54 protein-coding genes (2 of these 54 running past the window's edge) are annotated in these 57,671 nt (G+C 68.2%); 21 read left to right on the forward strand and 33 right to left on the reverse strand.

The genetic code is table 11. From position 1 onward, the window contains the following. A protein-coding gene (locus IU448_RS06945; RefSeq protein WP_195054592.1) for a sigma-70 family RNA polymerase sigma factor crosses the window boundary here: on the forward strand, positions 1-42 show its final stretch. It extends 927 nt beyond the left edge of the window; only the last 42 of its 969 coding nucleotides appear in the window; the start codon falls outside the window, past its left edge; it ends in the stop codon at positions 40-42. 451 nt (positions 43-493) lie between these two features. Here IU448_RS06945 and IU448_RS06950 read toward each other — a convergent pair whose 3' ends face one another. Both IU448_RS06950 and IU448_RS06955 read right to left on the reverse strand, forming a co-directional pair. Further along, the gene (locus IU448_RS06950) at positions 494-3,199 is read right to left on the reverse strand and encodes a GNAT family N-acetyltransferase (RefSeq protein WP_195054593.1); all 2,706 of its coding nucleotides are present in this window, start codon (positions 3,197-3,199) and stop codon (positions 494-496) included. Next, positions 3,192-4,445: an acetoin utilization protein AcuC gene (locus tag IU448_RS06955; RefSeq protein ID WP_195054594.1), complete on the reverse strand. Its 1,254-nt coding sequence runs from the start codon at positions 4,443-4,445 to the stop codon at positions 3,192-3,194. Before IU448_RS06955 ends, IU448_RS06950 begins: the two co-directional genes overlap by 8 nt. 183 nt (positions 4,446-4,628) lie before the next feature. On the opposite strand from IU448_RS06955, the gene IU448_RS06960 reads away from it, so the two are divergent. Continuing rightward, positions 4,629-5,315, forward strand: a complete 687-nt coding sequence (locus IU448_RS06960) for a metal-dependent transcriptional regulator (protein WP_195054595.1) — start codon at positions 4,629-4,631, stop codon at positions 5,313-5,315. A 3-nt stretch (positions 5,316-5,318) separates the two neighbouring features. Continuing rightward, positions 5,319-6,299: a UDP-glucose 4-epimerase GalE gene (galE, locus tag IU448_RS06965; RefSeq protein ID WP_195054596.1), complete on the forward strand. Its 981-nt coding sequence runs from the start codon at positions 5,319-5,321 to the stop codon at positions 6,297-6,299. 14 nt (positions 6,300-6,313) lie between these two features. On the opposite strand, the gene IU448_RS06970 is transcribed toward galE, so the two are convergent. Continuing rightward, entirely contained in the window at positions 6,314-7,651 is a 1,338-nt protein-coding gene (locus IU448_RS06970; RefSeq protein WP_195054597.1) for a DUF4192 domain-containing protein, read from the reverse strand. 413 nt (positions 7,652-8,064) lie between these two features. Here IU448_RS06970 and IU448_RS06975 point away from each other — a divergent pair, with 413 nt between their 5' ends. The 3 genes from IU448_RS06975 to speD all read left to right on the forward strand — a co-directional run bounded on the left by IU448_RS06975 (position 8,065) and on the right by speD (position 11,966). Continuing rightward, positions 8,065-9,000 (forward strand): PAC2 family protein, encoded by a 936-nt coding sequence (locus IU448_RS06975; RefSeq protein ID WP_195054598.1) that lies wholly within the window; start codon positions 8,065-8,067, stop codon positions 8,998-9,000. A 93-nt stretch (positions 9,001-9,093) separates the two neighbouring features. After that, positions 9,094-11,568, forward strand: coding sequence for a DEAD/DEAH box helicase (locus IU448_RS06980; protein WP_416382973.1), 2,475 nt, complete (start codon positions 9,094-9,096; stop codon positions 11,566-11,568). Positions 11,569-11,600: 32 nt separating this feature from the next. Next, positions 11,601-11,966 (forward strand): adenosylmethionine decarboxylase, encoded by a 366-nt coding sequence (speD, locus tag IU448_RS06985; RefSeq protein ID WP_195054600.1) that lies wholly within the window; start codon positions 11,601-11,603, stop codon positions 11,964-11,966. A 29-nt stretch (positions 11,967-11,995) separates the two neighbouring features. Here the strand turns inward: speD and IU448_RS06990 are convergent, their stop codons facing one another. Further along, positions 11,996-12,619 (reverse strand): DUF5134 domain-containing protein, encoded by a 624-nt coding sequence (locus IU448_RS06990; protein WP_195054601.1) that lies wholly within the window; start codon positions 12,617-12,619, stop codon positions 11,996-11,998. Between the two features lie 242 nt (positions 12,620-12,861). Between IU448_RS06990 and hrpA the strand changes: the two genes are divergently transcribed. Beyond that, positions 12,862-17,169, forward strand: coding sequence for an ATP-dependent RNA helicase HrpA (hrpA, locus tag IU448_RS06995; protein WP_195054602.1), 4,308 nt, complete (start codon positions 12,862-12,864; stop codon positions 17,167-17,169). Positions 17,170-17,615: 446 nt separating this feature from the next. Here the strand turns inward: hrpA and nrdR are convergent, their stop codons facing one another. Beyond that, a complete protein-coding gene (gene nrdR, locus IU448_RS07000) occupies positions 17,616-18,083 on the reverse strand; it encodes a transcriptional regulator NrdR (RefSeq protein ID WP_195054603.1) in 468 nt (155 codons plus the stop codon). 202 nt (positions 18,084-18,285) lie between these two features. Continuing rightward, on the reverse strand, positions 18,286-18,741 hold the full coding sequence (locus tag IU448_RS07005; RefSeq protein ID WP_195054604.1) for a hypothetical protein: 456 nt from the start codon (positions 18,739-18,741) through the stop codon (positions 18,286-18,288). Between the two features lie 343 nt (positions 18,742-19,084). Between IU448_RS07005 and lexA the strand changes: the two genes are divergently transcribed. Both lexA and IU448_RS07015 read left to right on the forward strand, forming a co-directional pair. Continuing rightward, positions 19,085-19,756, forward strand: a complete 672-nt coding sequence (lexA, locus tag IU448_RS07010; RefSeq protein ID WP_416382974.1) for a transcriptional repressor LexA — start codon at positions 19,085-19,087, stop codon at positions 19,754-19,756. 170 nt (positions 19,757-19,926) lie between these two features. Then, complete coding sequence (locus tag IU448_RS07015) at positions 19,927-20,634, forward strand: histone deacetylase (RefSeq protein ID WP_195054606.1); 708 nt, start codon at positions 19,927-19,929, stop codon at positions 20,632-20,634. 225 nt (positions 20,635-20,859) lie between these two features. Here the strand turns inward: IU448_RS07015 and IU448_RS07020 are convergent, their stop codons facing one another. After that, positions 20,860-21,810 (reverse strand): helix-turn-helix domain-containing protein, encoded by a 951-nt coding sequence (locus tag IU448_RS07020; protein WP_195054607.1) that lies wholly within the window; start codon positions 21,808-21,810, stop codon positions 20,860-20,862. A 111-nt stretch (positions 21,811-21,921) separates the two neighbouring features. Here IU448_RS07020 and IU448_RS07025 point away from each other — a divergent pair, with 111 nt between their 5' ends. Together IU448_RS07025 and IU448_RS07030 are read left to right on the forward strand one after the other, a co-directional pair. Beyond that, complete coding sequence (locus IU448_RS07025; protein ID WP_195054608.1) at positions 21,922-22,713, forward strand: SDR family oxidoreductase; 792 nt, start codon at positions 21,922-21,924, stop codon at positions 22,711-22,713. Between the two features lie 9 nt (positions 22,714-22,722). Beyond that, complete coding sequence (locus IU448_RS07030; protein ID WP_228812053.1) at positions 22,723-23,808, forward strand: diacylglycerol kinase; 1,086 nt, start codon at positions 22,723-22,725, stop codon at positions 23,806-23,808. Positions 23,809-23,862: 54 nt separating this feature from the next. Here IU448_RS07030 and IU448_RS07035 read toward each other — a convergent pair whose 3' ends face one another. From IU448_RS07035 to IU448_RS07070, 8 genes are all read right to left on the reverse strand, one after another. Next, complete coding sequence (locus IU448_RS07035; protein ID WP_195054609.1) at positions 23,863-24,516, reverse strand: hypothetical protein; 654 nt, start codon at positions 24,514-24,516, stop codon at positions 23,863-23,865. 228 nt (positions 24,517-24,744) lie between these two features. After that, positions 24,745-25,890, reverse strand: a complete 1,146-nt coding sequence (locus IU448_RS07040; protein ID WP_195054610.1) for an acyl-CoA dehydrogenase family protein — start codon at positions 25,888-25,890, stop codon at positions 24,745-24,747. A gap of 173 nt (positions 25,891-26,063) precedes the next feature. Beyond that, on the reverse strand, positions 26,064-26,963 hold the full coding sequence (locus IU448_RS07045) for a lysophospholipid acyltransferase family protein (RefSeq protein WP_195054611.1): 900 nt from the start codon (positions 26,961-26,963) through the stop codon (positions 26,064-26,066). Positions 26,964-27,075: 112 nt separating this feature from the next. Continuing rightward, positions 27,076-28,635, reverse strand: a complete 1,560-nt coding sequence (hflX, locus tag IU448_RS07050; RefSeq protein WP_195054612.1) for a GTPase HflX — start codon at positions 28,633-28,635, stop codon at positions 27,076-27,078. Positions 28,636-28,694: 59 nt separating this feature from the next. After that, the gene (gene dapF / locus IU448_RS07055; protein ID WP_195054613.1) at positions 28,695-29,600 is read right to left on the reverse strand and encodes a diaminopimelate epimerase; all 906 of its coding nucleotides are present in this window, start codon (positions 29,598-29,600) and stop codon (positions 28,695-28,697) included. 52 nt (positions 29,601-29,652) lie between these two features. Beyond that, the gene (locus IU448_RS07060; RefSeq protein WP_195054614.1) at positions 29,653-30,489 is read right to left on the reverse strand and encodes a TrmH family RNA methyltransferase; all 837 of its coding nucleotides are present in this window, start codon (positions 30,487-30,489) and stop codon (positions 29,653-29,655) included. Next, entirely contained in the window at positions 30,486-31,538 is a 1,053-nt protein-coding gene (miaA, locus tag IU448_RS07065; protein WP_195054615.1) for a tRNA (adenosine(37)-N6)-dimethylallyltransferase MiaA, read from the reverse strand. The genes IU448_RS07060 and miaA overlap by 4 nt, the downstream gene beginning before the upstream one ends. Then, complete coding sequence (locus IU448_RS07070) at positions 31,535-32,311, reverse strand: hypothetical protein (protein ID WP_195054616.1); 777 nt, start codon at positions 32,309-32,311, stop codon at positions 31,535-31,537. Before IU448_RS07070 ends, miaA begins: the two co-directional genes overlap by 4 nt. A 366-nt stretch (positions 32,312-32,677) precedes the next feature. Here IU448_RS07070 and IU448_RS07075 point away from each other — a divergent pair, with 366 nt between their 5' ends. Continuing rightward, entirely contained in the window at positions 32,678-34,066 is a 1,389-nt protein-coding gene (locus tag IU448_RS07075) for a DUF349 domain-containing protein (protein WP_195054617.1), read from the forward strand. 42 nt (positions 34,067-34,108) lie between these two features. On the opposite strand, the gene IU448_RS07080 is transcribed toward IU448_RS07075, so the two are convergent. Further along, positions 34,109-34,816, reverse strand: coding sequence for a hypothetical protein (locus IU448_RS07080; RefSeq protein ID WP_228812054.1), 708 nt, complete (start codon positions 34,814-34,816; stop codon positions 34,109-34,111). Then, the gene (gene miaB / locus IU448_RS07085; RefSeq protein WP_280458955.1) at positions 34,813-36,366 is read right to left on the reverse strand and encodes a tRNA (N6-isopentenyl adenosine(37)-C2)-methylthiotransferase MiaB; all 1,554 of its coding nucleotides are present in this window, start codon (positions 36,364-36,366) and stop codon (positions 34,813-34,815) included. The genes IU448_RS07080 and miaB overlap by 4 nt, the downstream gene beginning before the upstream one ends. 719 nt (positions 36,367-37,085) lie before the next feature. Here miaB and IU448_RS07090 point away from each other — a divergent pair. The 4 genes from IU448_RS07090 (at position 37,086) to IU448_RS07105 (ending at position 40,414) form a co-directional block, all read left to right on the forward strand. Continuing rightward, a complete protein-coding gene (locus IU448_RS07090) occupies positions 37,086-37,814 on the forward strand; it encodes an amino acid ABC transporter ATP-binding protein (protein WP_195055087.1) in 729 nt (242 codons plus the stop codon). Between the two features lie 98 nt (positions 37,815-37,912). Continuing rightward, positions 37,913-38,752 (forward strand): glutamate ABC transporter substrate-binding protein, encoded by an 840-nt coding sequence (locus tag IU448_RS07095; protein WP_195054619.1) that lies wholly within the window; start codon positions 37,913-37,915, stop codon positions 38,750-38,752. An 82-nt stretch (positions 38,753-38,834) separates the two neighbouring features. Next, complete coding sequence (locus IU448_RS07100; protein WP_195054620.1) at positions 38,835-39,515, forward strand: amino acid ABC transporter permease; 681 nt, start codon at positions 38,835-38,837, stop codon at positions 39,513-39,515. Next, positions 39,512-40,414 (forward strand): amino acid ABC transporter permease, encoded by a 903-nt coding sequence (locus IU448_RS07105; RefSeq protein ID WP_195054621.1) that lies wholly within the window; start codon positions 39,512-39,514, stop codon positions 40,412-40,414. The genes IU448_RS07100 and IU448_RS07105 overlap by 4 nt, the downstream gene beginning before the upstream one ends. Before the next feature lie 154 nt (positions 40,415-40,568). Here the strand turns inward: IU448_RS07105 and IU448_RS07110 are convergent, their stop codons facing one another. Beyond that, on the reverse strand, positions 40,569-41,225 hold the full coding sequence (locus IU448_RS07110; protein WP_195054622.1) for a class I SAM-dependent methyltransferase: 657 nt from the start codon (positions 41,223-41,225) through the stop codon (positions 40,569-40,571). On the opposite strand from IU448_RS07110, the gene IU448_RS07115 reads away from it, so the two are divergent. Continuing rightward, positions 41,224-41,364 carry a hypothetical protein gene (locus IU448_RS07115; protein WP_195054623.1) on the forward strand — a complete coding sequence of 47 codons (141 nt, stop codon included), beginning with the start codon at positions 41,224-41,226 and terminating at the stop codon, positions 41,362-41,364. The genes IU448_RS07110 and IU448_RS07115 overlap by 2 nt on opposite strands. A gap of 33 nt (positions 41,365-41,397) precedes the next feature. On the opposite strand, the gene recX is transcribed toward IU448_RS07115, so the two are convergent. The 11 genes from recX to pgsA all read right to left on the reverse strand — a co-directional run bounded on the left by recX (position 41,398) and on the right by pgsA (position 50,078). After that, positions 41,398-41,991, reverse strand: a complete 594-nt coding sequence (gene recX / locus IU448_RS07120; RefSeq protein ID WP_416382975.1) for a recombination regulator RecX — start codon at positions 41,989-41,991, stop codon at positions 41,398-41,400. A gap of 127 nt (positions 41,992-42,118) precedes the next feature. Then, the gene (recA, locus tag IU448_RS07125; protein ID WP_195055088.1) at positions 42,119-43,156 is read right to left on the reverse strand and encodes a recombinase RecA; all 1,038 of its coding nucleotides are present in this window, start codon (positions 43,154-43,156) and stop codon (positions 42,119-42,121) included. A 260-nt stretch (positions 43,157-43,416) separates the two neighbouring features. Further along, the gene (locus IU448_RS07130; protein WP_195054625.1) at positions 43,417-43,611 is read right to left on the reverse strand and encodes a DUF3046 domain-containing protein; all 195 of its coding nucleotides are present in this window, start codon (positions 43,609-43,611) and stop codon (positions 43,417-43,419) included. 276 nt (positions 43,612-43,887) lie between these two features. Beyond that, a complete protein-coding gene (locus tag IU448_RS07135; RefSeq protein ID WP_195054626.1) occupies positions 43,888-45,051 on the reverse strand; it encodes a glycosyltransferase in 1,164 nt (387 codons plus the stop codon). A 220-nt stretch (positions 45,052-45,271) separates the two neighbouring features. Further along, entirely contained in the window at positions 45,272-45,991 is a 720-nt protein-coding gene (locus IU448_RS07140; protein WP_195054627.1) for a PIG-L deacetylase family protein, read from the reverse strand. A 76-nt stretch (positions 45,992-46,067) separates the two neighbouring features. Beyond that, positions 46,068-46,301 carry a hypothetical protein gene (locus tag IU448_RS07145; protein WP_195055146.1) on the reverse strand — a complete coding sequence of 78 codons (234 nt, stop codon included), beginning with the start codon at positions 46,299-46,301 and terminating at the stop codon, positions 46,068-46,070. A 51-nt stretch (positions 46,302-46,352) separates the two neighbouring features. Beyond that, positions 46,353-47,291, reverse strand: a complete 939-nt coding sequence (gene pspM / locus IU448_RS07150) for a phage shock envelope stress response protein PspM (protein WP_195054628.1) — start codon at positions 47,289-47,291, stop codon at positions 46,353-46,355. Positions 47,292-47,319: 28 nt separating this feature from the next. After that, on the reverse strand, positions 47,320-48,153 hold the full coding sequence (pspA, locus tag IU448_RS07155) for a phage shock protein PspA (RefSeq protein ID WP_195054629.1): 834 nt from the start codon (positions 48,151-48,153) through the stop codon (positions 47,320-47,322). A 222-nt stretch (positions 48,154-48,375) separates the two neighbouring features. After that, positions 48,376-48,816 carry a helix-turn-helix domain-containing protein gene (locus IU448_RS07160; protein WP_195054630.1) on the reverse strand — a complete coding sequence of 147 codons (441 nt, stop codon included), beginning with the start codon at positions 48,814-48,816 and terminating at the stop codon, positions 48,376-48,378. A 123-nt stretch (positions 48,817-48,939) separates the two neighbouring features. After that, positions 48,940-49,449, reverse strand: a complete 510-nt coding sequence (locus IU448_RS07165) for a CinA family protein (protein ID WP_195054631.1) — start codon at positions 49,447-49,449, stop codon at positions 48,940-48,942. Continuing rightward, entirely contained in the window at positions 49,446-50,078 is a 633-nt protein-coding gene (pgsA, locus tag IU448_RS07170) for a CDP-diacylglycerol--glycerol-3-phosphate 3-phosphatidyltransferase (protein WP_228812433.1), read from the reverse strand. The genes IU448_RS07165 and pgsA overlap by 4 nt, the downstream gene beginning before the upstream one ends. 227 nt (positions 50,079-50,305) lie before the next feature. On the opposite strand from pgsA, the gene IU448_RS07175 reads away from it, so the two are divergent. Then, complete coding sequence (locus IU448_RS07175; protein ID WP_195054633.1) at positions 50,306-50,857, forward strand: amino-acid N-acetyltransferase; 552 nt, start codon at positions 50,306-50,308, stop codon at positions 50,855-50,857. A gap of 68 nt (positions 50,858-50,925) precedes the next feature. Then, positions 50,926-51,210: a YciI family protein gene (locus IU448_RS07180; protein WP_195054634.1), complete on the forward strand. Its 285-nt coding sequence runs from the start codon at positions 50,926-50,928 to the stop codon at positions 51,208-51,210. Positions 51,211-51,258: 48 nt separating this feature from the next. Here IU448_RS07180 and IU448_RS07185 read toward each other — a convergent pair whose 3' ends face one another. From IU448_RS07185 to IU448_RS07195, 3 genes are all read right to left on the reverse strand, one after another. Beyond that, positions 51,259-52,263 (reverse strand): TerC family protein, encoded by a 1,005-nt coding sequence (locus IU448_RS07185; RefSeq protein ID WP_195054635.1) that lies wholly within the window; start codon positions 52,261-52,263, stop codon positions 51,259-51,261. Positions 52,264-52,398: 135 nt separating this feature from the next. Further along, a complete protein-coding gene (locus IU448_RS07190; RefSeq protein ID WP_195054636.1) occupies positions 52,399-55,017 on the reverse strand; it encodes a DNA translocase FtsK in 2,619 nt (872 codons plus the stop codon). A 165-nt stretch (positions 55,018-55,182) separates the two neighbouring features. Beyond that, on the reverse strand, positions 55,183-55,806 hold the full coding sequence (locus IU448_RS07195; protein ID WP_195054637.1) for a TIGR03085 family metal-binding protein: 624 nt from the start codon (positions 55,804-55,806) through the stop codon (positions 55,183-55,185). Between the two features lie 123 nt (positions 55,807-55,929). Here IU448_RS07195 and IU448_RS07200 point away from each other — a divergent pair, with 123 nt between their 5' ends. Both IU448_RS07200 and IU448_RS07205 read left to right on the forward strand, forming a co-directional pair. Next, a complete protein-coding gene (locus IU448_RS07200; protein ID WP_195054638.1) occupies positions 55,930-56,325 on the forward strand; it encodes a DUF4189 domain-containing protein in 396 nt (131 codons plus the stop codon). A gap of 68 nt (positions 56,326-56,393) precedes the next feature. Next, a complete protein-coding gene (locus IU448_RS07205) occupies positions 56,394-56,954 on the forward strand; it encodes a hypothetical protein (RefSeq protein WP_195054639.1) in 561 nt (186 codons plus the stop codon). A gap of 81 nt (positions 56,955-57,035) precedes the next feature. On the opposite strand, the gene IU448_RS07210 is transcribed toward IU448_RS07205, so the two are convergent. Then, a protein-coding gene (locus IU448_RS07210) for a ribonuclease J (protein ID WP_228812055.1) crosses the window boundary here: on the reverse strand, positions 57,036-57,671 show its 3' end. 1,374 nt of this gene lie beyond the right edge of the window; the window shows 636 of its 2,010 coding nt (coding positions 1,375-2,010); its start codon lies beyond the right edge, outside the window; it ends in the stop codon at positions 57,036-57,038.

A 57,671-nucleotide genomic window follows, 5' to 3' on the forward strand; every position in this document is an offset into this window, starting at 1 on the left:
AAGGGCGAACGAGCCGACCGGCTGCGCGCCTACGCCAGCTGAGCGCGCACAACGCCCCGGAAAACAAGCGATGACCGGCCGTGATGGCCGGTCATCGACCGCTGGGGCCGATCGAAGTGCATCCGGTGTCACGGGGACGCCTGCTCATTCCGAACGGACCAGAATGTCCGCCGGCTCGCGAACAACTGTGGTTTCATCCCCGACCTGACCGCACCTCTCGGCCCGGCGCAGCCGCTCCCGCAGTGGCAACCGACCTGGCCGGTGCACATTTTCATGGCGGCCACCTGATTTCCGGATGAGCAGAACGTGTCGCTGGTTACGGCACCGGGCCAGGTCTCTGGCCGGGCCCCGCAGGCAGAGGCTTCATTGCGTCGCCCGTCGAAGGGATGTCTGCGGATTGCGTGCCGGTTTCCACCGGGCGAATCTGCCCATGGGCCCGATACCCGCGGTCGACCTGGCCGTAGTATCGGGCCGGGCGTGCGGGTTCCGCGGTTCAGCCCAGTCGCCGGGGGCCGGTGTCGAAACGGCTCGGTTGCGGGCCGATCCGAGCGCGGGCATACAGGATCGCCGCCGATTCCGGGCTGGCGAGTACCGGCTCACAGGACAGTTCGCGCATTTCGGGAAGGTCGTCGAACAGGGCCGATATTCGCCGGGTCAGGTCGATCAGGGCGGCCTTGTCGACACGCGGGCTGGCCGGTGTTCCGTTGAGCAGCGGCGCGGCCCGCGGGGCGTCGATCAGGGCCGCGGCCTCCTCGGCGGACAGTGGTAACGCGCGGTAGGCCCGGTCCCCCAGGAGCTCGATGATCGGACCGGACAGGCCGAATTCGATGACCGAGCCGAATGCCGGATCGTCCTGCACTCGCAGCACGCAACCGACCCCCTTGGGCGCCATCCGCTGGATATGCAGCAGCGGATCACCGCACAGCTCCACCAGATCACGGTAGGCCTGGCGTACCGCCTCCGGACGCCACAGATCCAAGCGCACCCAGCTCATATCGGGCCGGTGCCGCCAGCCCTCGTTGGTCGCCTTGGCCGCCACCGGATACCCGAGTTCCTCGGCGGCGGCCACAGCCGACTCGACATCGCGCACGGCACGGAAGTCGACAACGGAAATGCCGTAGCAGGAAAGGAGTTCGACGGTCTCCTCGTCGGCCAGGCGGCGTCCTCCTTCCGAATCGGCCAGCCAGCCGGCCATCAGGGCAACCGCGCGTTCGCTGTCGATCCCGGCGGGCCGGGCCGAATCGGCGCCGGAACGCACGGCCTCCTCCGGACCTGCCGGGCCGGGCCGGTCGCGCCATCGCGCATACCGCTGTACCCGCGCCAATGCCCGCACTGCGCGCGCGGGATCGGGAAAGGACGGGATGGAACCGCGAATCGCGGCCGCCCCGGCGCCGCGCACCGCGAGCAGATCGGGAATACCGTCCCCGCTGGCGAATGTGGTGAGGACCGGTTTATCGCCGGCTACGGTGGCCACGGCCGTGCGGAGCGCTTCCGCATAGCCGGTCTGGGGTAACGGGATCGGAGGCGCGAAAATGACGATCACGGCGTCGGTTTCGTCCGCCCGCAGCGCCGCGGTCACGGCCGTGAGGTAATCATCCGGCGTTGCCTGCGGCCCGAGATCCACGGGTTCGGCGGCGCTGAGCCCCTCGCTGCGTGCGGCGTCGGCGGTGAGCCAGTTGAGGGCCGTACTGTTTCCCACGATCGCCGGACGCGGACCGCGGGGCAGCGGCTGGTAGCCCAGCAGCGCAGCACAGTCGAACATCTCCGAGATCGATTCCGCCCGAACGACTCCCGACTGCGCGAACAAGTCACGGACGACAGCGCGGTCCAGTTCCCCATCCGAATCCCCGCGTGCCGCCAGCCGGCTCGGGCTCACCGCCACAATCGGTTTGTTCCGTGCGACCCGTCGCGCGATCCGGGAGAATTTCCGCGGGTTACCGAAACTCTCCAGATACAGCAGGATCACATCGGTATCGGCATCGGTATCCCAATACTGCAGAAGGTCGTTACCGGAGACATCGGCGCGGTTACCGGCGGATACGAACGTGGACAGGCCCAGATTCCGGGTGGCCGCCTCGGCCAGGATCGCCACCCCCAGCGGCCCCGACTGGCAGAAGAACCCGATCCGCCCGCGACCCGGCAGCACCGTGGCCAGGGTCGCGTTGAGCCCGACCGCGGGATCGGTGTTGGCGATACCGAGGGCACTGGGGCCGACCACCCGCATGCCGTGGCCGCGGGCGGCCGCGACCAGCTCCGCTTCGGCCCCACGACCTTGCTCACCTGTTTCACTGAAGCCCGCCGACAACACCAGCAGGCCTTTGACCCCTTTGGCCATACAGTCGTCGAGCACTGAACCGATCTCGGCGGCCGGCACCGCCACCACCGCCAGATCCACCTCTTCGGGGATATCGCGCACGGTGGGATAGGCGTGCACGCCCCGGACCGAACGGCGGCCGGGATTCACCGGATAGACGGCGCCGTGGTAGGTACCGTCGAGCAGGTTCGCCAGGACCACCCCGCCGACCCGCTCAGAACTGGGGGTGGCACCGATAACCGCCACCGACCGCGGCGCGAGCAGATTGCCGACGCTGCGGGCCTCCGAGGCCCGCTCCCGCGCATCCCGGACCGAACGCAGCGCCTCGGTGGGGTCGATGGCGAACTCGAGATGCAGCACCGATCCGTCGCGGCTGCGCTCCACCTGGTAGCCGGCTTCGCGGAATACCGTGACCATCACCGTGTTCTCCGCCAGTACCTCCGCGACGAAGGTTTCGATCCCGTTCTCCGCAGCCGCCCCTGCCAGATGCTCCAGCAGGATCGATCCGAGGCCGCGGCCCTGATGGTCGTCCGCTACGACGAACGCGACCTCCGCGGAGCGCTTGCCCGAGCGGTCCAGCAATTCGTATCGGCCCACGGCGATGATCGAATCCCCGAGCACGACGACCAGCCCGACCCGATCGCGATAGTCGACGTGGGTGGTGCGGTAGAGATCCTTCGGCGAGATCCGTGGGTAGGGCCCGAAGTAGCGCAGATAGCGGGTGCGTTCGGAGAGCGCGGTGTGGAACCGCTGCAGTTCGTCGGCGTCCGCGGGGGTGATGGGGCGCAACCGCACCACACCTCCGTCGGAGGCCAGGACATCGGCGTGCCAGTGCTGCGGCGCGGGGGCCGGATCGTCGGGAACGGTTTCGGCCGGTTCAGTCACGCGGGTCCTCCGAGTCCAGGCCGAGCGGGCCGAAGCACGCGCGGCGGGTGGCGAGGACGGCGGTGTCGACCGCACGCTGTGCGCGGTCGGTCCGGGCGTCCCCGGTTTCCGCGGTTCCCCCTGGGCCGTCCCAGCGCTGGAACGCAATATCCACACCGTCGCCCATCGTGCGGGGCGGCGATATCCGCGGCCTTTCGGTTTGCACGAGATCGATCCAATCCTGCGGTATCGGGGTCGCCGGGTCCACCGGGCGGTTCAGTGCGAGCGCCAAGAGATGGGTCCATGCGCGCGGCACCACCCGGACCAGGCCGTACCCGCCACCGCCGACGGCAAGCCACCGGCCGTCGGCGTATCGGTCGGCCAGATCTCGCATGGCGGCGAATGCTGCCACCTGGCCCTCGACTCCGAGTTCCAGATCTGCCAGTGGATCCTCCCGGTGGGTGTCGACCCCGCACTGGCTGACGATCACCTGCGGCCGGAACGCCGCGACCGCCCCGGGGACGACTGCATGGAAGGCGCGCAGCCATTGCGGGTCCCGGGTGCCCGGTAACAGCGGCAGGTTGATCGCGGTGCCGTCGCCGGGCCCACTGCCGGTTTCCTCCGGCCATCCCGTGTTCGGCCACAGCGTCGCGGGGTGCTGGTGGATCGAAAGGGTGAGTACGCGCGGGTCCCGGTAGAACGCGTGCTGCACTCCGTCCCCGTGATGGACGTCCACGTCGATATAGGCGATCCGGTCGAAACCGTGGTCGAGCAGCCACGAGATGGCCACCGCGACGTCGTTGTACACGCAGAAGCCGGCCGCCCGCCCCGGCATGGCATGGTGCATTCCGCCGCCGATGCTCACCGCCCGCCGGGCGGTGCCGCCCGCGATCGCGCGCGCCGCGGCCAGTGTGCCGCCGACGATCACCGACGAGGCCTCGTGCATCCGGGGAAAGATCGGATTGTCGGCCGAGCCGAGACCGTGGGGTGGATCCGGCTGTTCTACGCCGGGCACCGCCCGGCGTACCGCCTCGATGTAGTCCGCGGTGTGCACCCGGAGCAGCTCACCGGTATCGGCCGGGCCCGGCTCCAGTATTTCGATACCGTCCAGTAGGCCGAGCGCATATGCCAGCGCCATGGTGTACCGCAGCCGGGCCGGTTTCATCGGGTGCTCAGGGGTCCACGAGTACTCGAGAAAGCGGTCGCTCCACACGATGGTCGCCGCATCCGGGTCGCCGCGATCTGCCTGCGGTGCTGAAGTGGCCATGATCGCAACCGTATCGGGAAGGGCGGAACCCCATCCGGCGTTGTCATGCAGTAGAAATACATGTACGTGCAACAGCGGCGCCGAACCGAGCGCCGCCGGTATTCCCATCGCGTCACGCGACCCGCTCCGTCCGACCGGGGTCGCTGGTGCGCAGGTAGAATTTGTGCCGACGAAGGGGCAAAAGTGAAGGATCTGGTCGACACCACGGAGATGTATCTCCGTACCATCTACGACCTCGAGGAGGAGGGCGTAGTACCCCTGCGCGCCCGGATCGCGGAGCGCCTCGAGCAGAGCGGACCGACGGTGAGTCAGACCGTAGCGCGGATGGAGCGCGACGGGCTGCTCCTGGTTGCGGGTGATCGGCATCTCGAGCTGACCGACAAAGGGCGGAGCATGGCGGTCGCCGTGATGCGTAAACACCGGCTGGCCGAGCGGTTGCTGGTCGATATCATCGGCTTGGACTGGCAGAACGTCCACGCCGAGGCCTGCCGCTGGGAACATGTGATGAGCGAGGACGTCGAACGGCGGCTGGTGGAGGTGCTCAACCACCCCACCACCTCCCCGTACGGCAACCCCATCCCCGGCCTGGACGAACTCGGTATCAACGCCGCCGACCTGCTCGAGGAACCACTCAAGCGGCTTTCCGAGCTTCCGCAGGGGCAGACGCATGCCGTGGTGGTACGTCGGCTGGCCGAACATATCCAGACCGACCCGGAAGTGATCGGCCGGTTGCGGGAGGCCGGTGTCGTGCCCGATGCGCGCGTGACGGTCGAAAGCAAACCGGGGGCCGTGGTGATCACTGTTCCGGGGCACGCGGGTTTCGAGCTTCCCGATGAAATGGCCCACGCCGTCCAGGTGAAGCTGGTCTGATCCGTGGAACTCCTGGTCACCGGCGGTGCCGGTTATGTGGGTGGCGTATGCGCGCTCGTCCTGCGGGAGCAGGGTCACGACGTGGTCGTCGTGGACGATCTGTCGACCGGTAACGCGGACGGGGTACCGGCGGGCGTCGAATTCGTCGAAGGCGACGTGGCCGAGGCCGCACCGGATCTGCTGCGCGCGCGGCGGTTCGACGGTGTGCTGCATTTCGCGGCGCAATCGCTGGTCGGTGAATCGGTCCAGCAGCCGGAGAAGTACTGGCACGGCAATGTCGTGAAAACCCTTACGCTGCTGGAGGCCATCCGGGAGACCGGAACTCCGCGGCTGGTGTTCTCCTCGACCGCGGCCGTATACGGCGAACCGGAGCAGGTTCCGATCACCGAGGATGCGCCCGCCCGGCCCACCAATCCCTACGGTGCGTCGAAACTGGCCATCGATCACGCGATCACGTCCTATTCGGTGGCCCACGGCCTGGCCGCCACCAGTCTGCGCTATTTCAACGTGGCCGGCGCCTACGGCGGCCTCGGCGAGAACCGGGTGGTGGAAACCCATCTGATCCCGCTGGTGTTGCAGGTCGCCGCGGGCCACCGGGATTCCATTTCGGTGTTCGGCACCGATTGGCCCACGCCGGACGGGACCGCGGTGCGCGATTACATCCACATCCTGGATCTGGCGCAGGCGCATCTGCTCGCACTGGAATCCGCGACCGCGGGCACCCATCGGGTGTTCAATCTGGGAAGCGGTACCGGATTTTCTGTGCGCGAGGTGATTTCGGCGTGCCGGCGGGTCACCGGCCGCCCGATCACCGCGGTCGACGCGCCGCGCCGCGCGGGCGACCCGGCGGTGCTCATCGCCTCCAGCAATCGCGCGGTCGACGAACTCGGCTGGCGACCCGAGCACAACGATCTCGACGAGATCGTTTCCGCCGCGTGGACCTATCTGCAGGGTCTCGGCTCGCGCGCGCACAGCGCCCGCTGACTCCGGTCCTGCGGTCACCACTGCGCGGCTTCCATATCGACGCCGAGAGTGGCGGCGCAATCCCTGCCGCACCGCGCCAGGTCGCGGAGGCGCTCCGGGCGCATCCCGGCCTCCAGCGCGGTGTGCAGCAGGGCGGCCATGGAGTGGTGCGGGTCCGCGTCGAGGGCGGCGTCCAAGGCGATCCCGGCGAAGGGACCGTCACCGCGGACATAGGCGAAATAACCCAGCAGCATAGCCGTTTCGGCACGGTCCGCACCGTCGAGCGCACGCGCCAGCCTGGACCACACCCGCTCGGCGGCGTCGGCGTGCGCGGTCGTGGCCAGCGCGAACATGCAGTCCCTCAGTTCCCGATCGCGCAGCGCCACGGCGATATCGGCGAGTTCGCGGACGGCGAGATCGGCATCGGATTCGCTGTTCGAAATCAGCCAGAGCACGGTGATGAGTTCACCGCGCAGGAATCCGATCGGATCCTCACGCCGGGCCGCGGCGGCGTACCGCTCCTTGGCCCGGTCCTGCGCCATTCCGAGTTCGGCCGAAACCTCGGCGCACAGGGTCGGATCCGGCGCGATCAATTCGGTGAGTTCGCCTCTGCAGCGCCGGATCGGCCGGCCGTCCAGAACTCGATTCAACGTCACCCGGGAGGCCACCGGATCGGCGATGAGGCCGCGGCGGCCCGGATCGGTGAGACTCCACCAGGGTCGGCCGCCGCTGATCGAGTGGGCCGCCCATACGGCCCGCACCGGCACGGCCGCCGCCGCCAACCGGCGCTCCAGTGCGGTGAGGACCGGCACCGGGCACGGTGACGTGCCTTGCGGATCCGGCAGCCCCTCGTCGACGAGGACGACGAGGACCCCTCTCACATCCGGCCGGGCGCATACCCGTGATGCCGCCGCGGCGACGGTGCCCTCGTCGGACGGCCGCCCGGTGGTGGGCTGCCACAGGTCGAACCGGACGACGAGATCGATGACGGCGCTGTCCGGGGCGCCGGGCGCGGCACACAGCACAGCCAGCACCAGCGAACGTTCGGGGCGGAAACCGAGCATGGCGGGAATCGCCGCGATGAGATCACCCGGATCGTCGAGTCGCGCCGGGCGGGGCCGGGTGAGCCGGTCGTATTCGCCCGGCGCTCCCTCGGCACAGCGAAGCAGGGCCGAACCTGCCGGTTTGCCGTCGGACCGGACGGGTATCACGGCGGGTGCGTGCGCCGGGGCGGTCAGTGCCCGGGCGGTCGGGCAGGGGCCGTCGGCGCCGGTTGCGGCGGCCACACGGCGCGCGAGGGCCGGATCCGGGTGATCGGGCGCACGGTGCGGGCCGGCAGGAGGTCGGGAGACGGAGGTCGCTGCGGGTGTCATGGGCCGATCATGCGGCGGGGGTCTTCGGAACTCGTCGTCGTGAGCTGGGAGGATGCCCCAGAAAGACAAGTCTGTGGATAACTCCGGGTTATGCACGGATTCACCGTGCGAGGCCGGGTGCGAAGACGCAGAGGGCCATCGCAGCCGAAAACGGGACATCCACGCGAAGGCTGTGCCACACTCCCTTCGTTCACCGGCCGCGCGCCGCCCGGTCCGGCATCGAGGCCGCTCGGGGCCGGGAATTCACCGGCGGCGGCCACTGTTGTCACCGCAGAGAGCCGATGTACGGCCCCGTGTGGCCGTTCATCGTCATGGGGGACAATGAAGTGTGATTCGCGGCTCGCGGCGCGGCAGCGGATACCAGGAGTAGCTCGACCGGCCCCGCCGACGGATCGCGCAGGAAGGAGTACGCGATGGACTACGAGTCGCGAATGTACGAACTGGAGTTCCCCGCTCCGCAGCTGTCGTCGGACGACGGCTCGGGGCCGGTTCTGGTGCACGGCCTCGAGGGTTACTCCGACGCCGGCCACGCCGTCCGGCTCGCCACGACCCATCTGCGGGAGAGCCTGGAAAGCGAACTGGTCGCGTCGTTCGACGTCGACGAACTGCTCGACTACCGGTCGCGGCGCCCGCTCATGACCTTCAAAACGGATCATTTCGCCGACTACGCCGAACCCGAACTGAATCTGTGGGCCGTGCGCGATACCGCGGGTACGCCGTTCCTGCTCCTCGCCGGGATGGAACCCGACCTGCGCTGGGAGAAGTTCACCACCGCGGTGCGGCTGCTCGCCGAACAGCTCGGGGTGCGCCGCAGTATCGGCCTCAGCGCCATCCCGATGGCGATTCCACACACCCGTCCGCTGGGCGTGACGGCGCATTCCTCGAACCGCGATCTCATCCCGGAAAACCAGCGTTGGCCCGGTGAACTGCAGGTCCCCGCCAGCGCCTCCACTCTCTTGGAGTACCGGATGGCCCAGCACGGCCACGAATCGCTGGGTTTCTCGGTGCACGTCCCGCACTACCTCGCGCAGACCTCCTATCCGGAGGCCGCGCAGACGCTGCTCGAACATCTCGGCGAGAACTCCGGGCTGCAATTCCCGCTGGCGGCGCTCGGCGAGGCCGCCGCACAGGTCCGCGAACAGGTCAACGAGCATATCGCCGGCAACGCCGAGGTGGAGACGGTCGTCCAGGCGCTGGAACGCCAGTACGACACCTTCGTCACCGCCCAGGAACGCCAGTCCAGTCTGCTGGTCGGTGAGGGCGAGCTGCCCAGCGGGGAGGAACTGGGTGCCGAGTTCGAACGCTTCCTCGCCGAACAGGGCGGCTACTCCGACGACGAGCCGAACTGAGCGCGCCGATCACCGGCACACGCCCACCGTGCCGGTGATCGGGCCCGGGCACGACGTAGGGTGTCCCGGGTGGATCTGACCGAACTGCTCGAGATACCGGGAACCGACGCCGACGCGCTGTACGAGTCGTTCGCGATATGGGCAGCCGATCAGGGCACCCCGTTGTATCCGGCGCAGGACGAGGCGCTGATGGAACTGGCATCCGGCTCCCACGTCATCCTCGCCACCCCGACCGGTTCGGGGAAATCGCTGGTCGCGGTCGGTGCGCATCTGTTCGCCCTCACGGCAGGCCGGCGTACTTACTACACCGCGCCGATCAAGGCGCTGGTGAGCGAGAAGTTTTTCGCACTGTGCGAGGTGTTCGGCGCCGAACGGGTGGGTATGGTCACCGGCGATGCGGCGGTCAACCCGACCGCGCCGATCATCTGCGCCACTGCCGAAATCCTGGCCAACCTCGCGCTGCGCGAGGGCGCGACCGCCGATATCGGCCAGGTGGTGATGGACGAATTCCATTTCTACGCCGACCCCGACCGCGGCTGGGCCTGGCAGGTGCCGCTGCTCGAACTACCGCACGCGCAGTTTCTGTTGATGTCCGCGACGCTGGGAGAGGTCGATTTCTTCGCGGCCGATCTAGAGCGGCGCACCGGACGCAGTGCCGCGGTGGTGGCCGGTACGGAACGCCCGGTGCCGCTGAGCTTCTCCTATGCCCGGACACCGATCACCGAAACCCTCACCGAGCTGGTGACCACTCATCAGGCACCGGTGTACGTCGTCCATTTCACCCAGGCCGCCGCACTGGAGCGGGCGCAGGCACTCACCAGCGCGAACTTCGCCAGCCGGGCCGAGAAGGACGCGATCGCCGAAGCTCTCGGCGAGTTCCGGTTCTCGTCCGGTTTCGGCCGCACGCTGTCGCGGCTGATCCGGCACGGAATCGGCGTGCACCATGCGGGGATGCTGCCGAAATACCGGCGGTTGGTCGAACGTCTCGCGCAGGACGGACTGCTGAAAGTCGTCTGCGGTACCGACACTCTCGGTGTGGGCATCAACGTACCGATCCGCACGGTATTGCTGACCGGGCTCACCAAATTCGACGGTGTGCGGACCCGGCGGCTCAAGGCCCGCGAATTCCATCAGATCGCCGGCCGCGCCGGGCGGGCGGGTTTCGACACGATGGGCACCGTGGTGGTGCAGGCGCCCGAGCACGAGGTCGAGAATGCCCGGCTGCTCGCGAAAGCCGGCAACGATCCGAAGAAGATGCGCAAAGTGCAGCGCCGCAAACCGCCCGAGGGTTTCGTATCGTGGAGCGAGGAAACGTTCCAGCGTCTGGTCGCCGCCCCTCCCGAACCGATGGTGTCGCGGTTCGCGGTGACCAACGCCATGCTGCTCAACGTGATCTCCCGCCCGGGCAACTGTTTCGAAGCGATGCGCCATCTGCTGGAGGACAATCACGAGCCGCGACCGGCCCAGCGGCGGCATATTCTGCGAGCCGTGCGGTTGTATCGGGCGCTTCGTGATGCCGGCGTGGTGCAACAACTCCCCGAACCCGACGAGCAGGGCAGATACGCCCGTCTCACCGTGGACCTGCAGCGCGATTTCGCCTTGGACCAGCCGCTGTCGCCGTTCGCCCTGGCGGCGTTCGAACTCCTGGACCGGGATACGCCGACCTATGCGCTGGATATGGTGTCGCTCGTCGAGGCCACGCTGGAGGATCCACGCCAACTGCTGATGGCCCAGCAGCACAAGGCCCGCGGCGAGGCGGTGGCCGAGATGAAGGCCGAGGGAATCGACTACGACGAGCGGATGGAACTGCTCGAGGAGATCACCTGGCCGAAACCGCTGGCGGAACTGATCGAGGCCGCCTACGAGACCTACCGGGCGGGACATCCCTGGCTGTCGGAGTTCGCGCCGTCACCGAAATCGGTGGTCCGCGATATGGTCGAGCGGGCGATGACCTTCACCGAGTTGATCTCCTATTACGAGCTGGCCCGGTCGGAAGGCGTTGTCCTGCGGTATCTCGCCGACGCCTACCGGGCGCTGCGGCGTACCGTTCCGGAGTCGGCCCGGACCGAGGAATTGGACGATCTCACCGAATGGCTCGGCGAGCTGGTCCGGCAGGTCGATTCGAGCCTGCTCGACGAATGGGAGCAGTTGACCGGCGCAGGCGCCGAAACCGATGCCGAACAGCTCGCGTTCGGCGCCGAAACCGTACGTCCCATCACGGCGAACGAACGGGCTTTCAAGGTGATGGTGCGCAACGCGATGTTCCGCCGGGTCGAACTGGCGGCCCGCCGCCGCTGGGCCGAACTGGCGGAGCTTTCTCCCGGCCCGGACTGGTCCACCGACCTCGAGCCCTATTTCGCGGAGTACGACGGTATCGGCACCGGTCCGGACGCCCGCGGTCCGCAGCTCTTCCGGGTCGAGGCGCGGCCGGGTTTCTGGCAGGTACGGCAGATCATCGACGACCCGGCCGGCGATCACGGCTGGGCGATTCTCGCCACCGTCGATCTGGCCGAATCCGATGCTGCGGGCGATGTGGTGTTCGACGAGGTCACGGTGGTGTCCGGGTGATCGCCGAGGCGAATGAGTGAGGTCGAAGGGTCGTGACGGCGGAATTCACCGGCCGGCATGTGCTGGCCGAGTTCGGCGGGGTCGACAGTGCGCTGTGCGACGACGGTGACCGGCTCACGGCGGCGTTACGGGCGGCGCTGACCACCGCGGGCGTCACCATCTGCGAAATGGTGAGCAAACAGTTCGAACCGCACGGGGTCACCGTGCTCGCGCTGCTCGCCGAATCGCACGCCTCCCTGCACACCTATCCGGAAACCGGTGACATCTTCGTCGACGTCTTCACCTGCGGTACCTCCGCCGACAGCGCCGAAGCCGTCGCCGAGCACCTGCGCACGGCATTGGCACCGCGGCGGGTGCGGATCTCGACTGTGCGGCGCGGCCGGGCGTCCGGCGGCTGACAGCGCCGCATCGGCGTGCCGGCTCGCGCTCAGCCGAATACAGCGGCAGCGAGCATGTAGGCCATCCCGAGATCCATGATCACGTGTGGGAGCACGCCGAGCGGTGCTCTGTGCCCCGGCGCGGCGGTATGCCCGGCCCACCACAGACGGCGCCCGCGCCGCGCTGCCACGGATACCGCGACGGCATCGGCCAGGAACAGCAACGCGAGAATCGTCATCTGCACAGTCCCCGGTCCACCACCGTGACCACCGGCGGAATGTCCCGACATGGTCGCCAGCATCACACCGGCCGCGACCAGGTGATAACCGAGCGCACCGGCCTGCCCCGGGCGTGGTGAGCGGTTCCGGACGATCCGGGCGGCCGCCAGCAGGCCGAAGACCAGCGTCATCGCGAGCAGCACACCGTGCAGCGCATGGGCGTGAACCCGGGTCGGGAACAGAACCATGATCGACATCACAGCGCACATCAGCAGATGCGCCGCATCGGATTCGTGGTCGCCCTGCACGGTGTCGCAGCCCGCGCCGACCGGGGCCCGCTGCCCGGCGCGCGCCGGCCGCGGCATCAACCGGGCGAGCACAATCGCGGCCGCAAGGGTGAATGCCAGCGCGGCACAGACCCGTACCGCCGCCTGGTCGAGTACCAATTCTCCCATGCCGCATAGCCTTTCACCGAAGGAAGCACCCTCGGACATGGTCGCACGGCATCGCCGGTCAGGACACGGCTTCGATCCCGACAGCCACTGACGCCGTAGCGCAACCGGGCTCGGTCGCCGGCGTTGCGAGGTGTCCCGGTTCGCGCCTGACGCGGTGGCGCGGCGAGCCCTGACGTCGACAGCGAGACGACGCGCGACCGCCGCGGCCGGCCGACCGGGGTTTCGTTACGCTGGTTGTCGCAATGACCAGGACCGCAGTCACTCACCGGGACCTTCGTACCCGGTTGGCCTCACTCACCCTCCGCGACGAACACCGGCTGCGCAAACAGCTCGACCGGGTACGCGGCGGCGATCTCACCGGGATCGAATCCCAGATCGGCGCCGCCGAACAACGCGTCGCCGCGCGGCGTGCGGCGCTACCCGAGATCAGCTACCCGGAGCAACTGCCGGTGACGGCACGGCGCGACGATATCGCCGCCGCCATCGCCGCCAACCAGGTGGTTGTCGTCGCCGGGGAGACCGGGTCCGGGAAGACCACGCAGATTCCGAAGATCTGCCTCGAGCTCGGCCGGGGTATCCGCGGGGCGATCGGGCACACGCAGCCGCGCCGGCTGGCGGCCCGCACGGTCGCGGAGCGGATCGCCACGGAGCTGGGCACCGAACTGGGTGACGCGGTCGGCTACACGGTGCGTTTCACCGACCAGGCGGCCGAGCACACACTGGTCAAACTGATGACCGACGGAATCCTGCTGGCGGAGATCCAGCGCGACCGTATGCTGCGCGCCTACGACACGATCATCATCGATGAGGCCCACGAGCGCAGCCTCAATATCGACTTCCTGCTCGGATACCTCAAGCAACTGCTGCCGCGGCGGCCGGACCTGAAGATCGTCATCACCTCGGCCACCATCGATCCGGAGCTGTTCGCCCGGCATTTCGCGGACGAAGCGGGTGATCCGGCACCGATCGTCGAGGTATCGGGCCGGTCGTATCCCGTCGAGGTCCGGTACCGCCCGCTGGCGCTGCCGGTCGCGGCGGATACCGAGGACGACGAGGATCGGGCGGTGGACCGCGACCCGGTCGACGCCATCTGCGATGCCGTGGTCGAACTGTTCGCCGCGGGCGACGGCGATGTGCTGGTCTTCCTGTCCGGCGAACGGGAGATCCGTGATACCGCCGACGCCCTCGCCGATCTCAAACTCCCCCGCACCGAGATCCTGCCGCTGTACGCGCGGCTGTCGGCCGCCGAACAGCACCGGGTGTTCGCACCGCATACCGGACGCCGGGTGGTTCTGGCGACGAATGTCGCCGAGACGTCGTTGACGGTTCCCGGGATTCGCTACGTCGTCGACCCGGGTACCGCTCGGATCTCCCGGTACTCGATGCGGACCAAGGTACAGCGGCTGCCGATCGAACCGATTTCCCAGGCTTCGGCGCGGCAGCGGTCGGGCCGGTGCGGCCGCGTGGCCGACGGTATCTGCATCCGCCTGTACTCCGAGGACGATTTCGAGGCGCGCCCGGCGTTCACGGATCCGGAAATCCTGCGGACCAATCTCGCCGCGGTCATCCTGCAGATGACCTCGCTGGGTCTCGGCGATATCGAACGGTTCCCGTTCGTCGAGGCGCCCGACAGCAGGGCGGTCCGTGACGGTGTCGCGCTGCTCGAGGAACTCGGCGCCCTGGTCCGCCGGACCGCGGAACCGCGGGCCGCGGGACCGACCGGCAGTCCGGCCCCGCGCGCCGGGAACGGACCGGGCGCCACCGAATCGCAGGATCCGGACCCCGCCGGCCACTCGGGCGCCGAATCCGGGTCCGCTACCGAACTCGCCGCGCAGCAGAACCCGGTCGAGGCCGCTCCGGAAGCCGATTCCGCAGGTTCCCGTCGCGGCCACCGCCCCGCCGGTTCGGCGTCGGGGCATACGCTCACCGCGACCGGACGAGAGATGGCCCGGCTGCCGGTGGATCCCCGGATGGGCCGAATGCTGGTCGAGGCGCACCGCACCGGCTGCCTGGCCGATGTGCTGGTGATCGTGGCGGCGCTGTCGATCCAGGACGTGCGCGAACGGCCCGCCGATCAGCAGCAGGCCGCCGATACCGCCCACGCCCGGTTCGGTGTGCCGAACTCGGACTTCCTGGCTTATCTGCGGCTCTGGGAGTATCTGAACGGCCAGCGGCGCGCCCTGTCCGCGAACCGGTTCCGGCGGATGTGCCGAGAGGAGTTCCTGCACTATCTACGAATCCGGGAATGGCAGGATCTCTACGGCCAGTTGCGGACCATCACCAAAGGCATGGGCTGGTCGCTGCACGACGACTCGGCCGACACCGCGCCGCCGCAGCGCACCCTGTCAGGGGAAAGCTCCGACCGGAGCGGGGATTCCCGGCGGCGTCGCAACCCCCGCAAGCCGGAGCGCGCTTCGGACGGCCGCAATATCGGCACCGCCCGACCGGTCCCGTCCGGTCCGCGGACGCTCGACGAGATGACATCCGATACCGACCCGTGGGATTCGACGGCGATCCATCAGGCACTGCTCTCGGGCATGCTCTCGCATATCGGTGTCCGCGAGGCCGAATCCCGTGAGTTCCTGGGCGCGCGCAATGCCAAGTTCATGATCTTCCCGGGGTCGGGTCTGGCCAAGAAGCCGCCGCGCTGGGTGATGGCGGCGGAACTGGTGGAAACCTCCCGGTTGTGGGGCCGGATGGCGGCCCGGATCGAACCCGAATGGGCCGAGCGGCTCGCCGGAGACCTGGTGAAACGCCACTATTCCGAACCGCACTGGTCGTCGCGGCGAGGCACCGCCCGCGCCTATGAACGAGTGACGCTCTACGGGGTACCGCTGGTCACCGGCCGGCTCGTCGACTACGGCCGGATCGATCCCGAAACCACCCGGGAACTGTTCCTGCGCCACGCCCTCGTCCAAGGAGAATGGCAGACCCGGCACGAGTTCTTCCACCGCAACCGCGCCCTGCTCGACGATATCGCCGATCTGGAGCACCGGGCCCGGCGCCGAGACATCCTGGTCGACGACGAGGTGCTGTTCGATTTCTACGATCAGCGGATACCGGCCGATATCGTCTCGGTCCGGCATTTCGACACCTGGTGGAAATCCGCGCGGCGCCGCGACCCGCACCAACTCGACTTCACCACCGACGCCGTGGTCAACGAGGGCGCCGACCGGCTCGACCCGGCGGCATTCCCGGACACCTGGCGTCAAGGGGAACTGTCGTTCCCGCTGACCTACCAGTTCGAGCCGGGACAGGCCGACGACGGTGTGACGGTGCGGATCCCGGTGGCGCAGCTGGCCCATGTCCGGGCCGTCGGGTTCGACTGGCTGGTGCCGGGTATGCGGACGGAACTGGCCGCGGCGCTCATCAAAACCCTGCCCAAACAGCTCCGGCGGACAGTGGTGCCCGCGCCGGATTTCGCCACCGCCGCACTCACCGCGCTCACCGCCCGCGCCGAACCGTTACGCACCGGACTGGCCCGGGAACTCACCCGGCTGGCGGGCATCCCCATTGCCGCCGCCGATCTGAACCCCGCCGCGCTCCCCGGCCATCTGCGCATGACCTTCGCCGCCGTCGACACCGACGGCCGGGTCCTGGATACCAGCAAAAGCCTGGCCGAGCTCAGAACCCGGCTGTCCGACCAGGTGTCGGCATCGGTGGCGGCGGCAACGGCCGGCGCCGAACGGTCCGCCGCCACCGTATGGACCTCGGAATCGCTGGGCACGCTGCCGGCGACGGTGCGCCGGGAGGTCGCCGGTCAGCCGGTCACCGGTTATCCGGCGCTGGTGCCGGAAGCCGGCGGCGTCGCGGTGCGGGTTCTGAAGACACCGGCCGAACAGGCTCGGGCCATGCGCGCCGGAACCCGGGCACTGGTGCTGGCCGCGATCCCGACTTCGCCCCGTGCGGTGACCGCCGGGCTCTCCCCGGCGGACCGATTGGTGCTCAGCCAGAATCCGTACGGTTCGGTGGACGCGCTGGTCGAGGATTGCCGGCGCGCGGCCGCCGATCAACTCATCGCGGCCGCCGGTGGACCGGTACGCGAGCCGGAACGATTCGATCGGCTCGTTGCGGCGATCCGGCCGAAATTCAACGAGGTGGTCGCCCGGATCGTCCGCCTGGTGGTGCCGGTACTCGCCGCGGCGCACGAGGTTTCGGCCACCCTGCCCGGGGTACGGGAAGCCGATATCGCCACCGATGTGCGAGAACAGCTGGCGGAACTGGTATTCGACGGTTTCGTCGCGGAGTGGGGTCCGGCCCGGTTGCGCGAACTCCCCCGCTATCTCCGGGGCGCTGCCGCCCGGCTCGCGGCACTACCCGGTTCGGCCGATCGCGACCGCCGGGCCATGGCCGACGTCGATGCGGCGGCCGCGGTCTACGATCGGCTGATCGCCGGCCTGCCGGAATCGCGACGGCACACACCCGAGGTCGCCGAAATCTGGTGGATGATCCAGGAATTGCGGGTGAGCCTGTTTGCACAGAAACTCGGCACGCCGTATCCGGTATCGGTGAAGCGGATACAGAAGGCAGCAGACGCCTTCCGGCGCTGAGAACGATCACCGCCGCCCGGGACGACGACCGACGGCCATGATCCACCGGCGCTGCCTACCTGCGCGCGCCGATGAACCGCCACCCGGGGCCTCGCCGATCGCCCGGCGCGCGGCCGCTTCCCGCGCCGGGAACGTGCGGCGGATCGCAGACCGATAGCTACAGCGACCGGATCGAGGTCCGCGATCGACAGCCACTGCGCCCGCGTGATCACACGGCCAATCGGCGCAGGCGGCTATTCGGTCGGTCCGACACCGGAGCCGGGCGAGCCGGGTTTTCTCCGGCAGGGAACGAGATCTTCGACCTGGGCGCTGATGTCGGACGATGTGGCGGGCAGTCCCGCCGCACGAAGCACTGCGCTCCCGTTCCAGGGCGGATGCTGCCGCACATCCGGTGCGCTCAACGGATCGAACGAGTGGCCCGGCGATCGTCGCGGCTCGGACCGCGATCAGTCGCTGGTGGCGACCGCCGCTCGCGCCCGGCGTATCTCCCGGATCTCGCGTTCGAAATCATCGGCCGAGGTGAACGATCGATACACCGAGGCGAAACGCAGATACGCCACCTCGTCCAGTTCGCGTAGCGGCCCGAGTATCGCCAGGCCGACCTCATGGCTCGGCACCTCGGGCGACCCCTTGGCCCGGACCGCGTCCTCCACCTGCTGGGCGAGCAGGTTCAGTGCGTCGTCGTCGACTTCCCGGCCCTGACAGGCACGGCGCACCCCGCGAATCACCTTTTCCCGGCTGAAGGGTTCGGTGACCCCGCTGCGTTTGACCACGGAGAGAATCGCCGTTTCCACAGTGGTGAAGCGGCGACCGCATTCCGGGCATGCGCGTCTGCGGCGAATGGCGGCGCCCTCGTCGGCCAGTCGCGAGTCGACGACCCGCGAGTCGGGGTGTCGGCAGTACGGGCAGTGCATCCGGGGTCCTTCGTCGCTGCGAACGCTCGCGGCCGAACCGGCGGCGGTCGCGGGTCCGGCGAGCGCTGGCACCGGGTGGCTGCCCGGCACCGGGAGAGCCGGTGACCGGCACCGGCTCGTCTGCGTAACACATCGAGAATACCGGCACGAGGTGTACCGCGCTTTCGCTCACCCCGGGACGGCGCGCGGACGGGTACACGGCCTACCGGGATCCGGGCGCGTCACCGGGCACCGCGGGCACTGCCACGGCCGGATTTCCGGGCGGTTCCGGGGCCGGCAGCGGCTCGGGAGCGCGTAGGTGCGCGAGCGCGAGGAAACCGGTCACCACGGCCGCGGTGAGGACGGCCGTCACTGCCGTCGCCGCGAACCCGGCCCGGGCGCGCTGGACGAGTTCGGCGGGTTCGGGCGCGACGACCCGGCCCCGTCCGCCCGGATCCGTTCGCAGGGCGGTGGGCGGGCAGCCGGCGAGCCGTCCGCCCGGCCGCGCGACCGCGGCACAGGGCCCGGACACGCGCCCGGGAGGCGCGCTCCGCACCGGCGAACCACCCGCATCCGAACGGCGCGTTCCGGCCACCGGCGGCGGGATCGGAACGAGTGCCGCTCGGGTGCTGGTGTCTTCCCACGCACCGGTGCGGGTCACGCTGATCGCAGTGTTCATCGGATGGACCTCCGTGCTGGTCGCTCGCGGAACCTCGGACGGTATTCGATCATATGTTCGACGAACTGATGTTCGATTTCTACCACGCCAAGGGGGATGATGTCAGTAGCAACGCCGGACATACCTCGAACAGATGTTTGATAGATCGCAGCGGTCGGACTAGATTCACTGCACGGTATGAACTTCGGGCACGTCCGGAGCGGATCTGCCCGCCGGGCGCGGATCCACCGGAAGCGAAGACCGACGAGAAAGGGCGGTTGTGGTGAGCCAATCAGACGACACGGGTGGCGGGGCCGAGACCGGCACCGGCCCCGAACCGGCGACGACCGGGGCGGATCTCACCGTGCGTCAGCGCAAAGTGCTCGACGTGATCCGTTCTTCGGTGAGCCTGCGTGGCTACCCGCCCAGCATCCGCGAGATCGGCGACGCGGTGGGGCTGAACTCCACCTCCTCGGTCGCCCACCAGCTGCGCACCCTGGAACGCAAGGGGTATCTGCGCCGCGACCCCAACCGCCCGCGCGCCGTCGATGTCCGCGGTATGGACGAAGCCGTCCGTTCGGTCACCACCCTGGCACCCGCCGATCCCTCGGTGGCCGCCGGCGCGGTCCCGGCCACCGAGGACAGCAGCACCGATCAGCCCATCCCCACCTATGTACCGGTGCTCGGGCGGATCGCCGCCGGTGGTCCGATCCTGGCCGAGCAGGCGGTGGAAGATGTCTTCCCGCTGCCCCGCGAACTGGTCGGCGACGGCTCGCTGTTCCTGCTGAAGGTGGTCGGTGAATCCATGGTCGACGCCGCGATCTGCGACGGTGACTGGGTGGTGGTGCGCCAGCAGAACGTGGCCGACAACGGCGATATCGTCGCCGCGATGCTCGACGGCGAGGCCACGGTCAAAACCTTCAAACGCAGCGGTGCGGACGTCTGGCTGATGCCGCACAATCCACTGTTCGAGCCGATCCCGGGTAACGACGCGCGCATTCTCGGCAAGGTCGTCACGGTGATCCGCAAGATCTGAGCGCCCATATTCGCCGGGGGACCACCGCGAATCCCCGAAGGATGTGAGCGAAGCGGCGCAATCCTCCCGCCCGGACGGCAAGGTCCGGTACGCGGCAGAAGCACTCGGGAGGCCGCCGGCTCGGACACGCGGAATTCTGGCTGCGATGGCAACGGAACGAGGTGAATCCGATGACCGGCAACAGCATTTCGGCCGAGCTCTCTCGGTCCGGCACCGATGGCACCGGCGCACCGGAGCTGGTGTGGTACGCGGCCTACGGGTCGAATGCGGACCCGGAGCGCCTCTCCTGTTACCTCACCGGCGCCACCCCGGATGGTGCGGTGGCCGAGACGGGCACGAGCGGTTCCGGCCGGCAGCCGGTTCGCGGGTGCCGGGACCGGACGCCACCGGCCCGGTCGATCGGAACGGTCTTGCCGGGAGTGCTCTATTTCGCCACGGAATCGGCGGTCTGGACCGGCGGCCGGGCCTTCTACGATCCCGCGACACCCGCCGAAACACCCGCTCGCGCCTACCTGCTCACCCGTTCCCAGTTCAGCGATATCGCGGCGCAGGAGATGTACCGGCCGCCCGGCTCCGATCTGGATCTCACCGAGGTGCTCCGCACCGGCCGATCGCGGTTCGGTCCAGGCCGCTACGAAACGCTGGTGTGTTCCGGTTCTCACGAGGGAGTGCCGATCGTGACCTGCACTGCCGACCGGCGCTGGCGCGACCTGCCCGGTAATCCACCGGCACCGGCATATCTGCTCCGGATCGCGATCGGCCTGCGTGCGGCGCACGGCTGGTCCGATGTCGATACGGCCGGCTATCTGGCCACCCGCCCGGGCGCGGCGGGGTATTGGACCCCGCGCATGGTCGCTGAACTGCTTCGCGACCACTGAACGGGCCGGGTGGTTCTGCCGCCGCGCGGTCGGCGCCGGCGGGGAAGGACACATGCGGGTCTGCATTTCGGCCGGCTGCTGCAGCTGCTCTCGCCCGCGGGGGCCGCTATGCCCCTGGCAATCGCGCCCCTGCCCAGGCGAACCGGCATTCGCACTGTCCACGGAACGAACCGTCCAGCGCAATCGATCGGCGGCCGAGGCAACCCGGTGCCGGACAGAGACCGGTCAGCGAGCATGTCCTCTGCCGAACCGGGCGGGCGGGGCCTCGGGCCGGCCCGGCGGTGGCCGGTCAGGCCGCGGACTCGCTTGCTCGTGTGCCTCCAGCGCCACCGAGATCGCCTGAGCTCCCACCTTTATCAGCTGGGCATAGCGCTCCCGGTCGGCCGGGCCCACCTCCGCGCGCAGCGGACCGAATTGAACTTCGTAGGGCACCTCGTCACCCTGGAATACCGGCGCAGAGACATAGCTGAGCGGAAAAGGCTGCGGGGATGCGATATCGGCTGTTGTGTAGGCCCGTGAGGTCAGTCGCGAGAGCTGACGCAGCAGTTTCGCGCGCAGGGCGGGCTGCAGGAGTTCGGCGCCGAGCGCGCCGAACAGTTCGGTGAGAACATCGACCAGTCCCGCGTCGTCGTCCTTCGGCCGGAACATGGCGAACCCGTATGTGGTGACGAAATAGAGCAGATCGCGCGCACCTTCGCGTCCCGTCGCCGAGCGCAGCCACCGTTCCCGTTCGTCCACCGGCCGCCACGGCATCACCGCCGCCCCGGCCGGGTAGGCCAGCGGAACCGACTGCCCCACCGAGAGACCCGGCACGATCGTCTCGCCCGCATAATGCTTCGCGACGATGGTGAGCCGATCACCGGCGATCCGGCTCAGCGTCGCCCCACAGCCCGCCGCCTCCGCGAGCGCGGCCAGTTCCGCACCGACAGCCCCTCCGGCTCCGACCACCTCCGGGCCGGCGAGCCGGGACAAGGCCGGCCCCGGCCGGTAGGCCAGGCTCGCATCGCGGGTCACCCACTGCGCGGCGCACAGCTCGGTGAGCACGGCCGTCACCGTGGCCCGGGCCAGCGAGAGCCGTTCCACGATCTCGGACACGGTGAGCGCCCGCGGTGATTCCGCGAGCAGTTCGACCACCGCCACCACCCGCCGGGTGGGCGGGGATCCCGAAGCCGCCATCTTCCTCTGCTCCCTTGTCGCCGGCCCGTCCGAGCCCTACACTGCATCGACTATTCGGTATCAGTTCGTCGAATATTCGTCATCAGTGTAGTAGACCTTCAGGAGGAACCCATGATTCTGGACAGGTTCCGGCTCGACGACCGAGTCGCCATCGTCACCGGCGCGGGCCGCGGCCTCGGTGCCGCGATCGCGCTGGGCTTCGCGGAGGCCGGCGCGGACGTGGTGATCGCCGCCCGCACCGAAAGCGATCTGAACGCGGTGGCCGGGCAGATCCACGATCTCGGCCGGCGGGCCCATCCCGTGGTGGCGGACCTCTCCGATGCCGAGGCGTGCGCCGCCTTGGCCGGTACCGCGGCCGCGGAGTTCGGCCGGCTCGACATCGTGGTGAACAATGTCGGCGGCGCCATGCCGAAGCCCCTGCTCGACACCTCCCCGGACACCATGACGGAGGCGTTCGAGTTCAACGTCGCCAATGCCCACGCCCTGATCCGGGCCGCTGTGCCGATCATGCTGGATACCGCCGACGGCGGTTCGATCATCAATATCACCTCGACCATGGGCCGCCTCCCGGGCCGCGCCTTCGCCGCGTACGGCACCGCGAAAGCCGCGCTCGCGCACTACACCCGGCTATCGGCGATGGATCTGTGCCCCCGCATCCGGGTCAACGCCATCGCCCCGGGTTCCATCGCGACCTCGTCGCTGAAGGTGGTCGCCGACGACGACAACCTGCGCGGGGCACTGGAGAAGGCGACCCCCCTGGGCCGGATCGGCGAGCCGGCGGATATCGCCGCCACCGCCCTGTTCCTGGCCTCCCCCGCCGGCGCCTACCTCACCGGCAAGGTGATCGAAACCGACGGCGGACTGATCGCCCCGAATCTCGATATGCCGATCCCCGATCTGTGAGGTGACATCATGACCTATCGCGTCGTGCACTGGGGCACCGGCAATGTCGGCAAGCACGCCCTGGCAGGAATCATCGACGACCCGCGGCTCGAACTCGTCGGCGTTCGAGTAGCCGGCAGCGCGAAGGAAGGTCGCGACGCCGGTGAGCTCGCCGGCCTCGAACTCCGGACCGGCATATCGGCGACCACGGATTCGGCGGCCTTGCTCGCCACGAAACCCGATATCGTCGTCTACACCGCCATGACCGACAACCGGCTGGTGGAAGCCCTCGCAGATCTGCGGATGATCCTGTCGGCGGGTATCGATGTTGTCGCCAGCGCACCGGTTTTCCTGCAATATCCCTGGAAAGTCCTGCCGAACGACCTGTTGGGCCCCATCGAGGAGGCCGCGGCGGCGGGCGGCGCGTCACTGTTCGTCAACGGTATCGATCCCGGGTTCGCCAACGACCTACTGCCGCTGGCGCTCGCGGGGACCTGCCGCCGGGTCGACCGGATCCGCTGTATGGAGATCGTCGACTACGCCACCTACGACAACGCGGCCGTGATGTTCGACATCATGGGCTTCGGGAAACCAGTGGACGAAACGCCCATGCTGCTCCAGCCCGGAGTGCTGTCGCTGGCCTGGGGCAGTGTGGTCCGGCAACTGGCGGCCGGGCTCGGAGTGGAACTGGACAGCGTCATCGAAGTCCATGAAAGGATCCCGGCGCCGCAGGATTTCGAGATCGCAGCGGGCGCGATCGCGGCCGGTACCACCGCCGGACTGCGGTTCGAAGTCCGCGGAATGGTCGGCGACCGGGTGGTGACGGTGCTCGAACACGTCACCAGGCTGCGCGCCGATCTCGCCCCGGAGTGGCCGCAACCGGCGCAAGAAGGCGGCTCCTACCGGGTGGAGATCACCGGCGAACCGCACTACAGCATGGATATCTGCCTGGCCAGCGATCACGGCGACCACAACCACGCCGGGCTGGTTGCCACCGCGATGCGCGTGGTCAACGCCATTCCGGCGGTGGTGGCGGCAGCCCCCGGGATCCGCACCACCTTGGATTTACCATTGGTTACCGGCCCCGGGCGGCAGCCGAACGCCGATCGCTCCTGATCGTCACCCGGCAGCGGCGCGCGTGGTGCATCCCGGCCACGTGCGCCGTCGCCGTCAGCAGAAGGTGATCATGGTGCCCTCTGCCACCGAAATCCGCGCCGCCTCATAGAAGAGAATCCAGGTCTCCCTTTCGCGGTAGAACGGGTGCTCGTCATCGTCACCGAGCTCGGCGTATATGCGGTCGATCTCGTTGTCGGACAGTTCACCTTCGTCGTCGAGGGCGATACCGAGATAGGGTGCGACATAGACGAGTTCGCGCAACAGTACGACGCTCGACCCGACCATCCCGCCGGGAATGCCGAGTTCGTCGTCCGGGAAGAGTATGTCGTCGAACTCGACCGGCAGGTAGTACCCCTCGCAGTCGGAATGGCACAGCAGGTGGGAATCGAACAGGAAGGTGAGCGCGTCCACAGCCGGGTCGTCGGACGGATCGTCGCCCGGAGCAACAGGCTCCAGCGACCGATCGGGGTACTCGTGGGCGCAGGCGTAGGCGCGCCGCAGATAATGGACGAAGCTGTAGGGAACACTGCCGGTGCGATCGCGTGCGGGGGACGTACCGCAATGCTGCGGTTCCTCGTGGGCGGGCAGCCCCTCCTCCGCCAGCAGTTCGTTCAGTGCCCGCAGCTCCGCCCGCAGTGCGCCGAGATGTTCTGCGTCATTTCGTTTCACTGCTTCGGCGTACTGATGCGTACCGATTGCCAGTCCCATGCGCACGAGGCTAAGGCCCGGCACCGACAGGTACCGGAATCGGACTCCCGCAAGCGAATTCATTACCGACTAGGCCGACACCTGCCCGTACGGTCCGGCGCGGATCCGATCGCGAGCCCGCCGAGTACCGGTCCCGCATACACCGGGATGGACAGGGCGGGGAAGACGCCGAGGGGCACGCACCCGCGCGATACATTGCCCCTCAGCTGATCTCCCGGACCGGAATGGTCAGGAAAGCTTCAGGCTGCGCCCGACAATCTCCTTCATGATCTCGGTGGTCCCGCCGTAGATGGTCTGCACGCGAGCATCCAGATATGCCTGGGCGATCGGGTACTCGCGCATATAGCCGTACCCGCCGTGCAACTGCAGGCAGCGGTCGATCAGCTCGACCTGTTCCTCGGTGCTCCACCACTTGGCCATGGCCGCGTCCTCGACCGACAGTGTGCCCGCGTTCAATTCGGTGATGCAACGGTCCACCAGCACCCGCACCGCGGTGGTCTTGGTGGCCAGCTCGGCGAGCACGAACCGGGTGTTCTGCAGCGCGCCGATCGGTTTGCCGAAGGCTTTGCGGTCCCGGACGTACTGGCAGGTCATGTCCAGGCAGGCTTCCATCGCCGCGGCCGCCATGACCGCGATCGAGAGCCGCTCTTGGGGCAGGTTCTGCATCAGGTGGATGAAGCCCATCCCCTCCTGACCCAGGAGGTTGGCTGCGGGGACCCGGACATCGGTGAAGCTGAGTTCGGCGGTGTCCTGCGCCTTCAGGCCGAGCTTGTCCAGGTTGCGGCCGCGTTCGAAGCCCGGCATACCCCGTTCGACCACCAGCAGGCTGAAGCCCTGGGCGCCCTTCTCCGGGTCGGTCTGCGCGACCACGATGACGATATCGGAGTTGATGCCGTTGGTGATGAAGGTTTTGGCGCCGTTGAGCACCCAGTCGTCACCATCGCGGACCGCTCGGGTCTTGATGCCCTGCAGGTCCGAACCGGTACCCGGTTCGGTCATGGCGATGGCGGTGATCAGTTCACCGGAACAGAACTTGGGCAGCCAGCGCTTCTTCTGCTCCTCGTCGGCCAGCTCCAGCAGATACGGCGCGATGACATCGTTGTGCAGTGAGAAGCCGAGGCCGGAGTACTGTCCGCGCACCGTCTCCTCGGTGATGATCGAGTTGTAGCGGAAATCTTTCACCCCGCCGCCGCCGTACTCCTCGGGCATCGCCATACCGAGGAAGCCCTGCTTACCGGCTTCCAGCCAGACGGAACGGTCCACGACCCCCTGCTCCGCCCACTGGTCGTGGTACGGCGCCACATATGTCTCGAGAAACTTGCGGTACGACTCCCGGAACAGGTCGTGCTCGGGTTCGAACAGTGTGCGCTCCACACCAACCTCCTAGTGAACACTCCGACGGGGCCGCACCGGCCCGTCGCTGTGATCCACCGTACCCGGAGTGCGAATGGTTGTTTACTTCACGCCCGGAATTCGCTGGTGTTCCTGTTCCGGGATCGACGCCCGCACCGCCTTACCATTCACCCACGGCGGGTGCGCGACGATCCTCAGACGGGCAGCAGCTCGCGCAGCCGACCGGCGAGCGTGCGGCCGCGATCACGGTCGCGTTCGCCGAGCAGGAAGGTCAACTCTTCCCGTACGGCCTTCTGCACCACCAGCGACAACTGCTGTGCGGCCTCGTTGCGATCGTGCGCCTCACGCCACGGCTGCGGATCGATCGCGGTGCCGATCGAGAAATAGAACCGCTCGGGGCGCGGTATGGCAGTCGGCCCGAGTCCGCGCACCAGCGGCGGGGTGAGCTCGGGGTGGATACCGAGCGCCTCGACCACCCGCCGCAGCGGACGCAACAGCAGATCGTCCTTGTCGGCGAGGATGTCGTAGGCATCGTCGACCCCGATCATCGCCACCGGCAGGATCGGCGCCCCGCATTCGATCGCCATCCGGGCGAACCCGGTGCGGCCCTCCCAGCGCAGTGTGTACTTCTCCCCCTTGCGACGGATCGCCTCCCGACCGCCGCCGGGAAACACGATCACCGCCTCACCGTGTTCGAGCAGCGTCCGGCAGTTCTCCGGGGTGCCGCGTACCGAACCGTAGTGGTGCAGCATATGCCGCACACCCGGAACACGGATCAGCACATTCTCGGCGAGCCCGCGGATCAACCGGCCCCGCCGGCGCAGCACCTCGGGCAACAGCAGCGGAGCATCGATCAGCCCGAGCAGATTGTGGTTCGCGACCAGCAGCACCGGCCCGGAATCGGGGATATTCGACAAACCGAAGAACCGGGGATCGCTCCACGCCCGCACGGGCGCCAGCAGCGCCTCCAGGAACCGGAGATCGGCATCACCGAGGTCGACCGACAACGGTGCCCCGTCGCTGAGCCGCGGCAATGCCGCATCATCGTGGCGCCGGTTCCGGCCGGCCGTGAAATGTCCGCGCGTGTTCCCCATGAATCCCTCCTGAAGTCGATCGATATTGATTGTGAATCGACATCAGCGGTATTCACACCCGGTTATGCGAAGTACCACACTCCCGCATCAGAAATCAGCGCGCCGGTGACCGTCACGTCTCCGTGGCGCCCGCATGGGCGTAATCGGACAGCGCGGCGGCGAGCGCACGCGGCACCCGTGCAAGCACGCGGGTGCCGTGCTCGGTGTGCTCGGATTGCTCGATCCGGCCGTCGGCATGGATCCGGGCCAGCAGATCGCCGCGACTGTACGGAAGCAATACGCTCACTTCCACGTCCAGCCCGCCGAGTACCTCGCCGAGCCTGGTCCGCAGCTGTTCGATTCCCAGGTCCTTGTGCGCGGAAACGAATTCGGCGCCCGGCAGCAGGGCACGCAACCGGGTCAGCTCCACCGGATCGATCTCATCGATCTTGTTGACCACGAGCAGTTCCGGTGGCGCCGGCAGACCCGATTCGCGCACCACATCGGTGACGACCTCGCGTACCGCCTTGATCTGCTCGACCGGCAGCGCATCGGAACCGTCCACCACGTGCAGCAGCAGGTCCGCGCCGGTGACCTCCTCCAGCGTGGAGCGGAACGCCTCGACCAGCTGGGTCGGCAGATGCCGGACGAACCCGACGGTATCGGTGAACACCACCTCGCGACCGTCCTCGAGCTGCGCCCGGCGGGTGGTCGGATCCAGCGTGGCGAACAACGCGTCCTGCACCAGCACCCCGGAACCGGTCAACGCGTTCATCAGACTCGATTTGCCGGCATTGGTGTAGCCCACGATCGCCACGGACGGCACACCGCTGGACGTTCGCCGCGCGCGTTTCGTGTCACGGGCGGTTTTCATCTCACGGATTTCGCGGCGCAGTTTGGCCATCCGCTCGCGGATCCGGCGGCGATCGGTCTCGATCTTGGTCTCACCGGGACCGCGCAAACCCACACCGCCGTTGCTGCCGGCCCGGCCACCCGCCTGCCGCGACATGGATTCACCCCAGCCGCGCAGCCGCGGCAGCATGTACTCCATCTGGGCCAGCGCGACCTGCGCCTTACCTTCGCGCGAGGTGGCGTGCTGAGCGAAGATATCGAGGATCAGCGCGGTCCGGTCGACGACCTTGACCTTGACGACCTTCTCCAGCGCGGTCAGCTGGGCCGGCGTGAGCTCGCCGTCGCAGATAACGGTATCCGCGCCGGTGGACAACACCACCGCCCGCAGTTCCTCGGCCTTACCGGAACCGATATAGGTGGCCGGATCCGGGCGGTCACGGCGCTGGATGAGCGCCTCGAGAACCTCCGATCCCGCGGTTTCCGCCAGCCGGGCCAATTCGGCCATACTCGCCTCGGCGCTCGCGGAGCTGCCCTCGGTCCAGACTCCGACCAGTACCACGCGCTCCAAACGCAGCTGCCGGTATTCGACCTCGGTGATATCGGTGAGTTCGGTGGACAGACCGGCAATGCGCCGTAGCGCGCTGCGATCCTCCAACTGCAGTTCACCGGTGGTGGGATCGGCGGTCCAGCCGCCCCGGCGACCGGGCGCGGCGTTACCGCCGCGACTCGCGCCGCTGATATCGGCAGCGTCCCCGCTGTCGTCCGGGTCGTATCCGGACGATTCCGCGTCGAACGCTTCGTGGGACCATTCGCCGGTCCCGGACGTGTCAGTGCTTTTCATACACCTTCCATGCTGCCACCATGCGCTGGTCGGCGCATTCGAATTTCCCGGTAGGGGACTTACTGCGCGTCCCACCAGTCGGCGGCCAGCTCCCCGCTCGCCACCAGCTCGGACGGGCCGCGCAACCACGCCACGCCCGCGTGCACACCGACCCGGACCTGGCCGCCCGGCACCCGGACGGTGACCTCGCCGCTGCCGGCGGCCAGATCGAAACCGTCCGCTGCCAGCGCCGCGGCCGCCGCCGCGACCGTGCCGGTACCACAGGAGCGGGTCTCGCCGACGCCTCGCTCGTACACCCGCATATCGACCCCGCCGGCGGTATCGAGCCCGGTCAGGATTTCGATGTTGACTCCCCGCGGGAACATATCCGGGTCATATCCCGGAGGTGCCGTGAGATCCAGTTTCGCCAGCGATTCGGCCGTCGAGGAACTGTCCACGCAGGCGAGGTGGGGATTGCCGACATCCACCCCCAGCCCCGGGTAACCCCAGCCGGCCAGTGTGGCCGTCGATTCCCCGAGAACGCGCAGCGGCCCCATATCCACGGTCACCTCGCCGAGCACCGCACCGGCGGTGTGCACGACGACGGGGCGCGCGCCCGCCCGGCTGCCCACGACGAAACGCTCGCCCACGGCCAGCCCGCGCCGAACGAGGTAGTGCGCGAACACCCGTACCCCGTTACCGCACATCTCGGCGACCGAACCGTCGGCGTTGCGGTAGTCCATGAACCAATCGTCGCCACTCACCCCCGCGGGAAGTTCCGCAAGCACCCCGGCCGCGTGCAGCTGCCCGGCGCGCGCGACCCTCAGCACCCCGTCGGCGCCGAGCCCCCGGCGCCGGTCACACAGTGCAGCCACCCGGGACGGGGTGAGATCCAGCCGCACCTCGGGGTCGGGCAACACCACGAAATCGTTCTGGGTGCCGTGTCCCTTGGTGAATTCGACGGCCTGCCCGTCGCGGGTGCTCACGTCTTCGCCTCCGTGCACGTCGGTCGGTTCTCCTCGGTCCGATATACGATTTTCATCTGGCAAACGTCCGGCGCTGCCGGGAAATTTCGTACAGCGCCACGGCCGCAGCCGACGGGGCACCCAACGAGCTGGCGGTACCGCCCATCGGAATGGTGACCGTATCGTCGCAGGCCGCGGACCATGCGACGCTCATACCACCGGTCTCGTTGCCGAGTACCAGGATCGTGGCATCGATCAGATCCTGATCGAAGACGGCGCGGTCGCCGCGCTCGTCGGTACCCACGATCCGGGTGGGTATCCCTCGCTCGACCTGCCGGTCCCGGAATGCCAGTACCTCCGCCGGTCCCGGCACCCGGAATACCGGTACCGAGAAGAGCGAGCCGGTGGACGCCCGCACGCATCGGGGGTCGTACTGGTCGGCACCGTGCCCGCTGACCACTACCGCCGAGGCGCCGAACGCATCGGCGGATCGGATGAGGGTGCCCAGATTGCCCGGCGAATTCGGCCGATCGAACACCACCACCACGGGAGCTTCGCCCGGGTCACCGGCCTCGTAGGCGGCCAGATCGGCCCGGACCTGCTCGGCGACCGCGACCAGTTCCGGGGCACCTGCGCTCTTCTCCCCCAGTTCCGCCATCAATTCCGGTGCCAGCCCGACCACCGGCACCGGACTGCTGTCGAGCACATCGCGGGCCCACGAAGACAGGCCGGGGTCGTCGCCCAACCGGTACAGCAGGGTTTCCAACGGCCAGCCGCAGGCCAGCGCCTGCGTGATCGGCCGGACCCCGTGCACCAGGAACCGGCCGTCCCGATTCCGGGTGGTCCGGTTGTCCAGATAGGCCGTCCATACCTGAACGGCGGCGTTGCGACTGCGTATCTGCCGGGTCACGGCCGGGTCGACTCCTTTGTCATGGGTTTGTCCGCAGCGATTGCCGTGGAATCGGGCAGCACCGGCGCATACGGGCCGGGCACCGTCCGTTCCGCGGAGCGGGACGCCGCACCGGCGGACGCACTGCCGGGGTTCGCAACGTCCGACAGCAGTGACAGCGCGATCTCGGTAGCTGCCGGGTTCGCCGCGTCCATCCAGCGCACCCGGTGGTCCCGGCGGAACCAGGAGCGTTGACGGCGGACGTAGCGGCGGGTGCCGATGAAGGTGCGCTCCCGGGCCTCGTCCAGGCTGTACTCCTGATCCAGGAATGCCAGAACCTGGGCATACCCGATCGCGCGGCGAGCGGTCTGCCCTTCCCGCAGACCGCGACCGGCCAGCCCGCGCACCTCCTCGACCAGTCCCGAATCGAACATCGATGCCGTTCGCTGCGCGATTCGCGCGTCCAATTCGGTGGTATCGCGGTCCACGCCCAGGATCCGGGTGCCCCAGCGCGGTTCTCCGACCGCCGGCGCGGACGCCGCAAAAGGTCTACCGGTCAGCTCGACGACCTCCAGCGCCCGCACCATCCGGCGGCCGTCGGTGGGCAGGATGGTGGCCGCGGCAGCCGGGTCCGCCTGCCGCAATGCCTCGTGCACCGCGGCCGCGCCGCCTTCGGCCAGCAGCGCCTCCCATTTGGCCCGCACTCGCGCGTCGGTGGCCGGGAACTCCCACCGGTCCAGCAGCGCCTGCACATACATCATCGAACCGCCCACGATGACGGGCAGCCGCCCGCGCGCCATGATCGCCTCGATATCGGCCGAGGCCGCCGCCTGGTAGGCGGCGACCGTCGCGGTTTCGGTCACCTCGAGAACGTCGAACTGGTGATGCGGGATACCGCGGCGCTGGTCCGGCGGGAGTTTCGCGGTCCCGATATCCATACCCCGGTACAGCTGCATGGCGTCGATATTGACGATTTCACCGTTGAGCTGTTCGGCCAGCTCGAGTGCGAGGTCCGATTTGCCGGTGGCGGTCGGGCCGACCACGGCGACCGGGCGAACGGCCTCGGTCATCGGCCCGCCCTGCCCGGTCGCCACAGTCCGGCGTAGTAGCCGACGCCGAAGGGTGCATCCCGGTATCGCTCGGCAACCACCGGCGGTTCGGGGTCACCGGAGAAAAGCCCGGCCACTGCCTGGTACGCGACCCGCCCGGACAGCATCAGCTCAGCACACAGGGCGGGATCGAGATCGAGCAGCGCGGCGCGGTCTCCCGCCGCCAGTGCCTGCTCCAACCCGGTCTGCACGGTCTGCGCGCGGGGGTGGAAATAGCCGGGCGCGGCCGTCGACAAGGTCGCGGCCCCGTCCGCCACCACCAGGACACCCTGCGGTTCGTCCACCGAATCGAGTTCCGCCCGCAATTTTGCCCCGGCCTCGGCACATCGCGCAGGCGGACTGTCGGCGGCGAGCAACTGCGCCCGGACCAGCGCATCCGGCGCCACCGCCCCGCGCAACCAGCCGGCGATGAGCACCGCCAGCGGCAGGCCGGGGTCCGGGCCGGGGGTCTCGGGCGCGCCGCCCAGCGATACCGTCACCTCCGGGCCGAAACCCCGGAAGGTGCCCACTGCACCGGAGTCGTACTCCTGATCGGTGGCGCCCACTCCCAGTACGGTCCACTGCGCCGTCACCTCGGCCAGCTCACGTCCGATGGCGAGAACAGCTGCCCGCAGGGCGGCCACGGCAGGTTCTCCCGGGAGCGCCGCAGCCGTCACACCGGCGGGTGCCGCGCCGCCGCACAGTTCGGGAACCAGAACCGGCGGCGAAGGGATGAGAGCCGCAAGACAGAACACGACGACAACCGTAGCCCGTGCCTGCACGGGCGGGCCTCGCTCGGTGGCCTCGGCACGACCGTGCCCGGTGGACGGGTATGAGTGTCTCTCCCGGAAACCGGGTGGTAATTGCTAGGGTGCGAGGTATCCGGAAGAGGTACCGGTCGGTCCGGATCCGCAGGTCGGGCCGTATGCGCGAGTGCGGCGCGGCGATGGCCCGGCACCTGGGAAACGGTGAGCCGGTCGACAGGTTCCACGCCCGTACGGGGCCGAACCGACCGGCGGATGTGGCCAGATCGTGCGGGCGTAGCCAGAATGAGCAGAGCATAGCCATAATGCGCAGCGCGTAAACCAGGCAGCCGTGACGCGCGGCAGGGACGAGGAGCAATGACCCACAGCAACGGAACCGCCAAACCCGGCCCCGGCACCGCCGGTCGCCCGTCGCCCGCTCCCAAGCCCGGCAACCGTCCCAAACCCGGCGAACCGCATCCATCGCCCGCGGCGATGAAGCCCGCGGGCCCGGCCACCGAACATCCCCACCCGGTCGTAGTGCCCACCACTACCGATCCGAGCAAATGGGGTCGGGTGGACGACGACGGCACGGCATGGGTGAAGACCTCCGACGGGGAACGGATCGTCGGCTCCTGGCAGGCCGGTAACGCCGCCGAAGGGCTGGCGCACTTCGGCCGCCGGTTCGACGATCTCGCCACCGAGGTCGCGCTGCTCGAGGCTCGCCTCGCCGCCGGCACCGACGCCCGCAAGACCAAGGCCGCCGCCTTGGCGCTGGCCGAGACCCTGCCCACAGCCGCCGTCATCGGCGATATCGAGGGCTTGGCGGCCCGCCTGCGCGCCATCGCCGAACACTCCGACGAAGCGGCGGCGCACGCCAAGGAGGAGAAAGAACGCACCCGGCACGAACACACCGAACGCAAGGAGGCGCTGGCCGCCGAGGCAGAACAGATCGCCGCGGAATCCACCCAGTGGAAGGCCGCCGGGGATCGGCTGCGTGAAATCCTCGACGAATGGAAAACCATCCGGGGAGTCGACCGTAAGGTCGATGATGCGTTGTGGCGGCGGTACTCGAAGGCACGCGAGGCATTCAACCGCCGCCGCGGCGCGCATTTCGCCGAACTCGACCGGGAACGCGCGGCCGCCAAGGCCCGCAAGGAAGAACTGTGCATCCGCGCCGAGGAACTGTCCGGTTCCACCGATTGGCCGGCGACGGCCGCGGTCTTCCGGGAACTGCTCGTGGAGTGGAAGAACGCCGGCCGGGCGCCGCGGGAGGCCGACGAAGCCCTGTGGCGGCGGTTCAAGAGCGCCCAGGACGTATTCTTCGCTGCCCGCAATGCCGCGGCCTCCGAACGCGACGCCGAATTCGCCGATAACGCCACCGCGAAAGAAGAGCTGCTCCGCAGCTACGAACCGCTGATCGACCCCGACGCCGATCTCGAAGGCGCCCGGGCCGCACTGCGTGACCTGCAGGAAAGCTGGGATGCCGTCGGTAAGGTGCCCCGCGAGCGGATGCACGACCTGGAAGGCAGGCTGCGAGCGCTGGAGAAGCGGGTACGCCAGGCGGCCGATGCGCAGTGGCGCCGGACCGATCCGGAGGCGCTGGCCCGGGCCGCGCAGTTCCGGGAACGGGTGGCGCAATTCGAAGAGCAGGCCGCGAAGGCCAGCGCCGCGGGCAAGACCCGCGATGCGGAGAAGGCGCTGGAACAGGCCCGGCAGTGGCGCGAATGGGCCGAGGCCGCGGAGGGTGCGGTCAGCAACCTCTGAATCGCGCCGGCGACGACCCGGCGCGACCCTCGCGCCGGGTACTCAGTCCTCGCCGAGCCGTCGGCGGCGCTCCCGTTCTTCCTCGAGGGCCGCGGCGTTGCGCCGCTGTTCTTCGGCGGCCAGCTGCAGCGCGGTCCGGCTCCAGACGACCTTCACCCAGTGGAAGGTCAGCACCACGATCGCGAGCGTCCCCAGGATCAGCCCGAACCCCGGGCCCGCGCCCACGTAGTTGTTGATACCCGGCGTCTGCCGGTGCCAGATCGAGAACACCCCGAATGCGCTGCCGATCGCCGATCCGGCCACCGCCAGCCACGCGAGCACCCAGCGCCGGGTCATCAGCGCCAGCAGCGAGAACCCGATCCCGAACACCAGCACGAACCACACGAAGACCCGCGACGGCAACCCGATGTGCTCGAGGCCGGCCACCTCCGAACCGAGCAGCACATCGAAACCGCGCGCATCGCCGGCATGGGGCAGCACCAGAGATACCAGCAGGACGAACACCGCCCCCGCCACCACCATGGCCCGCACCCCGGGGTCGATCTCCCCGGCGATCCGGCGTTCCACCGCGTCCAGATCCTCGCGATACTCCTCGAACTTCTCGGTCGTCTCGGCCGGGTTCACTGCATCCTCGTTTCCATCGGCTGATTCGTCGTCTCTCGCCGCCGGGTTACCGGACGGCGGCTGCGCCGGGCCGGAAGCGCCGGATTCCTCCGCCCGCTCCCGGTCGTCGTCACCCGGCACGGTCATACGCCGCATCCGGTGCTGCATCCGGTGGCCGCCGGTTCCGGTTCCGGCGCGCCGATCCGCGGCAGCCCGAGCCCCACTCCGATGGGCGCGGTCTTCGGCGTGGTTCCGGCCTCGTGGGCATCACCGGCGCGGGTGCGCCGATGCGTGCGGACCCCGTCGTCGGCGACGAGGTGATGCGGTGCCGCGCCGGTCACGGCCACTGTGACCACGTCGCCCGGCCGGATCGGCTCGGCCGCACCCTCGGGCCGGAAATGCACCAGCCGGCCGTCGCGGGCACGCCCACTCATCCGCGCGGTGGCAGCGTTCTTCTTCCCGGCCCCGTCGGCCACCAGCAGCTCCACCTCGGTGCCGACCAGCTCTCGGTTCGCTTCCAGGCAGATCTGCTCCTGTAGCGCGATCAGCCGGTCGTAGCGCTCCTGCACCACCTTCTTGGGCACCTGATCGGCCATCTCGGCCGCCGGGGTTCCCGGACGCGGCGAATACTGGAAGGTGAAGGCGCTGGTGAACCGGGCCTGTCGCACGACTTCCAGGGTCTGCTGGAAATCCTCTTCGGTCTCCCCCGGGAAACCGACGATGATATCGGTGGTGATCGCGGCATGCGGCATCGCCGCCCGCACCTTGTCGATGATGCCGAGGAATCGGGCCTGCCGGTACGAGCGCCGCATCGACTTCAGCACCCGATCCGAGCCCGATTGCAGCGGCATATGCAGTTGTGGGCATACATTTGGTGTCTCGGCCATCGCCTCGATCACATCGTCGGTGAACTCGGCCGGATGCGGCGAGGTGAAACGCACCCGCTCCAGCCCGTCGACACCCCCGCACGCCCGCAGCAGTTTCGCGAACGCACCACGGTCCCGCGGCTGATCGGGGTCGGCGAAGGAGGCCCCGTAGGAATTGACGTTCTGCCCGAGCAGAGTCACTTCGAGAACACCCTGATCCACCAAGGCCTGCACTTCGGCCAGGACATCGCCCGGACGCCGGTCGACCTCCTTACCCCGCAGCGACGGCACGATGCAGAACGTGCAGGTGTTGTTACAACCGACCGAGATCGAAACCCACCCCGCGTACGCCGACTCCCGCCGCGCCGGCAGCGTCGACGGGAAGGCCTCCAGCGATTCCAAAATCTCCACCTCGGCGGCTTCGTTGTGCCGGGCGCGTTCGAGCAGCACCGGCAGCGAACCGAGATTATGCGTGCCGAACACCACATCGACCCAGGGCGCTTTGCGCAGCACCGTATCGCGATCCTTCTGGGCCAGACAGCCGCCGACGGCGATCTGCATACCCGGCCGCGACGCCTTGATGGGCGCAAGATGACCGAGCGTGCCGTACAGCTTGTTATCGGCGTTCTCCCGCACCGCGCAGGTGTTGAACACGACGAGATCGGCCGTCGCGCCGGGCGCGGCCCGGGTATAGCCCGCATCCTCGAGCAGACCGGACAAGCGTTCGGAATCGTGCACGTTCATCTGGCAACCGAAGGTGCGGACCTCGTAACTACGCGTTCCGGCCGGCTCGATCCGGGGAGGAAGCGTTACCTGTCCGATCGAATCCACCCACACAGGGTACGGGCTGCGATTTCGCCGGCGCCCCCGGCGTCGGCGAGCCGGAGCCGGTCGAGCCCACGACCCGAGGCCGACCATCCGCTGCGGAGCGGGCTGTAATTTCGACGCCGCTCCGCGGCTCGCGGGTGGGACCCTTCGGAGCCCGGTTCTTCACTCCTCCGCTCCTCCGCTTCACTCCCCCGTTCTCCTCACTCCGGAACCGGGCGGCCCCACCCCGGGGACGGAGGTGAAGCCTCTGTCGAGGCGAGAGACATGTAACGCGGAGCAGGACGGGCCGAGCGGCCGGTCCACTCGGCATCGGCCGGGACGAGGTGGTGTCGAGGCTGTAGGTCGGGCGCCAACTGCACATGGTCACGCAGCAGACCACCCGCCAAGGACCGCTCGGCCCGGCCGGTGGTCTCGGATCACCACCATCCGGGGACTCGGCGGTCGTCCGGACCGGGGCCACCCCGAATAACGGACAATGGACTCTTATCGGGCACACTGACCGAGTTCGGGGCGGGTTCGGCTTCGCGCGCGGCAAATCGCCGACGAGTGAACGGATTACGGCGGATTGCCGCGGGGTTAAGGCCGGATGTCGGGTCGGTGTGGCGTCCGGGTGTGTCACCGAAAGGCGCGCAAATCCGGAAATTCGGCCTAAGGTCATCTTCATGAACGACGCCACCGACGCCGACGCGCCAGGCGCGGCGGGCGAGACCGCCACGCCGCCGATGATCTCCCTACGCGCTGTCGACAAGCACTTCGGCGCCCTGCACGTTCTGCGCAAAATCAACCTCGAGGTGCCCCGCGGGCAGGTTGTGATCGTGCTTGGCCCCTCGGGTTCCGGAAAATCGACATTGTGCCGCACGATCAACCGGCTGGAGCCCATCGACTCCGGTGAGATCCGGGTCGACGGTGTGCCGCTGCCCGCCGAGGGCCGGGGTCTGGCCGCCCTGCGCGCCGATGTCGGCATGGTCTTCCAATCGTTCAATCTGTTCGCGCACAAGACGATCCTCGAGAACGTCATGCTCGCGCCGATGAAGGTGCGCAAGGCCAAGAAGGACGATGCTCGCGCGCGGGCGATGGAATTGCTGAAGCGCGTCGGCATCGCCGACCAGGCGGACAAGTACCCGGCGCAACTGTCCGGGGGGCAGCAGCAGCGGGTCGCGATCGCCCGGGCCCTGGCGATGAGCCCGAAGGTGATGCTGTTCGACGAACCCACCTCGGCACTCGACCCCGAAATGGTCAACGAGGTACTCGATGTGATGGTCTCGCTCGCGAAAGAGGGGATGACCATGTTGGTCGTCACCCACGAGATGGGATTCGCCCGCCGTGCCGGCGACCGGGTGCTGTTCATGGCCGACGGCCAGGTCGTGGAGGACACCGACCCGGAAACGTTCTTCAGCGCGCCCGAATCGGATCGTGCGAAGGACTTCCTGGGCAAGATACTCAGCCACTGACAGCACGCAGGCCGGCCCGGTTCCGCGTATCCGCGGGAGCCGGCGCGAGCGGCGCGGCACAGCAGCATCGAGAAGATGATGAGGGAAGGAAACACCCGATGAGGATCAACCGAGCAATCCGCCTCGCGGTCGGGGCGGTCGCCGTGGCCGTGACCGCCGCTACCACCGCCGCCTGCGGTGGCGGCAGCGATAAGACCGCCCTGGAGAACGCCCAGGAGGGCAAGCTCACCATCGGCATCAAATACGACCAGCCCGGCCTGGGGTTGCGCAATACCGACGGCACCTACAGCGGCTTCGACGTCGAAGTAGCCAAGTACGTGGCTTCCAAACTCGGTGTCCAGCCGGACGCCATCACCTTCAAGGAAGCGCCCTCCGCGCAGCGCGAGACGCTGATCGAGAACGGCCAGGTCGATTTCGTGGTCGCCACCTACTCGATCACCGATGCCCGTAAGGAGAAGGTCGATTTCGCCGGCCCCTACTACGTGGCCGGGCAGAGCCTGCTGGTGCGCGCCGACAACAACGAGATCACCGGCCCGGAAAGCATCGCCGGGAAGACGGTGTGCTCGGTGACCGGTTCCACCCCGGCGCAGAACATCCAGAAGAAGTTCCCCGATACCCAGCTGCAGACCTACGACACCTACTCGCTGTGCCTGGAAGGCCTGAACAGCGGCGCAGTCGCGGCGATGACCACCGACGACATCATCCTGGCCGGTTACGCGTCGCAGGCCCCCGGCAAGTACAAGGTCGTCGGTGAGAAGTTCACCACCGAGAACTACGGGATCGGCCTGAAGAAGGGTGATAAGGAAACCCGCGACAAGATCAACGACGCGATCGAGGAGATGATCAGCTCGGGCGCCTGGGATGCCGCGTTCCAGGAGTCGGTCGGCAAGGCCGCCAGTTACGAAACCCCGGACGCACCGCAGGTGGACCGGTACTGATCACCGTATCGGCGGGCCGGGCCGGTAACGGCACGGCCCGCCGGTCCCGGCCCATCCCGCCGATCGGAGGCGCGCAACCACCGTGTTCGATTTGATCTCGGAGTACGACACCCAGCTGCTCGAGGCTTTCTGGATGACCATCAAGCTGACCGTGCTGTCCGCGGTCGGTTCGCTGGTACTGGGCACCCTCATAGCCGGTATGCGGGTTTCCCCCGTCCCGGTGGCCCGCTGGGTCGGCACCGCCTACGTGACCGTGTTCCGCAATACCCCGCTCACCCTCATCCTGGTGTTCTGCTCGCTGGGCCTGTACTCCACACTGGGCATGAACCTGGCTTCCGAAGGCCCGAACTCGCTGGCCGACAACAACTTCCGCTGGGCAGTCATCGGCCTGAGCGTGTACACGGCCGCTTTCGTCTGCGAATCGCTACGCGCCGGAATCAATACGGTGCCGCTGGGACAGTCGGAGGCGGGTCGGTCACTCGGCCTCAGCTTTCTGCAGAACCTGCGGATCATCGTGTTGCCCCAGGCGTTCCGGTCGGTGATCGCACCGCTGGGCAGTGTGTTCATCGCCCTCACCAAGAACACGACGGTCGCTTCGGCGATCAGTGTGGCCGAGGCATCATTCCTGATGAAGAACATGATCGAAACCGAGGCGGCGCTGATCACCATCGGCCTCATCTTCACCCTCGGCTTCGTGATCCTGACGCTGCCGGCCGGCCTGCTGTTCGGGCATCTGGCCAAACGATTCGAGGTGGCCCGATGAGCGCCAAGGCATCCGTTCTCTACGACGCCCCGGGCCCGATCGCCCGGATCCGCAATATTCTCTACTCGCTCGTCGTGCTGGCAGCGGTGCTGGCCGCGGGCTGGTACATCTACCGCGGTTTCGCGAACCAAGGTCAGTTCACGGCCGATAAATGGGAGCCGTTCCTCGACGGCGCGGTATGGAACACCTATATCCTGCCGGGCCTGGAGGGCACCGTGGTCGCCGCGGCGCTGTCGATCGTGTTCGCCCTCGTGCTCGGCATGATCTTCGGTATCGCCCGCCTCTCCGATCACCGGTGGCTGCGCTGGACCGCGGGCACGATCGTCGAGATCGCGCGCGCCATCCCGGTGCTGATCCTGATGATCTTCCTCTTCGCCCTGTACTCCGAATACGACGTCTTCGATTCCGAATATCTGGCGCTGGGCGCCGTGGTGACCGCGCTGACCGTCTACAACGGGTCGGTGATCGCCGAGATCGTCCGTGCCGGGATCCTCTCCCTGCCCAAAGGGCAGTCCGAGGCCGGGGTCGCGCTGGGCTTGCGCAAGGGACAGCTGATGCGGTTGATCCTGTTGCCGCAGGCCATCACCGCGATGCTGCCCGCGCTCGTTTCGCAGATGGTGGTGGCACTGAAGGATTCCGCGCTCGGTTATGTGATCACCTACGAGGAAGTCGTCCGCAGCGCCCAGCAACTCGGCGCCGCGGAATCGAATACCATCCCCGCGCTGATCGTCGTCGCGATCATCATGATCTTGCTGAACGTCCTGCTCTCCACCATCGCCACCCAGCTGGAGAAACGGCTCCGTTCCGGTCGCCGCAAACGCGGCGGCGCCGTGGTCGCGGCCGATACCGTGATCACCGATGCCGCCCCTGGGGTCGACATCACCAAGAAGGAACCGTGACGACGCGGCGATCGCCGCACCGAGAACCGCTCCGCCCGGCTCGTACCGCGCGGACAGCAACAATCGAGCGGACGTGGCAGCACGGACTTGCCGCACGAGGCGCGAAGGACAGCCCGCAACGGAAGTACAGTGCAGGCCGCACCTCGGGGTCCGGTTACGATGCCGTATCCGCCGGGGCGTCGTAGACGAGGGTGTATCGCCAGAACAGGCGACGCTGGATCCGGGCTCCCGGAAGTTCGCGCCCGGCGGCGGCCCGGATCTCCGCCAGGCTGTCCCGCGGCTCCGCGGTGGGCGCCCGCATATGCGCCGGCAGCGCGGTGGCGCGCGCGGGATGCTTGAGCATTCCCATAATCGGATTGAGGACAGCTGCGGGCAGCGCGGCGAGCACGTCCACCGGGCCCGCTGTGCGATAACAGCCGACGATCACAAGTCGCCCGCCCGGGAGCAGGCATTCGCGTAGTTCCCGCATGGCCGGGACCAGAGGCAGATGATGCAGGACAGCGACCAGGATTACCGCATCCCAGCGCCCAGTCCGATCGCGACCGGCGAAATCGGACCGCACGATTCGTACACCAGAATCACCGGCGAACCGGTCTGCTGCCGCGCGGGCCGAGGCGAGGTCGGGTTCGAGGCCGGTGATCCGGGGAACCCGGTCACGCAGCCGGGCGATGAGGTTTCCCGTTCCGCATCCGATATCCAGTACATCCCGGGCGCCGGAAGCCACCACCCGGCGTTCGACCCATCGGCCGTAATGATCATTGTGGCTCCACGGATGGCGACGGTTGAACCGGTCGAGTCGGGCCAGCAGCATGCCCGCATTATCCCGCCTGCCGAGGACGCCCGCCATCGACCGCGCGACCTACCGTGCCACGACACTCGACGACGCGACTGTCGCCACGGCCGTCGAGTTCCAGGAAACCACCGGCCACTACATCATCACCAGGCGTTGACCCGGCGATCGGCCGGTACCGAGCCGCAGTTGGTCAATCGAACGATGTATCGGGTTCATCGACACCACAATCCGCTCCGCGCGCCTCCCATTCGGCCTTGACCACCGAGTACGCCACGGAATGGCCGTAGCCGCGGCGGGCGAGCATCCCCACGAGCCGGCGGATGGCCTTCTCCTGGTCCAGCCCCGCGGGCAATGTCCGCAGTTTGCGGCGCACCAATTCGGTGGCTCGGACGTGTTCGTCATCGTCGGTGATGTCCGCGAGCGCGGCCGCCGTTTCGTCGGGCGCCACCCCTTTACGGCGCAACTCCTGGGCCAGCGCCTGCCGCCCTTTTCCGGAGAAGGTGTGCCGTTGCCGCACCCACTGCCGGGCGAATTCGGCATCGTCGACCAGCCCCACCTCGGCCAGCCGGTCCAGTGCCCGGCCGGTCACGTCCGCGGCGAACCCTTTGGCGGCCAGTCGCTGGGCGAGTTCGCCCCGGCTGCGGGCACGGACGGCGAGCAGCCGCAAACATGCTTCCTTGGCCTGTTCCAAGGATCCATCCGATGGGCTGCCACCGATACCCGATGGCCCCCCGGAATCTCCGGAATCGGGCGGGCGAGTCCGCTGCGGATCGGACTCGTCCACCCGATCTCCCCGGCCGGAGCCGGTGGACCGGCCGCCGGCTGCCAGGATCTCGTCCAGCCGGCGACGGACCTCCGCCACCGGATCGGACTGCTCCGAGCCACCGGACACGGCGCGCTGATTCATCGGGTCAGAAATCGGCCGGAGTCTCCTCCGTAGCGGTCACATCCGCACCGATACCCAGTTTTTCCTTGATCTTCTTCTCGACCTCGTCGCGGATATCGGTGTTGTCCAGCAGGAATTTCCGGGCGTTCTCTTTGCCCTGACCGAGCTGATCGCCCTCGTAGGTGTACCAGGAACCGGATTTACGGATGAACCCGTGCTCCACCCCCATATCGATCAGCGAACCCTCCTTCGAAATCCCGTGACCGTACAGGATGTCGAATTCGGCCTGTTTGAACGGCGGGCTCACCTTGTTCTTCACGACCTTCACCCGAGTCCGGTTGCCCACTGCATCGCTACCGTCCTTCAATGTTTCGATACGCCGGACATCCAGGCGAACCGACGCATAGAACTTCAACGCCTTGCCACCCGTCGTGGTTTCGGGGGAACCGAACATGACACCGATTTTCTCGCGCAGCTGGTTGATGAAGATCGCGGTGGTGCCGGAATTGTTCAGGGCGCTGGTCATCTTGCGCAGGGCCTGGCTCATCAGGCGGGCCTGCAGGCCGACATGGCTGTCACCCATTTCGCCTTCGATTTCGGCGCGGGGTACCAGCGCGGCGACCGAGTCGATGACGATGATATCGATCGCGCCGGAGCGGACCAGCATATCGGCGATTTCCAGGGCCTGTTCACCGGTATCGGGCTGGGAAACCAGCAGAGCATCGGTATCGACGCCGAGTTTGGCGGCGTAATCGGGATCGAGGGCGTGCTCTGCGTCGATGAAGGCGGCGACTCCGCCGAGGGCCTGCGCATTGGCGACGGCGTGCAGGGCGACGGTGGTCTTACCGGACGATTCCGGACCGTAGACCTCGACGATCCGGCCGCGCGGCAGCCCCCCGATACCCAGCGCGACATCCAAGGCGATGGAACCGGTCGGGATAACCGAGACGGGCTGACGGGCCTCCTCCCCGAGGCGCATCACCGCGCCCTTGCCGAAACTCTTCTCGACCTGTGCGAGCGCGAGCTCCAGCGCCTTGTCGCGGTCGTAGGCCTGTGGCGCCATCGTGACTCCCCTTTTCACCGGTTGGTTGGTAGGTAGGTGGTGTGGTTGGTGCCCACGGTAGAGGGCGGCACCGACAAGTTCCGGCGCTCAGCCTAGACGAACAGGTGTTCGAGTCAAGCTCTGGATCCGCGCGTCGCCGTTCAGCCCGCCACTGCCCGGTTCCTCATCCCGTCGGTACGGGGGCCACCTGTGGTGAACCACCGCGCGAAGTCGGCGCGGCATCACCGCAGCGCAGGACGAGCCGGCCACCGGGGGCCGTTTCACCACCGGGAGCGCGGAACATCGAATTCGGCGCACAGCGCGCGCCACACCTCGCGGGGGTCCACACCGGCTTCGATGGCGGCGGAGCCGGTCCGGCCGCCCAACGCGAGGATGACGTGATCGTTCAGCAGGGTGTCACCCCGGGTCTCGCCGAATTCGGTGTGCAAGAGTTCCTGGAATTCCGTCAACCGCACGGTGCCGAAGATACCTGTCCGCACGCCGCACGCCGCCCGCGGATCAGTACACCCCGCACCGGCGACGGTGACCACCGGCCCCATCCCGCACCCACGTATACGAATCAACCCACCGGAACACAAAGACGGTCCCCGTACCCTCGACGCGGTCGACGTCCCCGCCACCACCTACGACTTGCACGACGGCGGCGGATACCACCGGCGCTCACGAAACGACTCGCCGGACACTGCCGGCGCCGAAAATCTCCCGGCCTGCGACACACCGGGCCCCGCAGATCAACCCGCCCGAACGCCGCCCACCACCCGGCGACAGATATCCACCGGATCCGCGACATCACCGGCCCCCGCCGCGGCGGTGCCGGCCGCGGCGGCGAAACCGGGCTCGTCCAGGACCCGGCGGACCGCCGCGCGCACCGAGTCTGCGGTCAGGGGCCGGATCAGCAGCGAGCCCCCCTGGCGCGCCGCACGGTTGGCCAGTTCCCACTGATCTCCGCCGCCCGGAACCGTGACCACGGGCACTCCGGCGGACAAGGCTTTGGCCAGCAACCCATGCCCGCCGCCGCCGATCACCACCGACGACCGGGACAGCAGTTCGTCCTGGCGTCCCAGCCCGGCCCGCGCCCAGGACGGCAACTCGGCCGGCGGTTCGTCCAGCATGGAGATCGCCACCCGCACCCCGGCCCCGTCGAGCGCCGCCAGCACGGTGCCGACCATTCCGTCCACACCGGTATGTGCGGTGGACGGAGCGACCATCACCAGCGGCTCGTCGCCGGGCGGCGCTTCGAGGATCCGGTCGGTGGGCTCCCAGAACAGCGGCCCGACGAGATGGGCGTTCGCCGGCCAATCAGGACGCGGCACTTCGAGTGCGGGCAGTGTGGCGATCAACCGCGCGGCCGGTCCGGGGTCGGCGGCCGGTAGTCCTACCCCCGCCCGGGCCAGTTCACGTTGACGCGTACCGGTGCGCACTGCGCGAGCCGTGAATTTCCGCAGTACCGCATCGCGGGCACGACCACGCAATCCGGTACCCGGTGCAAGACCGCTGCCGATGGGCGGCAGCCCCTTCGACGGGAGGTAGAGCGGATGCGGGGAAAGCTCCACCCACGGGACCCGCAGCCGTTCGGCCGCCATTCCGCCGCCCGCCGTCAGCACATCCGATACGACCAGTTCGGGCAGCATGGCGCTGAGCTCGGGCAGGATCTCGGTCGAGATATAAGCCGCCCGTTGATGAATCCGCGCACCGGCATCGGCGTCGTCGTCCCCCGGCCGTGGGGCCAGCCCCTTCAGCCGGCGCACCCCGATCCCGGCTTCCCGCGCGGCATCGAACCACCGGGGACCGGTGAACAGTACCGGTTCGTCACCCGCTTCGAGAAAGCGCAGGCATATCGCGATAGCGGGAAACGCATGGCCCGGATCGGGACCGGCGACAACAGCTACTCGCATCCGCCCAGCCTGCCATGACCGGGCGCACCGCTGTGCGTGGGGTTCGAGGTCCCGCTATATCGTTCGGCCGGCGTGATCGGCGGATCCCGCCGGGCCGGCTCGCCCGTTCGAGGGTGCGGAGTGTTCCGGCCGACGCACCGAGTCCGATACCGCGCATCGGGCCGATGGAACACCGGTCGGCGGCATCCCGATCGAGGCCGGGCCACCACGTGGACCGAACTCAAAAGGTGAACAATTCGAAACCGACCGCTCGAGCGGCGGGAAAACCGGCGATAGGCCCCGTCGTCATCGCCACCACCGCCCGGGCCTGCTCGGCCACGGACTGCTCCGGATTCAGCACTTCGAGATAGCGCCGATGTTCCGCCAGCGACGCCTCGGCCGTATCGACAGTGGCGGTGACGTCCACCGCGTGGGTGGCTCCACCGGGAACCGCGACAGCCGCCCAACGCGCGTTCCATGGTGCCAGTTCGGCGATTTCGGGGAATATCCATTCGTTTCCCGCATCGGATATCGCGTCGAGTCCGGCGCGTCCCACCGCCCGGTGGTCGGCGCTGTTGACCAACCCCGGTGCCCAGGTCGGACCGAAATGCCCGAGGACGACGAGCTGCGGACGATGCCGCCGGATTGCGGCCGCCAGGTCGCGGCGTAGTTCCAGACTCGCTTCCAGGCGGCCGTCCGGGTGGCCGAGGAATTCGACGTCCGATACCCCGACGACGGCTGCCGAAGCCCGCTCCTCGGCTTCCCGGAGCGGACCGGACTGCACGGGCGGCAGACCGGCGATTCCCGCCTCACCCGAAGTGGCCAGCACGTATCGGACGTCCTTGCCCTGGCCGGTCCAGCGGGCTACAGCCGCCGCGACCCCGTATTCGATATCGTCGGGGTGCGCGACGATCACCAGTGCGCGCTGCCAGTCTTCGGGAAGCGGGGGAACCGTTGCCATACTTCCATCCTGGCCGATCCGGAGCGCGGATGCGGCGGGAACCGGACCACCACGGGGCACCACGATCGACGGCCGTTCAGACCTTGGTCACGGAATTGTCGTCCGATCCCGAGATCGCCTTGTACAGCAGATACAGTCCGAACACCACGGCGCTGATCACCAAGATCGGGAACAGCCCCTTGATCAGCGCGCCGATCACCGCCAGCGCGATCCAGACTACGGCGACCACGCCGATGATCTTCCACAGCATTTTTGCCTCCCAGCGATTGTCTCCTACGTCGAGGATGGCACCGCGGGAACGGGAAATCACCAGGTGAAAGGCAATATAGGGGGAAGATCAGGGTTGTCCCTGAGTGGGATCTCAGCCGTGGCCGGGATACCGCGCGGGTTCCCCGACGGGCGTGGGTACCCCCGGCGGGGCGGGCGGTAGCAGCGGTTCGGGGGCTCGGTCGGCGAGTTCGGTGAGCGCTTGGGCCCAGCCGTCCATCCGGTCGGCGGCCTGGCGGAGGTCGGTGACGATACCGTCGAATTCGTAGCGCAACGCGCCTGTTTCGTCCACGGCCAGGATTCGGGTGGCCGCGGCCACGACCTGCTCGTATTCGGTGACACCGGTATCGAGGCGCGCGACGATCGATTGCACGGTTTCGTTCAGACGGTGCAGATCGGCCGCATCGGTGAGCGGGGCCGCACCCCCGGCAAGGGTGCGTACGGCGCCCTCCATGGTGGCGATATCGGTGGCGAGCGCGGTCAGGGCGGCAGCACCGGAGGACGCGGTGGCCACCAGGTCGTCCAATTCGTCGGCGGGTAGCCGGCGGGTGCGCGCGATCTGGCCGGCCACATCGTGCAGGGCCCGTTCGGCGCGGGCCAGTCGCGATATCGCGGGGCGAGCCGCGGAGCGAGCAGACGGAAGTTTGCGCGGGACGTAACCCGCGAGCGGAAGCGGCGCGCGACGCAACTGCAAGTAACGCCGGGTGCTCAGTGCCGCGCCGGTGACCAGGGCAATGGCACCACCACCCACGACGAGCACTGCCCAGGCGGGCGCGGACAGGATGATCAGGCCGACCGTTCCGGCGGTGGTCAGGCCGGACGCGGTACTCAGGCCGATACTGCGGCGCCGAGCCCGCCGGCGGCGGCGGAGTTCACGTTCCCGTGGGTCCGCCCAGCGCCGGACGGCCACGAGCGCGTTCTCCCCGGCCGTCCGGAGGGACTCGGCTACGGAGACGGCCTGCTGTGAGAGATCCGGGCGGGCAGGGTCGAACCCCGGGGCCCCGGCGGGGTACCGGCCTCGATCAGACTTCATATGCTGTCCTCGCCGAACTCTCGTCCCGCTACTGCTGAGCGGTCTGGCCTTTGTTCATCTGTGGTTGGGGCTGGGCGGGCTCGGCGGCGGACTTGCCCTGGTCGAGCGCGGGGTTGGCACCGCCCGCGGGCAGCGCGTCGCCCCGCATGGAGGCCCGGATCTGTTCCAGGCGGCTGTGGCCCGCCATCTGGATGCTGGCCTGCTGGACCTCGGCCATCCGGCCCTGGACGCTGTTCTGGGCGAGTTCGGCCGATCCGAGAGCGTTGGCATAGCGGCGTTCGATCTTGTCGCGCACCGCGTCGAGGCTGGGAACGCTGCCGGGGGCGGACAGGGTGCTGTCCATCTGCTGCAGCGAGGCGCTGACCTGCTCCTGCATTTTGGCCTGTTCGAGCTGGCTGAGCAGTTTGGTGCGCTCGGCGACCTTCTGCTGCAGCAGCATCGCGTTCTGCTCGACCGCCTTCTTGGCCTGCGCGGCGGCCTGCAGCGACTGATCGTGCAACACCTTCAGGTCTTCGACCGACTGTTCCGCGGTGACCAGCTGGGCGGCGAATGCCTCGGCGGCGTTGGTGTACTGGATCGCCTTCTCGGTATCCCCGGCGGCATTGGCCTGATCCGCCAGGGAGACCGCCTGCCGGGCGTTGGCGTTGAGCTTTTCCACCTCGTCGAGCTGGCGGTTCAGCTTCATCTCGAGCTGCCGCTGGTTTCCGATCACCGAGGCGGCCTGCTGGGACAGGGCCTGGTGCTGGCGTTGCGCTTCTTCGATAGCCTGCTGAATCTGGACCTTCGGATCCGCGTGCTCCTCGATCTTGGAGTCGAAGAGGGCCATCAGATACTTCCAGGCCTTCGTGAACGGATTAGCCATCGGTTGATCCCGCCTCCATCTACTGTGCCGCCTGGGCGACTCGCCAGTGCGCGACCGTCACGCACTTATCGGTACCTATCCTCCACCATGCGGCGCCCGGTACCGGATACCGAAAAGCGCCGCGTCACGCCGCGGGCGGCCCGCGGACGCCTCCTACGAATCTATCTGTTCCAGTGCATTACTCGCATTGTCACGATCGGATATACCGGGGCTATGGCCGGTTCAGGCCGCTTCGACCAGGACCAGCGGGCCGTTCGTGGGAGCCGGGATGACGATCCGGGTATCGCCGTCGACCTGCGGCCGGGCGGATGCCGCCGGCATCGACGCGGTGGCACCGGCCGGGGCGGGCTCGGGTGCGGCCGGCTCGGCAGCCGGCTCGACGGCGGCCGGTTCGGCGGCATCCCGTCCGGGCGTGGCGGCCACGGGAAGCTCTTCGCCGGCGATGGTCGTGCTCACATCCCACAGCACCCGGGCGAGCGGTACATCGAGTGCTTCGCAGATCGCCGCCAGCAGTTCGCTGGAAGCCTCCTTACGTCCCCGTTCCACTTCGGACAGGTAGCCCAGGCTCACCCGCGCCGAGGTGGATACTTCGCGCAGGGTCCGGCTCTGGGCGAGGCGCGCACGCCGCAGACTGTCCCCGATCGCTTCTCGCAGCAGCGTCATCGAGTTCTCCTTCTCCCGGTCGGCTCGTCGCCTCTGATGCCGCAGCCCACGGCACGCACGCGGTTCTCTTCTGCACAACGTCGGAACCGGCCCCGGAGGTTCCCGGGCCGGACGCGGGACCGCTCACCGGGTGGGTGAGGCGCCCCGCACGCACCGCAGCAGTTCCGCTACCGCGGCGCGAGTCGCTGTGAACCTGATATTCCACCGGTCGCCGGTCAGTTTCAACCGCACGACCTCGGTATGCCCCGGCCCGGCGAGACCGAGATAGACGGTGCCGACCTCGATTCCGTTCTGCGGATCGGGTCCGGCGACTCCGGTCAGTGCTATTCCCCAGTCGGCGGCACATCTGGTGCGGGCGCCGACCGCGAGCTGTTCGGCGGTGCACGCCGCCACCGGACCTTCACCCGCCAGCACCTGTTCGTCGACCCCGGCCAGGTGATGTTTGAGATCGGTGGCGTACACCACCAGCCCACCACGCAGCACCGCGCTGGCCCCGGGCACCCCCGCGATCGTGGCGGCGACCAGGCCCGCGGTGAGCGATTCGGCGGTCGCGACCGTGTGGCCGCTGTCGCGCAACGCGGCGACGAGTTCCGCGGCGGCGGTATCCCGGGTGAGCGGGTCGGTCGTGGTCATCGGCGGCTACGGTGCGGTCCGGCCAGCCACAGCCGCACGGCCTGGCCGACGTAGTCCAATCCCGTCACCACCGTGAGCAACAACGCGATCCACATCAGCACCATTCCCGCGGTCGCGAAACCGCCGGCCAGCGGCAACAACAGGACACCGATCGCCAGCGACTGGACCAGGGTTTTGAGTTTGCCGCCGCGACCGGCCGGTATGACACCGCGTCGCACCACCGCCAGCCGCAACAGCGTGATCCCGATTTCGCGGGCACAGATGACGGCGGTCATCCACCACGCCAGATCGCCGAGCACGGACAGTCCGATCAATGCCGAGCCGATGAGGGCCTTGTCGGCGATGGGGTCGGCCAGTTTGCCGAAATCGGTGACCAGACCGTACTTGCGGGCCAGTTGACCGTCGAAACGGTCGGTGATCGCAGCGAGCGCGAACAGCACGGTCGCGGTGATCCGCCATCCCGTGTGGTGACCGTCGCCGGCGAACAGGGCCAGCACGAACAACGGAACCAGCGCGATGCGCGCCATGGTGAGGATATTCGCGATGTTCAGCAGCGGAACCGCCGATTCGGCGGGTGCCGCGGCGCGCTCGCCACGTGGCGGCGCGGCGGCAGAAAGCCGCCGATCCATCTCCTCCGGATGCACGCTCATAGCCGTCCCCGCGCGTGTGTGCCCCATCGGTCCTGCGCCACCGCGCAGGTTCGTCCTCGTGCCGCCGCCCGTGCGCGCCCGTGCGCCGCCGCGCGAGCCGGTCGCCGCACCGGCGCGCCGGGAGACGGGCGCGAGGACGAGCGAGCGGGTGGAGTCTGCGGCACACACTCAGACTATCGGTACGGCTGCCGACTACTGTGCACCCCATGACCTCACGGGGACCCCTGGGCAGCGCGACCGGCGATGCGCCCGGTACGCAGACCGCCTCCGTGCGGGTGCGTCGCGCTCGCACATCCGATGTCCCGGCGATCAAATCGCTCGTCGATGTGTACGCGGGCCGGATCCTGCTGGAGAAGAACCTCGTCAACCTGTACGAATCCGTGCAGGAGTTCTGGGTCGCCGAACTCGGGGATCGCGTGGTGGGGTGCGGGGCGCTGCATGTCCTGTGGGCGGATCTGGGTGAGGTGCGCACGGTGGCGGTACTGCCCGATGTGAAGGGGCACGGTGTGGGCAAACTCATCGTGGACCAGCTCATCGGAGTGGCTCGCGAACTAGAGTTGAGCCGGTTGTTCGTGCTCACGTTCGAGGTCGAATTCTTCGCCCGGCACGGGTTCGCCGAAATCGACGGCACCCCGGTCACCGCGGAGGTCTACGCGGAGATGTGCCGGTCCTACGACACCGGTGTCGCGGAGTTCCTGGATCTCAGTTATGTGAAACCGAACACGCTCGGCAACACCCGGATGCTGCGCACGCTCTGAGGTAGGCCCGGATGACGTTTTCCGCCGCGCCCGGCGGGCATCGGCCGGCCGCGCATTAGAGTCGAGCCGTGCCGATCTTCGCCGTCCAGTACACATACTCCGATGCCACAGCCGCCGCGCGAGATGTGCATCGGCCCCGCCACCGGACCTGGCTCGCCGGCCAGCTCGCGGCGGAAACCCTGCTCAGCAGTGGGCCGTATCCGGACGGTTCCGGTGCACTGTTGCTGTTCCGCACCACGGACGCCGAGGCGCTCGGGCAACTGCTGGCCGCCGACCCGTTCGCGCAGGAGGAGCTGATCGCCGAGGTGCGGGCGGCCGAATGGCAACCAGTCTTCGGCGCGTTCGCCGACTGACGGACACCGCGTACCGGCCGTCTTGCCCCGGCCGGTACGCGTAGCCGCCTAGTCCTTCGGTTCCCCGGCTGATTGCGGCCGCGCCGCACCACGCGTGCGCAGCAGACTGGCAACCGTCGCGACCACCAGGATCCCGATGATCACCGACAGCGACAGGCCCGTGGAGATCTCCGGCACGCTCACGTGTTCACCGCCGTTGATGAACGGCAGATTGTTCTCGTGCAGCGCGTGCAGGACCAGTTTGACGCCGATGAACGCCAGGATCGCGGACAGACCGTAGGACAGGTACACCAGCCGGTCCAGCAGGCCGCCGATGAGGAAGTACAGCTGCCGCAGACCCATCAGCGCGAACGCGTTCGCGGTGAACACGATGTAGGGCTCTTCGGTGAGACCGTAGATCGCCGGAATGGAATCGAGCGCGAACAGCAGATCGGCGAAACCGATGGCCAATAGTGCCAGCAGCATGGGGGTGACCACCCGGCGGCCGTCGATCCGGGTGATCAGTTTGTCGCCGTCGTAGCTTTCGGTGGTGGGGACCAGCCGTTTCGTCAGTGCGACGATCCTGCTGTCGCGTTTTTGTTCCTCCTCGACCTCGTGCCCGCTCTCCCGCAGCAGTTTGACCGCGGTGTAGACCAGGAACAATCCGAACAGGTAGAAGACCCAGCTGAACGCGCTGATCGCCGCGGCGCCGACCGCGATGAAGATACCGCGCATCACCAGTGCGACAACGATGCCGATCAGCAGCACCTTCTGCTGATACATCCGCGGCACGGCGAAGGTGGACATGATGATCAGGAAGACGAACAGGTTGTCCACCGAGAGGGCCTTCTCGGTGACGAAACCGGCGTAGTACTCACCGGAGAAGGTGCCGCCCCATTTCCAGGCGATCACCCCGCCGAAGGCGAGCGCCAGGCCGATGTACACGGCCGACCAGAACGCCGATTCGCGGAAGGTCGGTTCGTGCGGTGTCCGCACATGGGCGAAGAAGTCGAAAACGAACAGGCCGAGGATCACCGCGATGGTGATTCCCCACACGAGAGCGGTTACCTGCATACGGTGATCCGTTCAGCGGTACGAGTCATGGTGACAATCATGCCCGATATGCCCGATTCAGTCGTATTGCGGGGCGGTTGCCGGTTTATCGTCGCACACCCGCCGCGGCCGAGCCCGAGGGCACGGCCGCATCCGTCATGGTTGTTCCGGTTCCGGATTCTCGTCCCCGCCGCCGCGGATCGACCAGAGCAAACCATCGAGCTCATCCGGTTTCACCAGCACATCGCGCGCCTTGGACCCCTCGCTGGGCCCCACCACACCACGGGTCTCCATCAGGTCCATCAATCGTCCCGCCTTGGCGAACCCGACCCGCAGTTTGCGCTGCAACATCGAGGTGGAACCGAATTGGGAGGTCACCACCAGTTCCACGGCCTGCAGCAGAACATCGAGGTCGTCGCCGATATCGGGATCGACGTCCTTCTTCTCCCCCGCCTTGGCGGCGGTGACGCCCTCGGTGTACTCCGGCTCGGCCTGGTTCTTGGTGAACTCGACGACCCCGTGGATTTCCTCGTCGCTGATGAAGGCGCCCTGCAGACGAGTCGGTTTCCCGGCGCCCATCGGCAGGAACAGGCCGTCGCCCATACCGATGAGCTTCTCGGCACCGGGCTGGTCGAGAATGACCCGTGAATCGGTGAGCGAGGAGGTCGCGAAGGCCAGCCGCGAGGGCACATTGGTCTTGATGAGACCCGTCACCACGTCGACCGACGGTCGCTGAGTCGCCAGGACGAGGTGGATACCGGCGGCCCGGGCCTTCTGGGTGATCCGCACGATGGCATCCTCGACATCGCGCGGTGCGGTCATCATGAGATCTGCTAGTTCGTCGACGATGGCCAGGATGTACGGGTACGGCCGGTAGACGCGTTCGCTGCCCAGCGGTGTGGTGATCGCGCCGGATTTCACCTTCCGGTTGAAATCGTCGATATGGCGGACCTTGCTGGCCTGCATGTCCTGATAGCGCTGTTCCATCTCCTCCACCAGCCAGGCCAGCGCCGCCGCGGCCTTCTTGGGCTGGGTGATGATGGGGGTGATCAGATGCGGGATGCCCTCGTACGGAGTCAACTCCACCATCTTCGGGTCGATCAGAATCATCCGGACCTCGTCCGGGGTAGCCCGCTGCAGCAGCGATACCAGCATCGAATTGACGAAACTGGACTTACCGGAGCCGGTGGAGCCGGCCACCAGCAGATGCGGCATCTTGGCCAGATTCGCCGCCAGGAACTCGCCCTCGATGTTCTTGCCCAGGCCGATCACCAGCGGATGGTGATCGTTGCGGGTGGACGGCGCCTTCAGCACATCGGCCAGCCGCACGAGTTCCCGGTCGGCGTTGGGCACCTCGATACCGACAGCGGACTTACCCGGGATCGGAGCGAGCAGGCGCACGTTCTCGGTCGCCACGGCGTAGGCGATATTGCGGGTCAGCGCGGTGATCTTCTCGACTTTCACACCCGGGCCGAGTTCGACCTCGTACCGGGTGACCGTCGGTCCGCGGACGAACCCGGTGACTGCCGCATCGATCTTGAACTGCACCAGCACCTCGGTGATCGCCTCGATCATCGATTCGTTGGCGGCGCTACGGCGACGCGGTGGATCGCCGTCGACCAGCAGATTCATCGGGGGCAGGGTGTAATCGCCCTCGGCCACCCGGTCGGCGACGAATTCCGGTGCCGGCTCCGGCAGCGGGGTCTGGTCGACCGGTGCCGCGGCAGCGGGTTTGCGTTTCTTGCGTCCGGCCGGTTTCTCCTCCCCGGTCGCGGCGATCGGTTTGGCGTCGCGCAGCGGAGGTTCCCCGGCGTCGCCCGGGCCCACCGGCGGCCCGGTGAACTCGTCGGCCGGATAGCTCTCGGCCGGTGTGCGGCCACGGCGGCGGGACCGCCCGGGCGGTTCGGCCTGCTCGTATTCGTCGATCGGGTCGTATCCGTCGCGATAATCGTCGTCGTAGCCGGGCGCGCCGAAGAATTCCCGCAACCGCTGCGGTGCCTCGCGAACCGTCGTACCGGTGACCAGCAACACACCGAACACCATGGCCAGCAGGAGAATCGGGACCGAAAGCCAGGCCGTGAGCCCGTCGGTGAGCGGCCCGCCGATAACGAAACCGACGAATCCCGCGGCATCGGCGCGTCCCGCGGCATCGGCCGGACCGCCGTCGGCGATATGCCACAGCCCCAGGAACGGCAACCCGATCAGCAACCCACCCAACACCAGGCGCGGCCGGATATCCGGACGTGGTTCGGTACGCATGAGCACGACGGCGATACCGGCGGCCACGAACGGCAGTACCGAGGAGGCCGAACCGGTGACCGCGCGGATGAGACCTTCCACCCAGCGCCCGATGGGCCCGCCCGCCGACAACCAGACCGCTGCCGCGATCACGGCGCTGACGGCGATCAGCCCCAGCGCGATCCCATCACGGCGATGTCCGTGTTCGATCTCCCCCGCACGGCTGATCGCGCGCGTGGTGGCGCCGACGCCGCGGGCCGCTACGGTCCATCCGCCGCTCACCAACCTGGTGAGCACGGCCAGCGGGGCGGTATCCGAACGCCGCGGCGGGGCGGGACGACGCGTGGTGCGCCGAGCGCGAGGGGCGGGCGCCTTGCGCGCGGCCCCCTGCGGTGCGGTTTTACGCGCCGGGCCCTGGGCCCGTGCCGCGCCGTCCGATCGACGCGTGCCCGAACGAGAACGGGCCGCGGTGGTCCGCCCCCGAGCCGATCCCGCCCGCGCACCCGGTGTGGTTGTGCCGCGGGACTTACCTGCCATGGGCTCAGGCTAGCCGCAACAACCCCATCCGGACCATCCGCAACACTGGTACCGGGCTCTGGGACGGTGGTGATTCTCGCCCGCCCGCCGGTACCCGCGGTCGGGATGCGGCCGTTTTCCACGGCCCGGCCAGGCCCCGGCGGGGCAGGTCTCCCATGGCCGGGGTCAGATCGAACGATCCAGTTCGAGTACCTGCCGAACGGCCTGCGGCTCCCCGTCCGATTCGATCCGGACCTGCTCCCGCCCGAATGCGTGCAACAGCAGTTCGGCGGGGGCACCGGTCAAGGTCACTACCGGGCCGGGCTTGTCCACCACGCGGACCCGGTCCCCCGCCGGTGTCGAGAGTTCCACCGGCACGGGAGATTTGCGGTAGGCCATCTTGCCCATCCGCCGCAGCACCGACCAGAGCCGCTGCTGATCGCGGTCCGGCAACTCCCGGGGCTCCCAGCCGGACTCCGCCCGCCGGACATCCTCGTGGTGGACGAACATTTCGCTGAGATTGGCGATCGCGTCCACCGGACGCAACGGCGACCACCACGGCGGGCCGCTGCGGACCAGTTCCAGGAGCTCGGCGAACGGCCGCTGTGCGGTTTCGTCCTGGCGCCGTTGCAGATAACCGGCGAAGGGCCGCAACATGATCCCGGGCGCGGCGTCCGGGCGGCGTTCCCGGACGACCAGATGCGCCGCGAGGTCGCGCACCGTCCAGTCTCCGCATAGGGTTGGCGCGTCCGGCCCGGTCTCGTTCATCGTTTCGACCAATGCACGGCGTTCACGCTGAGCGAAGTTCACACGATGAATCTAGCCGAGACCCAGCCATCGGGGAGGGGATGAGAACCGAACCGGTTGCTACGCAGCAGAGATGCTCTGTACTTTGTCATTCGGTCCATAGGGTCGTGGACCGATACACACAGAATGGGAACACCTTTGAAGAAGATTCTCACCGTTGCCGCCGTTCTGGTGGCGACCGTCGGTTCGATGTTCGCCGCTTCCGTGGCACCCGCGCACGCGCAGTACAGCAGTTACTACGGCGCCATCGCGGTTTCGCTGTCCACCGGTAACTACGGATGGTCCTACGACTACGACAGCTACTCCGAAGCCGAAGCGGCCGCCGAGGACCGGTGCGGTGCCGCCGATTGCGTCGCCAAGATCTCCTGGCGCAACGGTTGCGGTGCGCTCGCGGTATCGGACAACTGGCTGAGCTACGGAGCCGGTTCGACCCGGTCCGCAGCTCGGGCCGAGGCGCTGGCCAACAACCCGGGTAACGCCTACATCGAGCACTGGAACTGCACTTCCGGCTACGACCTGTGAGTTCGTACCCACCACTTTTTCCGGCCGGCGCCGAATTCGCCGATTACCTGCGTAGGGGAAACAGAACTGTGAAAATTCGTCCATTCCGGGTCGTGGCCGCCGTAACGATGGCCGCCGCCGCCCTCACCTTCACCGCCTGCTCGTCCACCGAGGAGTCCTCCGCCGACGCGGCGGCCACCAGCACCGAAGCCGCCGCCGAGTTCGAATCGGGTAAAACCCAGGACGGACGGGAAGAAGGCAAGGCGCCGACCACCACCGCGGCGCCGAACCTGCCCAAGCCCACGGTCGAGGAACTGAACGACAAACTCACCCGGGCGCTCGACGGTGCGGTGAGCGAAGAAGAGAAGCTGGGCTTCATCGAGGATGCCGAACAGGATCCGCAGCTGGTCGACAAGCTCGTCGAGGCGGCCAAGAAGAACGAAGTCACGGTGAAGATCACCAATGTCGGCGAGCCCGCGGAGGGCAAGGTGAAGGCCGACGCCGAGGTCACCATCGCCGGCGCTCCGGTCGAGAACGCCACGGTCGATTTCGTCGCCGAGGGCGATCAGTGGAAGATCGCGCACGATTTCGCGTGTAATATCGTCAAGTCCGCGGAGCTCGACTCGGCAGCCTGCCAGCCCGAAGCCTGATCCGCACGACCGGCACCGGACATTGTGAAAACCGCCGGAGGCATTGCCTTCCGGCGGTTTTCCGCTGTCTACGGCCGGTTGTCAGACGCCGAGTACGGTCGGCACGATCATCGGGCGCCGACGGTAGGTGTCGGCGACCCAGCGTCCCACCACCCGGCGCACGCTCTGGGCGATGCGATGGGTGTCGGTGATACCTTCACCGGCCAGGCGCAGGAGTTCGGCCTCCACCAGTTCGGCGGCTTCGGCCAGCGCGGTGGGATCGTCGGAGAAACCGCGACCGCTCACCTCCGGTGTGCTCACCGCTTTACCGGTGGTCGCGTCCACGGCGACGGTGATGGCGATGAAACCGCCCTCACCGAGAACCAGCCGGTCCGACAGGGTCGATTCGCCGACGTCGCCCACCGACAGTCCGTCGACATAGACATGCCCCACCGGCACCCGGCCGACGATGGAGGCAATTCCGTCGACCAGATCCACGACCACACCGTCTTCGGCCAGCACCACCCGGTCCTCGGGCACTCCCGTGGCGACCGCGAGCGCGGCGTTGGCACGCAGATGCCGCCATTCCCCGTGCACCGGCATGGCGTTGGTGGGGCGTACCGCGTTGTACAGGTACAGCAGTTCCCCGGCCGACGCATGCCCCGAGACATGCACTTTCGCGTTCTGCTGGGTGATCACCGTCGCGCCGAGCCGGGCCAGCCCGTTGACCACGGTGAA

Origin of the sequence: Nocardia flavorosea (genome assembly GCF_015477805.1) — a bacterium.
Classification (GTDB): domain Bacteria; phylum Actinomycetota; class Actinomycetes; order Mycobacteriales; family Mycobacteriaceae; genus Nocardia; species Nocardia flavorosea_A.

Coding starts and splice junctions, on each gene's coding strand:
- miaA (WP_195054615.1), bottom strand. CDS start 31,538: ATGACCGAGGCCGTTCGCCCGGTCGCCGTGGTCGGCCCGACCGCCACC.
- IU448_RS07035 (WP_195054609.1), bottom strand. CDS start 24,516: ATGGGACTGGCAATCGGTACGCATCAGTACGCCGAAGCAGTGAAACGA.
- IU448_RS07075 (WP_195054617.1), top strand. CDS start 32,678: ATGACCCACAGCAACGGAACCGCCAAACCCGGCCCCGGCACCGCCGGT.
- IU448_RS07090 (WP_195055087.1), top strand. CDS start 37,086: ATGATCTCCCTACGCGCTGTCGACAAGCACTTCGGCGCCCTGCACGTT.
- IU448_RS07030 (WP_228812053.1), top strand. CDS start 22,723: ATGACCTATCGCGTCGTGCACTGGGGCACCGGCAATGTCGGCAAGCAC.
- IU448_RS06955 (WP_195054594.1), bottom strand. CDS start 4,445: ATGGCCACTTCAGCACCGCAGGCAGATCGCGGCGACCCGGATGCGGCG.
- IU448_RS06970 (WP_195054597.1), bottom strand. CDS start 7,651: ATGACACCCGCAGCGACCTCCGTCTCCCGACCTCCTGCCGGCCCGCAC.
- nrdR (WP_195054603.1), bottom strand. CDS start 18,083: ATGCACTGCCCGTACTGCCGACACCCCGACTCGCGGGTCGTCGACTCG.
- IU448_RS07080 (WP_228812054.1), bottom strand. CDS start 34,816: ATGACCGTGCCGGGTGACGACGACCGGGAGCGGGCGGAGGAATCCGGC.
- IU448_RS07005 (WP_195054604.1), bottom strand. CDS start 18,741: ATGAACACTGCGATCAGCGTGACCCGCACCGGTGCGTGGGAAGACACC.
- IU448_RS06990 (WP_195054601.1), bottom strand. CDS start 12,619: ATGGGAGAATTGGTACTCGACCAGGCGGCGGTACGGGTCTGTGCCGCG.
- IU448_RS07115 (WP_195054623.1), top strand. CDS start 41,224: ATGCCCGCATTATCCCGCCTGCCGAGGACGCCCGCCATCGACCGCGCG.
- IU448_RS07135 (WP_195054626.1), bottom strand. CDS start 45,051: ATGCGAGTAGCTGTTGTCGCCGGTCCCGATCCGGGCCATGCGTTTCCC.
- hflX (WP_195054612.1), bottom strand. CDS start 28,635: ATGAAAAGCACTGACACGTCCGGGACCGGCGAATGGTCCCACGAAGCG.
- IU448_RS07105 (WP_195054621.1), top strand. CDS start 39,512: ATGAGCGCCAAGGCATCCGTTCTCTACGACGCCCCGGGCCCGATCGCC.
- recA (WP_195055088.1), bottom strand. CDS start 43,156: ATGGCGCCACAGGCCTACGACCGCGACAAGGCGCTGGAGCTCGCGCTC.
- pspM (WP_195054628.1), bottom strand. CDS start 47,291: ATGAAGTCTGATCGAGGCCGGTACCCCGCCGGGGCCCCGGGGTTCGAC.
- IU448_RS07165 (WP_195054631.1), bottom strand. CDS start 49,449: ATGACCACGACCGACCCGCTCACCCGGGATACCGCCGCCGCGGAACTC.
- IU448_RS07200 (WP_195054638.1), top strand. CDS start 55,930: ATGGGAACACCTTTGAAGAAGATTCTCACCGTTGCCGCCGTTCTGGTG.
- IU448_RS06975 (WP_195054598.1), top strand. CDS start 8,065: ATGGACTACGAGTCGCGAATGTACGAACTGGAGTTCCCCGCTCCGCAG.
- IU448_RS07045 (WP_195054611.1), bottom strand. CDS start 26,963: ATGGGGAACACGCGCGGACATTTCACGGCCGGCCGGAACCGGCGCCAC.
- IU448_RS07185 (WP_195054635.1), bottom strand. CDS start 52,263: ATGCAGGTAACCGCTCTCGTGTGGGGAATCACCATCGCGGTGATCCTC.
- IU448_RS07020 (WP_195054607.1), bottom strand. CDS start 21,810: ATGGCGGCTTCGGGATCCCCGCCCACCCGGCGGGTGGTGGCGGTGGTC.
- IU448_RS07025 (WP_195054608.1), top strand. CDS start 21,922: ATGATTCTGGACAGGTTCCGGCTCGACGACCGAGTCGCCATCGTCACC.
- IU448_RS07175 (WP_195054633.1), top strand. CDS start 50,306: ATGACCTCACGGGGACCCCTGGGCAGCGCGACCGGCGATGCGCCCGGT.
- IU448_RS07190 (WP_195054636.1), bottom strand. CDS start 55,017: ATGGCAGGTAAGTCCCGCGGCACAACCACACCGGGTGCGCGGGCGGGA.
- IU448_RS07015 (WP_195054606.1), top strand. CDS start 19,927: ATGACCGGCAACAGCATTTCGGCCGAGCTCTCTCGGTCCGGCACCGAT.
- IU448_RS07110 (WP_195054622.1), bottom strand. CDS start 41,225: ATGCTGCTGGCCCGACTCGACCGGTTCAACCGTCGCCATCCGTGGAGC.
- IU448_RS07140 (WP_195054627.1), bottom strand. CDS start 45,991: ATGGCAACGGTTCCCCCGCTTCCCGAAGACTGGCAGCGCGCACTGGTG.
- IU448_RS07095 (WP_195054619.1), top strand. CDS start 37,913: ATGAGGATCAACCGAGCAATCCGCCTCGCGGTCGGGGCGGTCGCCGTG.
- pgsA (WP_228812433.1), bottom strand. CDS start 50,078: ATGGATCGGCGGCTTTCTGCCGCCGCGCCGCCACGTGGCGAGCGCGCC.
- hrpA (WP_195054602.1), top strand. CDS start 12,862: ATGACCAGGACCGCAGTCACTCACCGGGACCTTCGTACCCGGTTGGCC.
- pspA (WP_195054629.1), bottom strand. CDS start 48,153: ATGGCTAATCCGTTCACGAAGGCCTGGAAGTATCTGATGGCCCTCTTC.
- IU448_RS07160 (WP_195054630.1), bottom strand. CDS start 48,816: ATGACGCTGCTGCGAGAAGCGATCGGGGACAGTCTGCGGCGTGCGCGC.